Source organism: Paenibacillus sp. AGC31 (assembly GCF_057334655.1).
Genome location: NZ_JBHFJH010000010.1, coordinates 126,544 through 184,214, shown reverse-complemented (window position 1 = coordinate 184,214; position 57,671 = coordinate 126,544). Strand labels below are relative to the sequence as shown.

The following is a 57,671-nucleotide window of genomic DNA, read 5'->3' as shown; positions in this document are numbered from 1 at the left end:
GCCTGCTACTTTTGCAAAAATAATGTACCGTTCGTTTATCTTTGCTCTGCAAGCCTTCATTAATAAAAAAACGGTTAGCCTTGTGCTGCGTTGGCACCTGCCACAATTTCCGTAATCTCCTGCGTAATCGCCGCTTGACGGGCACGGTTGTATGTCAATGACAAGTCGTTAATGAGTTTGGATGCATTTTTGGTTGCATTACCCATTGCTGTCATTTTCGCGCCGAGCTCACTTGCCTTACCGTTCAGAAGTGCACCATAGATCAGCGTTTCCGCGTAACGCGGAAGCAGAACCTCCAGTACAGCTTCAGCAGACGGCTCGTATTCGTAGCTTGCCGTTGGTCCTTCCGCAGCAGTTACCTCAGGTGTTTCCATCGGAAGAAGTTTCTCTACCGTAGGAATCTGGGTCAACGCATTCACAAAGCGGTTATAACAAATGTACAATTCATCAAATTCAGCCAGTTCAAACCCATGAACAGCTTCGTGTGCGATGGATTTGATGTCTGCAAATGAAGGCGAATCCGACAGATCCGTTGTTGTGGATGCCATTGCCATTTCACGTCGTCTGAAGTAATCGCGTCCTTTACGTCCAATGACGAACAATTCGTAGTCATCCTGAGAGTTGTGGCGCTCTTTGAGCGTCTGATTAACCTGACGCAAAACGTTCGCATTGTATCCACCTGCAAGACCACGGTCCGATGTAATGATCAGGTAAGCTGTCTTTTTGACCGGACGGCTCTCCAGCATCGGGTGCTGTATACCTTGCGTGCTTGATGCAATACTAGCTACAACTTCTTTCAGCTTCTCCGAATAAGGACGGGCTGCTTCCGCTTTTTCCTGCGCTTTACGCAGTTTTGCAGCAGCTACCATCTCCATTGCTTTGGTGATCTGCTTGGTGCTTTGTACGCTTTTAATTTGCCGCTTAATTTCGCGCATGCCTTTTGCCATGATTTCACCACCTCAAAACTTTGACAGGGTCAAAGTTACTTCGTAAGCATCACCACTAGTTTTGACAAAGTCAAAACTACATCGTAAGCATCATCTTTTTTGACAGAGTCAAAGTATTACATGCAGACATGCGGAATCGGTTAGACAACTCCGCACCTGCAATCATTTATTTAGACAGAGACAGCAAAGCTCTTTCTGAACTTCTCAATTGCACCTTTCAGTGCATTTTCGTTGTCTGCAGTCAATTCTTTAGTATCACGGATGGATGCAAGAATCTCCGGATGGCTACTCTCCATGAACGCGAGGAACTCACGCTCGAAACGAGTAACATCACCTGTTGGAATCTCATCCAGGAATCCTTTAACCGCAGTGTACAAGCTGACAACCTGTTGTTCTACAGGCAGAGGCTGGTTAACACCTTGCTTCAGGATTTCCATCATACGCGCACCACGATTCAGGCGGGCCTGAGTCGCTTTATCCAGATCGGAACCGAACTGGGAGAACGCTTGAAGCTCACGATATTGAGCGAGGTCGAGACGCAAGGAACCTGCAACCTTTTTCATCGCTTTAATCTGAGCAGAACCACCGACACGGGATACGGAAATACCTACGTTGATCGCCGGGCGTTGTCCAGCATTGAACAAGTCAGCTTCCAGGAAGATTTGTCCGTCCGTGATGGAGATTACGTTTGTTGGGATGTATGCAGATACGTCGGAAGCTTGTGTTTCAATAAACGGCAGTGCGGTTAAAGAACCACCACCAAGTTCATCATTCAGCTTCGCAGCACGCTCCAGCAAACGGGAGTGCAGGTAGAAGACGTCACCCGGATAAGCCTCACGGCCCGGTGGACGACGAAGCAACAAGGAAAGCTCACGATATGCAGAGGCTTGTTTGGTCAAGTCATCATAGATAACCAGAACGTGCTCGCCTTTGTACATGAAGTACTCACCCATCGAACAACCGGAATACGGTGCGATGTACAAGAGTGGTGATGGATCGGAAGCTGCTGCAGTTACAACGATTGTGTACTCCATTGCGCCTTTACGACGAAGAGTTTCCACAACTTGAGCAACTGTAGACTGTTTCTGACCAATAGCCACATAGATACACTTCATGCCGCTACCTTTTTGGTTCAGGATAGCATCAATCGCGATGGATGTTTTACCTGTTTGACGGTCACCGATGATCAACTCACGTTGTCCGCGACCGATTGGAACCATTGCATCAATGGCTTTGATCCCTGTTTGCATCGGCTCATGAACCGATTTACGATCCATTACGCCTGGTGCTTTACCTTCAACCGGACGGAATTCCGTTGTAGCGATTGGCCCTTTGCCATCTACAGGAATACCGAGCGGGTTCACAACGCGTCCAATCAATGCTTCGCCTACAGGCACTTGCATGATTTGACCAGTACGTTTCACTTGGTCACCTTCACGAATATCGTAGTAAGGTCCCAGGATAACGACACCAACATTGCTTTCTTCGACGTTCATGGCGAGTCCCATAACACCGCTTGGGAATTCAACCAACTCGTTGGACATGACGTTCTCAAGTCCGTAAACACGAGCGATACCATCACCAACCTCGATTACCGTTCCGACTTCGACTACATCGATATCGGTCTTGTATTGTTCGATTTGGCTCTTAATTAATGTACTGATTTCTTCTGGTTTGATACTCAAGTGTCCTCACCCCAATCTACTGTACTCGTCTGTTAAAAGACTGCTCAAGACGTTCGAGCTTGCCAGCCAAGCTGCCGTCATAGATCGTATCGCCAATGGCGACTTTCAATCCGCCCAGCAGAGTCGGATCAACAATGTTCTCGATACGAATCTTTTTATTCACACGGCCACCGAATTCACGGGCTACCGCTTCTTTTTCTTCATCATTCAACGCATAAGTCGAGTAGACACGTGCATCAGCAATGCCCAGCGACTCACCTTGGATCTTCCGATAATCATTCAGCAAGTCTCCCAGCAATTCAACGCGCCCGCGCTCAATCAACAACAAGACTGTACGAAGGACTGAATCGGATACCTTGCCATCAAGACTTGAGTGAATTACGTTCTGCTTGGCTTCATCAGAAATGTTAGGGGATACGATAAATTTCTCGATATCTGCATCTCCGGTCAATGCACTGACTACTGCAACCAGTTCCTGTTCAACCTCAAGCACCTGCTGTTGCTGAAGAGCAACTTCGAACAATGCTTTCGCATAACGCTTGGCAACTATCGTATCGCGGCTCATTGTCGGCCTCCTACCTCATTGAGGTATTGGTTCACAAGCTCTTCTTGTGCAGGACCGTTCTCAACTTCTTTTTTGATCAACTTGGATGCAATCTGAACGGAAGCTGTACCCAGTTCGCTGCGAAGTGCTGCGACTGCTTTGTTCTTCTCGCTCTCGATTTCGCGTACTGCATCGTCTTTCAGACGATTAGCTTCAGCTTTTGCATCAGCCAAAATCGATTCAGCTTGTTTACCACCTGTTTGTTTGGACTGTTCAATGATGTCGTAAGCATCTTGACGTGCTTGCTCAAGAGCTTGTTTTTGTTCCTCCACATAGGCAATGGCCTGTTCCCGAGTCTGTGCAGCCTCATTCATCTGCGTCATCACGAGTTCACGACGTTTTTCCATAATGGAGAACAAAGGCCCGAAGGCATAACGGCTAAGCAGCCAATATAAAATTGCAAATGCAACAATCGCAAGAAGCGTATTTTCCCATATGAAACTCAATCTGTTCACTCCTTCCTGGAGGTATCCTTGAAACGTCATCCGTTAGAACGGACATTACCTAAAAAGAAGGCGCGGATGGCTATGGCCTTCCCCGCCAAACCTTTAAAATTTAATTAAGCCATACCGTAGAACATGAACGCGAGTACCACACCGATGATCGGCAATACCTCGATCAAACCTACACCGATAAACATTGTTGTTTGAAGAGTGGATTTTGCTTCCGGTTGACGGGCAATACCTTCCACCGTTTTGCTGATTACCATACCGTTACCAATACCTGCGCCAAACGCGCCCAGTCCTGCAACAATTGCTGCTGCGATTAATGCCATTGCTCCCATTTGTATATCCTCCTTAAAATGATAAATCGAATTTTTTATTGTTCAGCCTGGTGAAGAAATCTTCGTAGGGCTTGAAACTTAATGCTCGTCGTGCGTCTCGATGCTCTGTGAAATGTACACCATCATCAAGATAACAAACACAAATGCCTGGATCGCGCCGATAAAGATACTGAAGCCTTGCCACACCATTAGTAGCGGAATCGCTGCAATAGCACCAAACACTTTAAATGTGGTCAGTTTCAGGATCGTTGCGATCAGTACCTCACCCGCGAAGATATTCGCGAATAGACGCATACCGTGTGTCAACAGCTTGGATGCCGTCTCAATCAAGTTGATTGGCAAGAACAAGGCGAATGGCTTCAGGTAATGCTGGAGATATCCTTTTGTGTTGCGGAACAATCCCAGTCCATGAGATACAAGGAACGCTACGAGAGCAAGTCCCATCGTTACAGACAAGTCGGCTGTTGGTGATTTCCACCAAGCCAGTTCAACGTGTGGGTGTGCTTCAGGGTCCTTGGCATGCGCTTTTTCAAACGCCTCCACCGCTGTAACAATCGGCTTACCGAATACCTGTGCCTGATTAACATCTGTTACCTCAGATACAGCCACGAGCGGAAGGCCGAGCATGTTCCCTACAAAAATGAACATAATCATGGAAAGAGCGAGAGAGATAAAATGTTTACCTTTCTTCATATCCATTGTGCTGGAAATCAGATTGCGGACGAATTCTACTGCCCACTCCATAAAATTTTGCAGCTTGCCGGGATTTTCAACGGATAATCTCCGTGTTGCCAGTACAGCAAAAATAAAAACAATTGCACCTGTAACTACCAGCATCAACAGAACCGATAGATCGAGTCGAAATCCGCCAAGCATAATAATTGGAGCTTCATGCATATTTTTCTCACCCCTTTCTCGACTTGAAAGCTGCAGCCCTTAACATCATTCTGCTCTGCGGGAATGGACAATCCCTATAATCAGTAAGGAAAATTGTGCAATGACGAGACCGCCTGCAACCGCATATGTATTGAAGTACTGCGGAAAGCGCATCGATATGAATATACCGAGCACAGCGAGTGCCGCTCTTGTCAAAAATCCCAGGTTCACACGCTTCAAGTTACCTTCTGCCGCATCATCAGACATTTTCCTTACTTTGTAGCCCAAGTAAAATGCATTGATCCAGCTAATTCCTGTACCCAGGGCCAGTCCCAAAGCAATTGTCTCCACACGTGGCATAAAGGCCGCTGCGAGAAAACAAATCATAAGAAAGTACATGATGAAAACAGTCATCGATCTGCGGTATCTGGTTAGTTCACTCATCACTTTCCCCCATGAATTTTTTCGCGATAAAGTAGATGCTTACACCGCCTGCCGCAAGAAAAAAGAGAACGCTTACGGCGATCCATATTCCGTTACCTCCAATGGTCTTGTCCAACCAGGAGCCAGCGTAATATCCGGCAACAGCGAGAATGGCAACCTCGATCCCAAAAGCTGTCACGAGTCCCATCGCTTTCCATACATTATCGTCATGGTTACGGGATGAATTTGGTTTGTTCGAATCGGCCATTTTCCACGCCACCCTTGCAATCCCAGTTAATTTTACTGAATGATGAGAGCCTTTGTCAATTGAATGATTTTAGCGTTTTAAAGGGGAAAACGACGGGAATACAGACCCTCAAAGCCCATAAACCCGCGTAAACCGTACAGTTTAACTGTATGCTTGCCCTTTATAAATCCGTCAGAAAAAATGTATTATTTTTTGAATTTTCTGTGAAATGATTCCGGACGCTCACTATTTACACCAAAATGGTGCAAAATCGCATTGACAATTCTTTCCGAAGCATGTCCATCACCGTATGGATTGGCAGCCTGACTCATGCTTGCATACAGGGTTTTGTCTGTAAGCAGAGCTTTGGTCCGTTCATATACACGTTCCTCTTCGGTACCTACCAATTCCAGCGTTCCGGCTTCAATACCTTCCGGGCGTTCTGTTGTATCGCGCAATACCAGCACAGGCACACCAAACGAAGGGGCTTCTTCCTGCAAACCGCCTGAATCGGTCAAAATCAAGTGAGTATGCGGGTAAAAGTTATGCAAATCCACCACGTCTAGTGGATCAATTAATTGAATACGGGGATGATTCCCCAAAATCGCGTGAGCCGGCTCCTTCACAGCAGGACTTGGATGCACCGGGTACACGATGGCAATATCTTCGAATTCGTCGGCAATCCGTTTGACGGCCTGGAAAATGTTGCGGTGAGGCTCGCCCTGAGATTCACGGCGATGAGCTGTCATCAGCACAAGGCGTTTGCCTTGGGCCCAATCAAGTACCGGGTGTGTGTAGTCCTCCCGTACTGTATATTGAAACACATCTGTTACCGTGTTGCCTGTGACGTACGTACTAGACTCCGATTTATTTTCTTTGGCAAGATTGGAAGAAGACCAATCTGTAGGCGCAAAGTGTAGATCAGCCAGTACTCCTGTCAGCTGACGGTTCATCTCTTCCGGATATGGAGACAGCTTGTTCCACGTCCGCAGCCCAGCTTCCACATGCCCTACCTGAATCTGTTGCAAGAATGCTGCGTAGCTCGCTACAAAGGTAGTTAATGTATCCCCGTGAACCAGTACAATATCCGGCTTAGCTTCGGCTAACACCGGCTCCAGACCGCCAAGCACACGAATTGTGATTTCATTCAATGTCTGACGGTCCTTCATCACATCCAGATCATAATCGGGATGAATGTCGAAAACTTCAAGTACCTGATCCAACATCTGGCGATGCTGCGCAGTTACGCAAACAATAGATTCAATAGACTCAGGGTGTTTCTGCAATTCCAAAATAAGCGGAGCCATCTTGATGGCTTCCGGACGCACCCCGAAGATCGTCATGACTTTAATTTTGTTGGACATTCGAGCAAAGCCCCTTTTCTATAAGTTCATGTTCAAAAAGTCCGGTTTTCAGTACCAAGAATATGGAATGAAGGTAGAAATGGAGTAGCGGAGCGTAGGGAAAACTACGTGAGCAACGGACATTTCGGCTGAATTTCATATTCGATGCCGATGATGCCCTTGGGCATCCTTCGTAATCAAAATTGGACTTTTTGAACAACCTCTTACAAAGCATGCGATATGCTTATTTAGTGCCGTAAAGACGGTCTCCTGCATCTCCAAGTCCTGGAACGATATAACCATGATCATCCAGACGGTCATCCAATGCTGCTACATAGATGTCCACATCGGGATGTGCATCCTGCACAGCTTTTACGCCTTCCGGTGCTGCAACCAGGTTCATCATTTTGATTTGGGTACAGCCACGTTTTTTGAGCACGTCAATAGCTGCAATTGCCGAACCACCCGTTGCCAGCATCGGATCAATCACAATCAATTGACGCTCTGTTACGTCTGTAGGCAGTTTGGTGTAGTATTCTACCGGTTGCAGTGTTTCCGGGTCACGGAACAGACCAACATGTCCAACTTTTGCCGCTGGCAACAATTTCACAACGCCATCCAGCATTCCGAGTCCTGCACGCAGAATCGGCACCAGTCCGAGCATACGTCCAGAGATAACTTTACCTTGTGTTGCAGCTACAGGTGTCTGTACATCAATCGTTTCCAGTTCAACATCTCTTGTAATCTCATAAGCCATCAACGTTGCTACTTCATCCACCAATTCACGAAAATCTTTCGTATTCGTACGCATGTCGCGTATAAACGTCAGTTTGTGTTGAATCAAAGGGTGATCACATATTACTAATTTTCCCATCTAATTTGTCCCTCCGGTAAGTTCTTCATGTTCAGCATTTCCAAATATACCTAGCCACCATTCATGGGCTCGATAAATCCTGTATATTATATCATCACCAACAACGAATTACACCATCAAAGGACACCCAATCATTACAGATTACCGAATCCTATAAAAAACAGGACCGGAAAATGATCCATCCGGTCCTGTTTTGCTCATGCTGTTATGTCATTGAGTGGGAAAAAATATGAATACAAGTGATGCTCCGCAAACAGATTGCACCTACGATCGCTGTTATCCCCTGATTTTTTTGATTCTCCTATATAAGGAGAAAATCATGGGATAAAGGCGAGCGCTTCGCTTCTCCGATTGCATTCTGCCAGCTTCGTCTTTTGTATTCCAATTTATAAAAACTCAAAAGAAAGCAGCATGAGCAAAGTTTTTTAGTATTTAAGATCTGTATAGAGCGGGAATTGGTCTGTCAGTGCAGTCACTTCTGCACGGGCTTCATCCAGCTTCGCTGTATCTTTTGGATTTTTCAGCGTTTTGGCAATGATCTTACCGATCGCTACCATTGCTTCTTCGTTCATGCCACGGGAAGTTGCAGCAGGTGTACCAATTCGAATACCACTCGTTACGAACGGGCTAGTAGGGTCGAATGGAATGGCATTTTTGTTCACGGTAATACCGATGGAATCAAGCACATGCTCAGCTTCCTTACCTGTGATGTTCACACTGCGTGTGTCGATCAGCATCAAGTGGTTATCTGTACCACCGGATACGATGTTCAATCCTTCAGCGATCAGTGTTTCAGCCAGAACCTGTGCGTTTTTCACAACATTCTGTGCATATGTTTTGAACGAAGGTTGCAAAGCTTCTCCGAATGCTACCGCTTTGGAAGCGATCACGTGCATCAAAGGTCCTCCTTGGGAACCAGGGAATACGGCTTTATCAATCGCTGCTGCCCACGCTTTGCGGCACAGAATCATACCACCACGAGGTCCACGCAGCGTTTTGTGTGTTGTTGTTGTTACGAAATGCGCATGTGGAACCGGGTTTGGATGTAAACCCGCAGCAACCAGTCCTGCGATGTGAGCCATGTCCACCATGAACAAAGCGCCTACATCATTGGCGATGGAAGCCAGCTTTTCAAAATCAATGGTACGTGGATATGCACTTGCGCCTGCAACGATCAGACGAGGGCGGTGTTTGAAAGCCGCTTTGCGTACTTCATCATAATCAATCAGGAATGTATCTTCCTGTACGCCGTATGCCACAAAGTTGTACAGCAAACCGGATGCGTTAACCGGGCTACCGTGTGTGAGGTGTCCACCATGGGCAAGGTTCATACCAAGTACAGTATCACCAGGTTTCAACGCTGCAAGATAAACTGCCATGTTCGCTTGTGCACCGGAGTGAGGTTGAACATTCACGTGTTCTGCTCCGAACAATTCTTTTGCACGATCACGCGCGATGTCTTCAACGATGTCCACATGCTCACAACCGCCATAGTAACGTTTGCCTGGATATCCTTCAGCATACTTGTTGGTCAGAACAGATCCCATTGCTTCGATTACTGCTTCACTTACGATGTTCTCGGATGCAATAAGTTCGATGTTGTTCTGTTGACGTTTCAGTTCAAGATTCATCGCTTCCAGTACTGCCGGGTCATTCTTGCGCAATTGTTCCATGATTAAATTCCTCCCAAGTATAGTGAAGTAGGTTGAATATGTTAGTCACATAATGTCGAATCTGGTTGTTCTTCCATACGATACACCGCGCGTTCGCCGCCAATCAACTTCGGACGAGTCAACGCTGTGGTTACACGTGCATCTCCAACATAACGGAGCGCTGTACGAAAAGGTACGGCTACATGCCGGAGATGCATTCCAATCATTGTCTCCCCAATGTCCAGTCCCGCATGGGCCTGCACATGTTCAGCCAGGCATGGATCGGTCAGCGAACGATATGCTGCGGATGCCATGGAACCTCCGGCCTTGGGCACGGGTACTGCACCAACCTCGGTCAATCCAAGACGAGTAAGCACAGAACGTTCCATTACCAACGCACGGTTCAGATGCTCACAACATTGGAATACCGTGTCAAAACCGAATTCCTCCTGCACCTCGCGTATACCCGCAAGAAGCTGCTGTGCCACTTCAATGGCACCACTCGTACCAATCCGAGCGCCTGCGACTTCACTTGTGCTTGTACCGATCACAACGATCTGTCCAGGCCCAAGCTGTCCGGCAAGCGCAAGTTCATGCAGAATAGACGCGGTCTGTTCCTGCAATCCGGGTTGTTCCGAATCTAACTCTATAGTCATCCTATCATCGCCTCCCGATAAAATCATGCCCGCTATCTCTTAGCTGTCCTTCGTATTCTTGCACGGCATCTCAGGTACTATTATAGCGAATAATCAGATGAAAGACGAAAAAAAGAGCAGTCTGCGGGTAACGCAGAATTGCTCTTTTGCCCAGGCGACCGGCCGTTTGTTCCGGTGCTCCATCGTGGTTATGCCCACTTCGTCGCCAGTTACACCGGATCCCTGTTTTCCCCTTCATCATAAAACAACCCGCGTCTAAAATCAACGGTTAATTTACATCACGTGTCCTATTTCTATAACCTGCCTCGCAGGATCAAAATTATCCCAGCTTATCCAAAAGCCGGTCCAATGCCGTCCGAATCTCAGCTGCAGCTATATTGTAATCATCACGACTTCCTCCAAACGGATCGGAGATGTCGAAACTTGGAATTCGTTGTCTAATCTCAATGGCTCGCTCACGCTCCGATGCCAGGATCTCTTGGCCAAGGGCACGTTTCATCTCAAGCGTTGCAAACAGGCTGTCCAACTCCTGAACATCACTTAATACCTGTTCATCATCCTCCACATATTCTTTCAATGTATAGGTTTTGTGGACTGAATCGGGAAAAACCTGCATGACATGTTGCTTATGACTCCGTGTTAATGTAAGAACCAGATCGGCCCAACCTACTAGGTTAGAGCTAAGCTGTGTGGAATGAGGTGGACCTTCAACGTTATGATCTCTCAAAACTGCTTCAGCATGTCGGGAGATCGGCATACCCGACGTTGCTGCCACACCTGCGGAGCGAACCTCTACCTGAATGCCACGCTCCGATGCCAATTTTCGCAAAAGCCCCTCTGCCATGGGGCTGCGGCACGTATTTCCTGTACACACGAATAAAATATGTTTCATTGTGTTAGCCTCCCCATTTTACATATGATGCGAATGATATGATATCTCAAGTTTTATTCTAAAATATAAACAAAAGTCCAAACGCAAGCAAGATTGCGCCACCAATAGCTTCGCCGTAATCCCCGAGATTCTGACTCACCCGACGGCCTAATAACAGCCCCATAACCGACATCACCCCGCCACAAACGCCGAAAGCAAGTACGGTCAAGATCAGATCACTGCTAAACATCCCTAAGGATACGCCAACGGAGAATGAATCCACACTTACGCTGAGGGAGAACAAAACAACGCCGAGCAGGGAACGGTGGTCCACCAGCTTTGTATCGCCTTCACGGAATGCATTCAGAATCATATGAGCACCCAGCAAAACAAGCAATCCACCTGCCGCATACGTCGTAATGTCACCGAGCAGGGAACTGACGTATTTGCCCATATACATGCCGATGAGCGGCATGATGATATGAAACAGCGCCGTTACAATACTGATTCGCAATACATCCCGCAGCCGAATGCCCTTCATGCCAATTCCGATTCCGAGTGAGAACGCATCGAGGCCAAGCGCAACAGCCATGATCAAAATGGTTACCAACTGCCCCACATGGGCAGACACATCCCACATCCCCATACCCCCAAGTCACGTAAAGGTTCTTGTACACGATATGCGGACAAGGACCTAAACATGACCGATGAAAGGCAAACGGCGACGGTTCTCTGGTCAGATGCTGGCTTTATAGAATCTTGATTTTGTTTTGGAAAAAGGGTGATTACTCTCCTGACTGTATGATCAGGAGAGCTTAAGAGGGTTGCTGGTTGCCAACTTGTATGAGTTGGTTCCCTGCAGCCTTGAGCAGCCGATTCATGACGGCTGCTCCCAGCCCTTCGCGTGAGCAGGCTTCAGCCACAATATATGTGGCGCCTTGCTCATCGCAGCTGCGCAGCGCGGCGTATAGCCGGCGCGCTGCTTCTTCCAGCTCGCTGGCGTCTCCCAGCGAGAACACGGCATCGGCGCGGTACTGCTCCGCGTGCTCGGCGAACGCCAGCACCGCGGTGCGCTCTCCGCGCTGCGCCGCCTCTGCGAGGGCGGCGCTGATCCAGGCCGCCACCGCTGCGGGCGGCCCCTCTACCACGCACAGCGCCCCTGTGGGTGCGTAGTGCGTGTACTTCATGCCCGGCGAGCGCGGCGCCGGGCTGCCCACGCCATCGGCCCCCTCCGCGAGTAGCGCAGGGTCCGTGGCAACACGGGCGGCAACGGCGGACAGTTGTTCCGCCGTAATGCCGCCAGGGCGCAGGATGGTGACGGTACCGTCGTCACCGACCTGCACAACCGTGGACTCGACGCCCACCCCGGTGGGGCCGCCGTCCACAATGCCGCCGATGCGGCCATCCAGATCCTCGCGTACATGAGACGCGAGTGTCGGGCTTGGCCGCCCGGAGCGGTTGGCGCTTGGCGCAGCCACAGGACATGCCGCCGCCGCGATTAACTGCAAGGCCACCGGATGGTCCGGCATGCGCACGGCCACCGTGTCCAGACCGGCGGTGACACGCGGTGACACCGCCCCCGGCCTAACCGGCAGCACCAGCGTCAGTGGTCCCGGCCAGAAGGCCGCCATCAGCGCTTCCGCCGTTTCGTTCACTTCCGTGACCAGCGTATCCAACTGGTCGCGGTGCGCGATATGCACAATCAGTGGATTGTCGGAAGGTCGGCCTTTGGCGACAAATACAGCCTCCACGGCTGCTGTGCTACGCGCATCAGCACCCAGGCCATAGACCGTCTCGGTCGGAAAGGCCACCGTCTGACCTTGACGAATGCAGGCTGCGGCAGCCTGCAAGTCGGCGAGCGCCTGTTGATCGGTGCTCCCCTTTTTCACATCCAACATTTCAATATTACCCATTCCTTGATCATTTTCAGCGCTCACCAAGATGCGTACATCCCACATCTCGGTAACCAGTTCTCCCGGAGCTTTCGTATCACGGTCTTCTCTACCATCCCTCATCTCAGAGGTGTGTTGCACTGGTTCGTTTTCTCTGCTCATATATCATCATTCCTAAACTTCAAGTAGGTTAGTTCATATCCATATTCAATATAAGTAATTATAACATACCTCTCCCGCCTCGGATGCCCTTCACACTTCACTCCACGCATGAGTCTCACTATAACTTCACCACTAATTCATATCAAAAGGGCAGCTCCATGAATCGAAGTCACCCTTACTAATATTATAAATACGTTGTTATGCGAATAATCCAGTTACCCAACTCCACAGTTTCACAGCCATATCCCACAGAAAGAATCTTGCCTCCGGTGTATCTCCCTGCACTGACGCTTCAGCATCTCCTGGTTCAGCCGCTGCGGCCGATACCGTTGAAGGTTTCGCCAGTGCATCCCCGGTCCCTGCATCAATGAAGCACAGCGGCGGGAACAACACACACCACCAGTTCTGCCCCTTACCTTCGCCCAGCGTGATCCGAACAGCTTCATAATCTCCCGCAGGGTAGACAGTGCCACCATATAGTTTGGTTGGAAACGGAACAGAACCCAATTCCACCTGATACTCATAATTCAAACCGCGACTGGCCAACTCTTCTCCTACTCTATTCTCAATCTCGGACAAATGCACACGAATAACCTTGCGCGCTTCATCCAGACTTTGCGGATTCTCCAGTTCGGCTACCCACTCGCCCATCTGAGCAACGACAGCATCCCGAATCTCGCGTTTCACCAATTGATCTCCCGGTGCATCCGAGTTTGCTAGAATACGCAAGCGAATCGATTGTTCTGGAATTGCTGTGGCCGCCACAGCTGCATCCGTTTTCTGACCTTCCCACATCATGATAATCATCATAAGACATACAATAATAAGTCCAATTTGCTTTACAATTCTTCTGCTCATTCCGTTCTCCCCCTCGGCTCTCTGATCACGCTACCTGCAACTCTCTCATGTCTATCAGTATGCCCGGTAGAGACGGAAGTAAACCTAGCATTTGCAATAAATCTACTAGAAATTGTTCAAAAAGTCCGCTTTGATTACGAGGAATGCCCAGCTGCATCATCAACGTCGAATATCAAATTCAGCGGAAATAAGCGGGAGACTTACGAAGGTTGTTTCCCAAGGAACCATTTTGATGGCTCACGTAGTTATCCTACGCTCCACTACTCCATTTCTAGCTTCATCCCATCTTCTCGGTACTGAAAACCCAACTTTTTGAGCACGCACTACTAGAATCTGTGTTTAAAACCAGACAAGTTATACAATGACAAAATGTCAGCGTCCAAAAAGCCTTGAAGACTGTACTGGCTGACCCTAGGCGAATGACCAGTCGATGTTCTAAGGAACCGAGGACGTCTTATTTGGCCTTTAGGTCTTCTTTTGAAATTGTAAGGAACACGAGGAAAGTTATTTCCCAAAATCTTCTGACCCACACGCTACAAAAGGCTGTTTATGTTGATATAACGTGTCTCAGATTCATTAGCTTTCTCCAGGCACTTCAAAACCCTGAATAAGACGTGTGTGGTTCTTTAGCTCATAACTCTTAACTCTTAACTTCTAACCCCCTAACAGCTGGCACTTGAATCGTCACATCATGCTCAACACACTATTCCCAACTCTTTCAGGTGCGCCTCAGCCTACAGTTGGCTTGAAAACACCTATGCATTGCTTCTCTCATCTCTCATTCACACTTTCTCACCCATCATGTTAAAAAGGTTGATCTGCACCTGGTTACAGGGCAAATCAACCTCTTTATTCCTACGAACGAACACGTTATACAACATCTCACCACTTTACTTTTCACTACACCGACTCAACAGTTACACAGCACTTTTCTCTTTCTTGAGCATATTCCATAAACGTTCCGACAACCGGGGTTGCTGCTCCCCCATCAGAAGTTCATCCTCCTCTTCTTGCCCGAACAACTTAATGCTCATGACTACACCGATACAAGCCATATTAATGAGCAGAGAGGTGCCACCGTAACTGACAAAAGGTAACGTAATACCTGTGAGTGGCATCAGTCCAAGAAACGCCCCCACGTTCTCAAACACCTGATACAACAACATTCCGATAATACCTACAATGATGACGGGTCCAGCGCGATCTCTGCATGCCAGAGCAATCAGAACCATACGTTGAATCAGAATAAAGTACAACAGAATCAGTACGGATGCACCAACAAAGCCAAACTCCTCTGCGATCACAACAAAAATGGAATCAGAATACGTATAGGGGACTCGTCCACTCTGAACGGATGTTCCTTGCAAGTAACCTTTGCCGATGATGCCGCCTGAACCAATGGCTAAACCTGCATTTTTCGTATGCCAAGAAGCTTTGGAGGTAGCCTTTTCCGGCACAAGCCAGGGGTCAATACGCTCTGCCCAATGCTCACGTTTTATCTTTTCAAGAAAAGTAAATACTTCATCATGGTAGAAGGTATAGGCTTTAACAAAACCAAAGAACGCCACCCCCACAATCGCCAGTGCAATCAATGCGTGCTTCAGCCTCATATTTCCGATCCAGAATACCGCAGCCAGAATCACCACGTACCCCAGCGCATTTCCCAGATCATTCTGAGCCATAACCAGGGCAAACGGAATAAACGCCCAGCAGCCAATCGGCACAATATCTCTCCAAAATTTCAGTGTGCCTCGTTGTCTCTTCACGATCAAATGGGCGAGGAACAAAATCAGAATCATCTTGAACAACTCTGCCGGTTGAAAAGAAAAGTTCTCGCCCAGCTTCAGCCAACCGTTGGCGTTATTGATCGAACTTCCCAGTACATTGGCCAGGATCAGCAATATAATTCCCAACCCATACAAATAAAACGCATATTTCACGTATAACTTGTAATTCACAAGCCCGATCACTAGCACCGCAATGAACCCGGCCACATAGAAATAAATCGTTTTGACATGATGATTCGCCAGTTTGGCATCTGTCTGCGTTCCGCTATAAATCGCAAATACACTAATAATCATGAGCAGCAGCATGACAAAAAGAATAACACCGTCCATCTTTTTCAGCATTCTCAACATGACTCCGTCCATCCCCCTGAAATCTAACATTCTATGATTCCCAATTAAACTCAATATTACCATTGTATATAATTGGATAATAAAATGGAAATCAGGGTCGTTTCAGGTTAAAAAAATGAACTATTCAATGGCCTGAATTACGCCGTAAAAACAATAAAAACCCTAAAACATCCATCCCAACTCGGGCTGATCTGTTCCAGGGTTCTATAGTTACATATAAGTTAAACTAAGCATTTATACACTGACACTACGATAACAGAATAACCTTCCATTCGCTGTTATCCCCAGATTTTTTCGCTTCCCTTTTTCCAAGGGAAAATCCGGTGATAAAGGTGAACGCTTTGCTTTTTCTGTCCTCTCCGTTATCGCGTAAAAGATTAGTTCAACTTATATATCTGAAGTGTTATTTTACGTTTTGATTCTAGAACGTTATTGCTCCTGCTGGGATGGCTTGCGTCTTAGCAATTTCATCACCAGATCTGTAATACTCGGTTGTTCCGCAGAGCCAAGAATATCCTCGTTCTCTTCCGTGTGGACCTTAATACTCATCACAAGACCCATGCTGATCATGTTGATCATAATGGAGGTACCACCCGAACTGATAAACGGCAGCGTAATCCCTGTCAACGGCATCAGACCAATGAATGGACCAATATTAACAAAGATCTGGTAGAGCAGCATCGCTATAATCCCAACAATGAGATAAGGTCCAGCGCGATCCTTACACTCCAGTGCAATCAGCACCAGCCTGTGAATAAGGATAAAGTACAGGAGAAGCAGTACCGAGGCACCGATGAAACCAAATTCTTCCCCAATCTGCACAAAGATGGAGTCAGCATACGCCAGCGGCACCCGATTCGACTGAATTGTTGTGCCTTCCATATAACCTTTGCCCGTAATCCCGCCAGAACCAATCGCAAGTTTTGCATTATACGTCTGCCAGAGTACATCTCTTGAGGTCAGTTCTGGTACAAGCCAGGGGTCAAAACGATCCGCCCAGTGCGAACGTCCAATGTCATTCAGGAATTTAACAATCTCATCATGATAATGAATATATGCCTGTGTACCGCCGATAAAGGTAGCCACAGCAATCATAAAACCAATGAGAGCATGCGTAAATTTAATGTTGCCAATCCATAATAGGCCCACAAGAATGACAACATAACTCAACGCATTTCCCAAGTCATTTTGAAGCAATACGAGTAGTAACGGCGGCAGAACACAGAGCGAAATCGGAATAACATCACGTCCAAAATAGAGCGGACGGTTCTTCTTTCGGGCCAAAAAGGCCGATAAAAACACAATCAGGCATAACTTGAACAACTCAGCCGGCTGCAAGCTGACCCCGAAGATGGACAGCCAGCCTTTTGCCCCGTAGTACTCTTTACCAAAGAACATTACGAAAATGAGCAGCAGCATACCCACGCCATAGATATATAAATAATTTTTGATTATGAATTTATAGTTGATCATCGACATCCCAAAAAAGACTACGAATCCCAAAATATAAAAGATCACTGCACTTTTCGGGAGTCCCTCCAGCTTCGGACGACCAAACGTTGTACTGTAAATCGACAAAATACTGATACCCATCAGAATAACGAGTATAAACACAATAGAATAGTCTATCTTTTTAAATTTGTGCAGCATGTAATTATGTTCCCCCAAGCATTCAGAAATCTTCGGTATATCTCATTGTAGAGGATTTCACGGCAAAAAGAAAACCCGCGGAACCTTACATTTTCGTCACCTGTTCCGAAGTACGAACACCCAGGACATGCCGCTCGATTCCGGCAAGGTCCGGTACAATGATTATTTCCGGCCAATGTCCCGCCGATTCAAGCAAAGCTGCGATGTCGCGAGCCTGCCCCTGGCCCAGCTCAAAACCAATGATCTGCGGCGGCGCAGGCAGCAGCGCCAACTGCTCCAGCATGACACGGTACGGTGCAAGCCCGTCCGGACCGCCGTCCAATGCCATGCGCGGCTCATGATCGCGCACCTCTTGCTGCAACCCGGCGATATCCGCCGCCGGGATGTATGGTGGGTTGGACACCAGGATGTCCACCCGAGCCCCAGCGAACGGGGCCAGCAGATCGCCTTCACGGAAGTCGATCTGTACGCCGTTCGCGGCCGCGTTCCGCGCGGCCACTTGCAGGGCAGCCGCCGAGAGATCTCCGGCGCCTACCTGCCAGCGCGGGCGTAGTGAAGCCATCGTCACCGCGATGGCGCCACTGCCCGTGCCGATATCGACGGCGAGCGGAGCGCCGTCGGGAAACACGCGGTCGGCTTCGCGCAGCACAGCCTCGACCAACAGCTCCGTCTCCGGCCGCGGAATCAGCACAGCCGGCGTGACCTCGAACGGCAGCCCATAGAATTCCTGGCTGCCGATAATGTATTGCGCCGGCTCACCCGCAGCCTTGCGCGTGACGGCGTCCTCCCAGCGGCTGCGATGCTCGCTGGGAAAAGGCTCCGGCTGCATCATGTAGTACGTGGCGCCATAGACGCCGAGTACATGTTCCAGCAGCAGCCTAGCATTGTTTTGCGGCTCGTACACGCCGCACTTCTCCAAAAAAGAGGAAGCCTCCACGAAGGCTTCCCGACAGCTCTGTTCCGGCGTCATGACAAACTGCGCGCGGGTCACAGATTATTCTCCTCGATCCATCATCTCAGTCTGCTGAGCAATCGTCAGTGCAGACAAGATATCTTCAATCTCCCCGTTCATGATCTGATCCAGCTTGTGCATCGTCAGACCGATACGGTGATCCGTCACACGGCTTTGCGGGAAGTTGTACGTACGAATCCGCTCACTGCGGTCGCCCGTTCCCACTTTGCTCTTCCGCTCAACAGAGATCTTCGCTTCCTCTTCCATACGTTTCATATCGAAGATACGCGTACGCAGAACCTGCAACGCTTTTTCCTTGTTGGAGTTCTGTGATTTTCCATCCTGACATGTCGCCACGATTCCCGTTGGAACGTGCGTTACCCGTACTGCGGATTTTGTGGTATTAACCGATTGTCCACCGGCACCACTGGAACAGAACGTATCTACACGGATGTCTTTATCATGAATTTCGATATCGAAATCTTCGGCTTCTGGCATAACCGCAACCGTTGAAGTTGACGTATGAATACGTCCGCCGGATTCGGTTGTTGGAATACGCTGTACACGGTGTGCGCCGCTTTCGTATTTCATTTTGCTGTAAGCGCCACGTCCGTTGATCAGGAAAACAACCTCTTTGAATCCACCGAGATCATTTGTGTTAACGTCCATCAGCTCTACACGCCAGCCTTGTGCATCTGCATAACGTGTGTACATCCGATACAGATCTGCTGCAAACAACGCTGCTTCATCTCCACCAGCTGCTCCGCGAATCTCAACAATAACGTTTTTGTCGTCATTCGGATCTTTTGGCAGCATGAGTACACGAATCAATTCGTCCAGTTCCTTCTGGCGAGTGCTTAGTTCGTCAATTTCCATTTTGACCATTTCACGCATCTCATCATCCAGTTTCTCACCCTGCATTTCCTTTGCAGCTTCGAGATCCTGACTTACCTGTTTGTATTCATTGTACGCTTCATAAGTCGGTTGCAGATCGGATTGTTCTTTGGAGTATTCCCGCAGCTTTTTGTTGTCACTTGCCACATCCGGGTCACACAAAAGCTCGCTCAACTTGTCATAACGGTCGGCTAACGCCTGTAATTTATCCAACATGTATAGTCACCTCACGCATTATTTTGTCCAAGCACATCACATTTTCAATAATTATTTCAATCCAACATTAATTACATCTATAATCTATATTCCACAACGCACAGGATTCTCAATGAATCCCCTGACCGCAGCATGTATTCACATTCATGTATGATCGACGTATAACATCGCTACAACGTCATCAAATCCTTTACTTTTAAAGTGAAATCAAGAAATCGTTTACCCTGTATGAAACTCGCTTCAGCTCATCTGTTACAGCGCGAATTTTAACGTGGTATACGACTCTTAATTATAGCATATTCTTATGGTTCTGAATAGTAACTGTTCCGACGTGGATGAACTAATTTTTGGTACTGCGAAATTCAATATGAAATTGTTGTTCGATGTTGTTCCGAATTGTAAAATAAACAAAAGCCACGATGCGCTAACATCGTGACTTCTCTAACAAAGGCCGGTGGGCGAACACGGGGAATTTCAATCAGACGAATGAAAAACCACCGGATTGCAAGGCGATCAACCTAATCCGAGGTTTTTTCTTGTTCCGCGCTACTTTCCACGCGCTGCATAAGGCTATTAACCCCACTGCAAAACTCTAAGTCAAAGACCCTGCGAACTTCACGAGAAGGAAGGTCGCAGGGTCATGTTATTGAATCTACATATAAATGAGTAACAACTTATACGTTGAAACGGAAGTGCATAACGTCGCCGTCATTTACAACGTACTCTTTACCTTCAAGACGAAGTTGTCCGCGCTCTTTGGCACCGTTCATGGAACCCGCTGCAACCAGATCGTCGTAGGAAACCACTTCTGCACGGATGAATCCGCGTTCGAAGTCGGTGTGAATGACACCCGCTGCGCCAGGCGCTTTGGTACCCTTACGGATTGTCCAAGCACGAACTTCCTGTACACCTGCTGTGAAGTATGTGTACAGACCGAGCAATTTGTAAGCCGCTTTGATCAACAGGTTCAGACCGGAATCCTCGATACCGAGTTCTTCCAGGAACATTTGTTTATCTTCGCCTTCCAGCTCAGAGATCTCTTCTTCAACCTTTGCACTGATTGGCACCACTTCTGCGTTCTCAGCAGCTGCGAATTCTCTTACTTTTTGCACGTAAGCATTGTTCGCCACGTCGCCGATTTCGTCCTCAGCTACATTGGCTGCGTACAGAACAGGCTTCAGGGTAAGCAAGTGCAGATCGCGTATGATCAGAAGCTCGTCATCCGTAAGTTCCATGCTGCGTGCCGGCTTATCATCGTACAGAACAGCCTTCACTCTCTCCAACACTTCTACTTCTTGAGAGGCAGTCTTGTTGCCGCCCTTCATGTTTTTCTTGGAGCGATCGATTTTCTTCTCAACACTCTCGATATCGGCCAGGATCAGCTCCAGATTGATCGTCTGGATGTCGCTCACCGGGTCAATTTTACCATCGACGTGTGTGATGTTCTCATCTACAAAGCAACGTACCACGTGTACAATTGCATCTACTTCACGAATGTGGGCAAGGAACTTGTTACCAAGACCTTCGCCTTTGCTCGCACCGCGAACAAGACCAGCGATATCTACAAACTCAAACGCCGTTGGTACTGTTTTCTTAGGTACAACGAGTTCTGTCAGTTTGTCCAAACGCTCATCTGGTACTTCAACGATCCCCACGTTAGGGTCAATCGTACAGAACGGATAGTTTGCCGATTCGGCACCTGCTTGTGTAATTGCGTTAAACAATGTAGATTTACCAACGTTAGGCAGACCTACGATTCCAGCTTTCAAAGCCATGTATATGACAACTCCTCATTGATTACTTCTTCGGTATGGATAATCCTATACATTATATATGACAAACCTCAAGGCATCAAGGAACTTCGCCAATTCGACCAGAGCACCATCCGCTTCCCGAAATCCCCGGTTACTGCATATAATTCGTTTTGCGCAGATCTTAAGTTTTGCCTAGATTATCCGCTATTAGGTATACCCTTTGATTTCCTTGTACATGGTTAGATCCGTTACCTCATATCCCATCTTGCGATACAGGCTGCTCGCCCGCACATTATGTCCAAACACATGCAAACCAATGCGATCCACGCCAAGACTCAAGGCCGTCTGTTCAAGCGCCTGCATCGTTTCTGTTCCGTATCCCTTACCACGGTGTGCTTCTTCAACCACAATATCCAACAAAAAGGCATCTTTTCCACGACGATTATCCGTGATATTAAACCAGATATACCCTACATTTCCGTCCACAGGATGTACCAGATTGTAGAGATACGCTCCCGGTGTGTTCAAGCCTTCTGGCAGATAACGTTCATAAGATTCCTCCGCCAGTTGCTGCGCCTCTTCCTCAGCCCAGGTGCCCGCTTCTACTTTTTCCTGTGCAAAATCCTTAATCGATCGAATCCGAAAACTCGCATAATCTTCCTGATTCATTGGAGAAAGTTCCATGTTGTTTCCCTCCTTATTTCGAGTGGTCTTAATTATGTATCATTTCTGTGCAGTCCTTTTTGCACTACTAGTATCTTATTGTATCCTGTTCTCTCGCTTAGCGCATGAAGTTATTCTGATGATACGGTTTTCAATTTTCATATTTATCCATTTTAATCAAAACTTTTGATCTCTTCTCATCGTTTATACCTCATAGGAAAGGAGTGGATCATATTGAACACACGTCCCCGATTCTCCAAAAAGAAAATGATTATCTTGTCTGTTATCGTACTCGTGATCGGCATCGTCGCTTTTAGAAGCTTTCTGAATGTAATCGATCCCTTTCGTCACTTAAGGATCACGATCCACAATCAGTCCGACTATGACATCACCAATATTCAGGCTAGCCTGGTCCAAGGCGACAACTCGTTAAACAACAATGAGAGTGGCTCCACCTACGTATTCGATAAGGATATTCCCAGTGGAGCAAACGTGAAATTCGCCCCGCAACTGAAACTTTCTGGGGAGGGCGCACTCTCCTTGGCGTTTACGGACAGCCGCGGAAAAACCTATAACAAAACGGTTTGCGGTTATACGGAATACTTATCCGGCAATTCGTACGTTACTGTAACCAATGAGAATGTCACCGTGAAAGAGGAATGTATGTAAAAGGGTATATCGGTCAATTATCAAAAAAAACATGTAATCTCCCTTTAGGAAGATTACATGTTAGGGTTCTATTTTATTTCAACATCGTTTACCACAGTTCTAGGTTAGTAAAAAAAAGAACTTTTACGGTTTTTTACTTCTTGCTATGCAATAGGTTATAGATTATCATTGCAGCCTCCTGTCGGGTTAGCTGCTTTTTAGGCATAAACTTCCGATCGGGATATCCTTTCATAACAGATTCTTGAGTTACAAGACTGATACTATTTCTAGCCCAATTGGAGATCATTTGGTTGTCATCGTAAAGTGTGAATGATGATAATACATAACCTTGTTTTTTCATTACGTTCTCAATCATACTTGATGCTTCTTCCCTTGTAACGTTCACATTCGGTCTAAGCGTACCATCATTGAATCCTTTAAGTATACCTTGTTGTAATGCAGGCGTTATCTCCGAATAGTACCAAGAGTTAGATTGAACATCGTTGAATTCATTAATATAAGGAACCACAGGATTATATCCAAGGGCTCGTTGTAAGAAGATTGCAAATTCGGCTCTCGTCACTTTTTGATGTCCACCAAAAGAACCATCGGAATAGCCTTTGACAATTCCTTTCTGTGCCAAGTAGACAATAGCCTCCTTCGCATAACTCTTTTCTATATCTCTAAAAGTAACACTTGCTGGATTTTTCACTTCTCCATTCGAACCCACAACTTGAGTATCAATTGTAATGCTATCGTTTTTCCCCGTAACCGCACTAGGGATAACGGTATTATTAACATTATGGTAAGGAGGAATAGGATAATTATATCCATATACCGTTGCACCACTTCCATCTGCAGGAGTTGTTACAGCAACCGTCTGCTTGCCAATGACCTCTTCTGATCCATCAGGTCTGACACGAACAGCGATGACATTATACTCATAATATTTATTTCGTTCGACGCCCACTTCACTAAACTGCAACTTACCGTTCACAGCAGTCACCATACCCTCATCACGTGTTTCTCCAGTGGCAGTATTCAAATACGTCTTACGGTAAACACCGTTTCCTAGAGGTTCGTACTTCGTTTGTGGATTACGTTCAACGTAATGAACTGCTCCTTCAATAGGTTGATATTCAAAGGCAATCGTTCCGTTGGAGGCATTCATTGGAGCCACATTCATCGGTTGAGGTATGCCCGCCGTCTGCACTTCGATTGTACTAGATTCAACCTTTCCGTATTTGTTACTCGCTACAACTCGATAGGTATATGTTCTTCCTGGCTGGAGCGTGTATGCTATCATCGTATTTGAATGACCTGACCATACTTTACTCACTTGATCCTGGTAGATCTCATACTGGGTTGCGCCTTCTACCAGATTCCATTGCAGGTCCACTCTATTATCGTATACTCGATTGACTCTGATGTTAATTTGGCCTTTCGGTGCCACGTCCTCAGTCACCTTAGGTATCTTCACACTTTTAACTGCAGGAGGACCTTCATTGTCTCCGTCCCGGCCAATCACTTTATAGATGTATGTGGTGTCAGGTGTAACATTCCCATCCTCGTATGAGGTTGACTTAGTGATCGCTAAAGGCTGATCATTACGAGTAATCACATACTCTACGGCATGGTCTGCCTTACTCCACGTAAGTCTAACTTTGGTGGAATCCAGTGCTTCAGCTCGGAAATCTGGTGGATATGGAATATGAGGTACATTTCCGATGGTGTATTTCGTTTCCTCACTGTAAATTTCGCCTTTGCGAGCTACTAAGGTATACGTAGTGACAGCATTAAAATTCACACCTTCGTCTATATATTCTACAAGCGGACCCTCATAAAGGATTATGGAACCACGCTTGAGTATATATTGTTCAGCACCTTCCACAGCGTACCACTTCAACTGAATACCATTGTTACCGCCAGGACCCGAGTAGTAATATCTAGGTTTGTCAAGTTTTGTGATCACCGGCTCCCCGTCAGCTAGGGTCGGAATAACGTAAGGATCTTCATTGGTTCCCTGTCCTTTAAATTCACCATTATACTTTAAGAAAGCTTTGTATTTGAAATTTTGTAACGCGCTACCTGCTGGAACAAAGTTTATATGATTATTTGGGAATGCATCAGATCCAGTGGCTATCTCCGTAAAAACAGGCCCCTTATTACCATATTTTTTATTTTCATATGTATTAGGATTAGCCAGAGCCAAGCTGGATATCATCTGATTCGGACGTTTAGGATCATACAAAACAGTCCCTGTATATTTCTCTAGATCCTCCTTGGTAACGATCCCTACAGGAGTTGAATAACCATTAACGTACTCCCCATTATCAAACGCATTGACTCTCCACCATAACGTCTGAAAAGGAGACTGCTTGTCTTCTTTAATTTTATTTAGTTCATAGCCCACACTATCTGTGAACTTGGAGTACTCGTTTACTCTCCATTCAGCGCTGTCATCTTGTGTATCGATATATTTTGAAACTGTATTTTGAGAGATTAAGGTTTGATTATCCACCAGGTACCACTTGCCGTATTTCTTAAGATCAACCACTGCGCCGAATCCTGCCTTGGAATCTCCTAAAGTATAAGCATCCTGTGCAGGAGGCGTGATTATAAATTCTAATGAACGTTGAGTGGAGTCTGTAGGATTCGTCCAAGCTAACCTGATCACATTTTTCTCGCCTGGTTTCAGATCATTAATGAAAGCACTCGAACTGGACTGGCTCTTCAGCTCAGTATTCTTCACATCATTGACGTACACATCTGCCTGTACAATGGAATCTAGCTTGTAGAACAGACTAATCGCATTGCCATTCACAAGCCCCCAGTTTACATAAGTGAAGCCACCATCAATTTGATCTAATCTCCCTGCAAGCTTTCCAGTAAAATCAATTCTACCCACATCATCATATATTGGTGCAGGCTCCTTCAATCTAACAAAGAGTATTTCTGGTTCTCCGTAGTTCGTTCCGTCATAGCCAAAAACCATAATTCTGTATGTTATTTCAGGTGATACCCTCGTTATTGTGTATGTTGTTTGATTATTGACCTGTGCGGTATCACGATTGACATTAACAACATATTCGGTTGCACCAGGAATTTCATCCCAAGATACCTTTATGGAGTTATCCATTGTGGTTACCGTTACGTTAGGTTTCGGCAAATATGATGTAGTAATAGTGTCACTTATTGTTTCCATTGATGTAAACGTACTAGTGGTGTTGGAATTATACGAGTCTATAAAGTTATCATTCGACTTGGAAGACTCCGTAGTTATTTTATCTGTACGAGGCTCATAATTCGCATGAGCTACTTCTGTCCCTCCTCCTGAAATCAGTATACTAACCAACAATAAATTAATAACTAGCATGAAAATTAATAAGTTCTTGAACTTCATGTATGTATCACCTCTTAGAAATTGTGTTTAATGCCTCATATTTCATATGTATGATCTTAAAAAACCTGCATTATTACTTTGGATATCTAAAACTTAAATATATACTTAAAATTTCAATGTTTTAACCTTTAGTTGTGAATCAATCCATCCTTCCCTTAATTATAAGTGAGTCTTTGTACCTATAAAATCATTAAAAAACATTCCTTAAGACTCATCAATCATAATGTGTAATGTATTAACAAACAATAATAAATTTTACTTTGAATTAAATCTTCATCTTGTTATACATTACAAAAAAGCATGCCGTTGATTATCGACATGCTAAAAGTAATACACCAATAGTAATCAATTGACTTGTCGCAGTCCAAAGTTAAAGTGCCAAGTTCGATCCATGAACCGTTCCACGTTTCCCTCACATTCTAACGAACCCGAGAGACACTATTCAGCATTTTTCCTGCGTTTTTAAATATTAACGAACTATAGACTCGTTATTTACTCTTTCTTTGGCGTCATCCGCTGCAAATCGCAGTTTTCTATCCCATTAGCTTGTGTGAGATTCGTTAGATTCCCAACTAACGCCTATATTGCCAAATAAGGTGTTGCAGGTTCGTTAGCGGAAGTTGCTCCATCGGGCCCAGCGCATACTCTCACAAGTCAAAACTGTTCAGCAAGACGTCATCTCTGGTTTTATCTACCGCCGTTCCACCAGACATGTTGTCTGCTTCAAATCCTCAATCTGACCTGCACCAATGCCAAACATGACAGTACGAAGTTCAAACTCAACCTGTTCCAAACGCTCATCCAGCGCATCATCCGATGCGACTGCAGATTCGAGAAGAGATCGGCCAAAACCAGCCAGATCTGCACCGAGCGCGAGGGCTTTGGCCGCATCCACGCCTGTGTACAGTCCACCGCTGCCAATCAGGGCACCAGTAGGGTTCAGCGCTCGCACTTCCTGAATACACTCTGCTGTGGGAATGCCCCAGTCAGCAAAAGCTTCAGCAGCTGCCCGGCGTACCGGGTTATTGTTGCGGTATTTCTCCACCTGTACCCAGCTTGTACCACCTGCCCCGGCCACATCGATAAACGCGACACCCGCTTCATATAAGCGTTGAGCCGTCACACCATCGATGCCAAAACCTACTTCTTTTACGCCAATAGGCACGTCTAGCTCACGACACAAATTCTCAATTCGCTGAAATAATCCGCTAAAGTTGGTGTTACCTTCCGGCTGAAAAACTTCCTGCAACGTGTTCAAGTGAAGCACGAGCATGTCCGCTCCCGCAATATCTACGGCACGCTGAAAATCAGCTGTGGTGAAGCCATAGTTCAGCTGCACCGCGCCCAGGTTGGCAATGACCGGGATGTCCGGTGCCCAGCGCCGCACATCGAAGGTACTTGCCAGTTCCGGCTGTTCCACGGCAGCCCGGATCGAACCTACGCCGAGCGCCCAACCTCTGGCGTTTGCTACTCGAGCGAGGCGCTCATTGATGGCGCCCGTTGTTTTGCTTCCACCCGTCATTGAACTGATGAGCAAGGGTGTACGTACTTTTTTGCCAATAAACGAAGTTTCCAGATGCACCTCTTCAAAATCCAGTTCCGGCAGTGGGTGATGGCGAAACGCATACCGCTCCATACCGCTGGTTACCCCTTCTCCTGCCACATTCTCCTCAAGACAGAGGCGCACGTGCTCTAGCTTCCGTTCTCCCGTAGCCACTTCGGGAAGCAGCCGTTCGCCGGCTCGCTCTTGTTCATTCATGATGAGACCTCCTATGTGAGAATCGTGCGGATCGACAGGATAACCTGCCTGTTCCTAGCTTCTATGTATATAAGTCTTTTGTAAAAAAGACAAAACATTTATTAAATAAGCATTACAGCTCAACTCTATCCAGTATAACGTTCCAATCCACCTATTGAAAGGATGCCCCGACACCAAATGTCTCACTTAAATCTCGGAGCACCACTATTTTATGCCTACTCAAAAGCACGGATCTTCCATCCCATCTCCAAAACGGGGTAGCACGGAAGATGGCGATGCACACGCAAATGGATCAACAGAACACATTTCACTCCATCATCCTGCACAACAAACTTATCTCAAAATCTCCGATGCCAACTGCTCACCAACAAGCTGCCCGGACAACGTCACAATCGGTGTGCCGCCGCCTGGATGTGTTGTTCCGCCGACGTACCAGAGTCCTTGTACATCTTTGCTTCGGTTGCCTGGTCGCATAAAGGTCTGCTTCACCGAGTTGGACGAGATGCCGTAGATCGACCCTTGATGCGCCAAGGTATCCCGTTCGATATCTCGCGGCGTGTACCGGATCAGCACATCGGATTGGTTCAGTCCTATAATTCCCCGCGCCGCCAATTGTTCCAGTACAAACGCTCCATAACGTTCCGTCTGCTGCTCCCAATTCCATGAATCCGACAAGTAGGGGGCATTGACCAGAATGAATAGGTTACTGGCTCCCGCTGGGGCCATACCTGCTTCCGAATAACCGGAATAACAGATGTAGATCGTGGGATCGGCGGGCATTTTACGTTCACGGAAAATATGGTTAAACTCCGGTTCATACCGTTCCGGGAAGAAAACCGTATGATGCAACAGTGCATCATATTGTCTTCGCACACCCGCAAGCGTCACAAATCCCGAAATGGAGGGCTCATATTTCCGTATGCGCGCATCGCTCATCTCTTTCCGATGTTCCGGTGCGAGCAGCAAGCGATTCACGCTAAGCACATCTCCATTGGCAACCACCTGATCCGATTCCAGGAAGCCTTGATCCGTATCCACGCCTGCCACTTTGCCATTCCGAACAACAATCTGCCGGACCTCTGTGCCGGTAATGATCTGTACACCTTTTTCCTGTGCCAGACGAGTCATTCCTTCGATCAGTTGATAGGTTCCTCCTTTGACTCCGTAGATGCCGACTTCTGCTTCCACATGACCCATCATGGCAAAGATCGAAGGCGACTGATACGGCGATGATCCCACATAGGTCGCGTACCGTCCGAACATAGCCAGCGTATGCGGATGCTGAAAATACGAGCGCAACAGCTTATCCAGCTTCACCGTTGGCCGCACGCGGAGCAGGCTGCGCAGCATCTGAAGATTGTATTTGTCAGAAGGAGACAACAACAACTTACCCAGAAAATGACGATTGGCTTCCGCATACAGTGCAGCAGACTCATCCATAAATGCATCATAACGAGCTGCATCTTCCGGACTGTACGCCGCGATCTGCTCCTTCATCCACCCGCGATTACCTGACAAATCCACCACTGTTCCATCTGCGAATACATTACGCGTGCGTGGTTCTAACTCATATAACTGTACGTAATCTTCCATCGTTACTCCCGCATGATCGAAGACTGAACGAAAAGTGGATGGCATCGTGATCGTGCTCGGTCCCCGGTCAAAATGATACCCGTCCCGCTCAATCTGCTGCAGCTTGCCACCTACGTGTTGCTGCCGTTCCAGAATGGTCACCTGCACACCTTGTGAAGCCAGTCGTATCGCACACGACAGACCTCCGAATCCTGCACCGATTATAATGACGTTACCTCTCAACTGTACCGCCTACCTTTCCATACATACCCCTTGCCGGAGCGGCCTGTCTGCCAGGAAGCAAGTCCGATGGCAATGACACAGGCCATGCTGACCGGTTGCAGAAGGGCAAGCCACCAGGGCTGTCCGCCAGCATGATCCGCTACTCTTTTCACAGCCATACCTAATAATGTTCCTATCAATCCATACAGAACGGACACCGAACTACCCGTCATGAGTCCAATAATCAAGCCCAGCGGAGGCACAATATACATCAGCGTATACATCAACATCGTGCCAAGCAGCAGCACGTCTTTGCGTCCCATGCCTTCGTACATGTTTTTCTTATACCCGTTCCATACTTCTGCACCGTTCTGATACATGCGGGTATTTGTTACGTCATGCACGTCTGTCAGCATCACCGGATGACCTGCACGCTTAACCGCTTTGGCGAGACTCATGTCATCCACCAGATGTGCCTGAATGGCAGCATGACCACCGGATGCTTCGTAACTGGAGCGATGAATCAGCAAAAAAGCCCCCGTAGCGGCCACAAACATCGGACTGGATGATCTGCGTATCATGAAAATGGGCAGATGACTAATGATGGTGAAGACCATCATGGGCACAACAAGCTTTTCCATCCACGTCTTCGTTACCTGATAAGGAAAACCGGTTACCAGCCCCCCGCTCTGTTCACAACCTGCTGCAAGCGTCTGCCGAATCGCACTTGGCTCCAGACGCACATCCGCATCCACGAACATATACCATTCTCCCTTGGCCTCCTGAACCAGCCTGTGACACGCATGAGATTTCCCCATCCAGCCTTCGGGAAGATCGACGCCATGCAGCAGACGCACACGTGCATCGCGATCCGCAATCGCTTGTACCATGGCCGCTGTCTCATCTTCAGAGCGATCATCCAGCACCAATACTTCCATCCGGAATCCCGATGTCTCGCTCGCGAGTACACTTTCCAGACATCCTTCGATATGTAGTCTTTCATTTCTGGCCGGAATCAGTACCGAGACCAGCAGGTCTGGTGGTTTTATCTTGTCTGCCCGGAATGACCGTACTTTGGGCAGACAGGAGACATTCCATAGAGCGAACAGCAACTGTATACCCAATATGCTTGTAAGCACAGTCCAGAAGATCTCAGATGCATTCATGCTAACGGTTCACCCGCTTTCGTGCCGCATCGTATTTTTCACTTGTCGAACGTACATGACGAATCAACGGAAGCGCATCTGGCAAACTTCCCTGCCCCACCCGTATAAGCTCTGATCTGTGATCGTCTAACTGCTGTTGCAGCACATCGCCGAGTCTGGCGGCAATCTCTTCACTCTTCCACGCCTTCCAGTCTTCCATCACAGCCGGGCCCGCATGCATCGATATTTCCGGTAGATCATGCTGGACCATCCCATGGCACAAGGTTACCGGTACGGCGATGGCATTCGGGGAGCGACGAAGCAACAATCCAATGCCTGGACGGAACTGAATCGGTCTGGCCTCCTGATGCAGAATTTCTCCTTGTGGAAAAACCCAGACTCTTTTGCCCAAATCCAGCAGTTCACTGGTGTACTGTAGAGAGGTCCGAATACCGGACGCACTCTCCTTATTGATCGAATACGCACCCAATTTACGGAAAAAAGCATATTGCTGAAGCTGTTGCTCCTCCATCATCACATAATGATCTCCTCGTGATGTCTGCCTGGCCGCATGATAGAGCAGCAGACCATCCCACCAGGAGCTGTGGTTCATAAAATAGATCACCGGACGAGTTGGATCAATCGGGGAGTTGTCCCTGATATCCACCTGCGGGTCCAGTGACCCTGTAAGCGTGAAGGAGCGGAAGCGCCGACGCAGCAGATAATAATGATTGTATAAGGCAAAAATACGATTAAACGGTTTTGATTTTACGGCGCGAATCATAGAGCCAGCTCCCTTCGGCAAGAAGCATCCCAGCAATGGCGATGATAAAGCTACCCGTAATCCCTTCCTTTAGAGCAAGCAGGCCGAACAAAAGAATAAACAGCTGATACAACCATTTTGCACGCAGCAATGAGCTACGGTCACCAGGCATGGCTGGAAGGAAGAGGGACAGGAATGCACCCATGATAAACCAGCTTATGTAATTGGTCCACGGAACACCGTAGAATCCACCTGGAGCCTGCCATTCCCAGAATCCTCTCGCATGCGCAACAGGGTCGAGTACCAGATCAAGAACAATCGCCCAGAACCCGGTCTTCACTGCTCGAAGCAATTTTCCAGTCCAGGTTGAGCCGCCGCCACTTAACAGCGCCGAGTTACCAACCACTGCGATCCAGGCAAAACCCAGTGTAACTGGCACACTGAATAGATGAATCCCGAAGAAGTCTGAGTAAGCATACTCACCAAACGGCCAATGGGTATGCACGCCTACCCACTCTACGCCCATACCTCCAAGCCAGATGATTACAGAGGATATCCAGAGTCCGGGTTTCAGCCAGATGACTGACTGGTCGGACAGACCTGTCCGATTACGCCCTTGATAGATCAGATCCAGCACATACAATGCGTAGAAGATTAGAAATAAACCATTCGAAAAGGACAATACGTCAGGCACACCGATCGTTAGCATCAAGGTAGCTCCAATGACATACCACGCCCAGTAAAGCCACTGGATCATCAGGATACCGCCGTTCGGGAGGCTTGATAGGCCAGCATCGGGTAACGTTTCACAATCGCACCCAGCATCTCCAGTTTCAATTCATCGCTAACATATGCCCGCTTGGTGTATACGTCATAGTCGTTGCGTTCAACCGCGTGTAGAATGGTGGAGTAAAAGGCTGCTGCCAGCTCAATGGAAAACGCACTTTCCGTTGGGTACGTATCCAGACGATCCATGCCAATACGGAACCAGTTCAATGCTGCAGCTTTTAACTCATGAACAATGGCAATAAAGCGTTCGTCCACGACTCCGTCTTCAAAGTCCTGCTCCGTGTAACCATGCTTCTCCATGATCTCCAGCGGAACATACCGGCGCACTCTGGCCCGATCTTCACCAACATCCCGGATAATATTAACGATCTGCATCCCTTTACCCAAAGCAATCCCGTTCATGGCTACTTCTGCACCGTTATCATCCCGCAATACAGGCAACAACATCTCACCTACAGTTCCGGCCACCAGATAACAATAATGCTCCAGTTCCTGCATCGTTGCATAATGCGTTACTTTAAGATCTGTGAGTTGCCCTTCCATCTGACGGAAGAATGGCCCCTTATCCAGATGAGGAAAACTGCTGAACAACCATCTCAGTGCTGGCCAGATAAAGTGACCTTCCGCATCGTCTAGCCGATTAAACAAGTCATGGATCTCGTGTATCGTATAGGGCGAATGTTCCGGCTCGTCTACACTGTCATCAATCATGCGGCAGAAGGCATAAATGACATATACCGCTTCCCGACGTGGACTTGGCAGCCCTCTAAAGGCGTGATAAAAAGAGGAAGAACCCTTTTGCATCAACTCTTCACACCTGCTCAAAATCGCTTCATTCATGTTCCCATCTCCTTCATGAGTTGATTGACGGCCATACGTGCACTTTGCATTACAATTGGCACTCCGCCTCCTGGATGTACAGATGCTCCTGCTGCATATAATCCCTTTATATTAGGGAATGGTTTGGGTTGCGGCCGGTATACACCGGACTGAAACAATACAGGTGCTATACCAAAGCTTCCGCCCCCATAGAGCCCGTCTCGCTCTGCGTCAGCGGGTGTACGTACCTTTTTCCACTTGATCGCTGCACGAAGTCCCGGGAATCCACGTTGCTCCGCTTCTTCCAGTACACGTTCTGCCAATGCTTCGCTCTCTTGATCCCAGTCGACACCTTCGGCATCAGGCACCGGAATGAGGAAATATAATACACTCTGTCCTGGAGGTGCTGCAGTTTCATCCAATGCGACCGGATTAAATACGTAGAATGAGGACTTGGCCGGAATGCGTCGCTGATTGAAAACTTCCTGTAGACTGCCTTCAAGACTCGGTGGCAGGAAGAACTGGTGTGTTGTTGCATCTTCCCAGGTTTTGTCCACGCCCACATAGAGCAATACACATCCAGAAGAGGGACGATATGGTTTTCTTTTCCGTGCTACCTCTGGTGAATGTCCAAGCAAACCTGATAGATGGGGGAAATCACCATTGTAGATAACTGCATCCACATGTTCTGCGCCTGCTGCCGTTTCTATACCTTTACACACACCATTTTCAATCGTGAGTCCGGTCACTTCGGAATTCAGCACAACACGTCCACCACGTGATATCAGTTCCTGTTCCAGCATGGCTGGCAATGCCGCATATCCACCTTTAACCATCCAGATGCCGTATTCATGCTCTGCGTAAGGCAAAAGGGAGTAGATACCTGGCGTCCCAAACGGTGATCCACCGATGTATAGACTTTGCAGAGAGTAGGCGTCAAGCAATTCCTCATGGTGAAAATAATCGCCTACCGCTTTCCGAACACTTTTGTGTGCACGCAGTCTGCCCATGAGGGACATGAGCGAAGGGGTGAAGAAATCCCTTTTGCGCGGAAAAGCCCTTTCCAGAAACGCTGCCCGGCCTGCCGGAAACAACGTGTCCATATCTTTCATAAATCGTGTGAATCCTCGGCTCTCTCCTGGGAACAAACGTTCAATCTCCGCCGTCTGCTCTTCTCGTGAGGTCATCTTGGTCATGACACGACCACTGTGGTAATACACTCTGTATAACGGATCACAGCGAAGCAACTCAATCTTCGAACGATCTACGCCTGCTTCCTCCAGTATGCCAAGTAACATCTCCGGCAGAAGTACGATCGTTGGCCCCTGATCGATCCGGTATTCCCCTTCCTGCTCATATCCAATGCGCCCGCCAACGCGAGAACCCCGTTCATAGACGGTGACATCCCAGCCCTGACGGTTCAATAACAGCGCAGAAGTAAGTCCACCAATCCCTGCCCCTACAATAGTGGCCCGCTTCATGAATGCCCTCCGACTTCTGCCGTCTTCACGTACGAGGATGGCTTGGAACTTGTGCGTGCGTCCTCTTCCTGAATCAGTCTGACACTGATCCGTGCCGATTCGAAGATCGTGGGCAACCCGCTGCCCGGATGTGTTCCGCCGCCTACCAGCCATACACTTTTCAACTCTTCAAACTGGTTATGGGGACGCAGGTACATCATCTGACCCAAATTATGTGCCATATTAAATGTTGCTCCGCGATACACATCCAGTTCAGTCTCCCAATCAAGTGGAGTGAACAGCATACATTCTTCAATACGGCTGCGTATGTCGGCCAGCTCAGGAATACCTTCCATGCGTTTCATCATGGCCTCCTGCACATTCTCCCGTTCTGCTTCCCAATCAATGTCTGCGGTAAGGTTAGGCGTAGGCATAAGAACATATAAAGCAGATTTCCCTTCCGGTGCCAGCGTCGAATCAAGTCTGGAAGGGTTATGAATATATAGAGATGGATCGGCTGATAACATTTTGTGCTTGGTAATCTCATCAACGTTCAACCGGTAGTCCTCTGGAAAATAGATCGAGTGATGCGGAAGGGCCACATCACCATCCACGCCCAGATACAGCATTGCTGTAGAGCAGGAATACTTTTTGCGTTTCATTTTCTCCGGGGTATATTTCTTAAGCACGCCCGGTTCGAACAGATGATTCACCGCATGTGCGAAGTCGGCGTTCACCACCACATGGTCCGCTTCGATGCGTTCACCGTTCTCAAGCAACACACCTTTTGCACGACCATTGCGAACGATGACCTGTTTCACCGGGGTGGAAGTATGTATTCGTCCTCCGTATTCTTCCACGACATCAGCCATGGCTTGGAAGATCCGATTCACGCCGCCAATGGGGTGGAACAATCCGTAGTGATGCTCAATAAACGATAGTATGGTAAAGGTACCCGGACAATCCCAGGCAGACATGCCGAGATATTTGGATTGGAATGTAAATGCCCAGCGCAGACGCTCGTCTGTAAAATAGCGGGACAAGATTCCATAGACTGTATTGTGGACATCAAGCTTGGGTAGAGCTGTTACCGCATCCTTGCGCAAGTAGTCAGTCAGCTTGCCAAAAGGACGACGGAGCAAAGGCATGACTTTGCCAAACTTCACTTCTTCTTCTTGCATGAACCGAAGGTAATTGTCTTCATTGCCAGGAAACAATTCCTTAATCTGTGCAGCTGTATCTTCCCGATTACGAGAAGGCGTGAACACCTTATCACCAAAGTTCAGTGCGTACAGTGGGGTTAACTCTTTCATATGCACATAATCAGATAACTTACGTCCCACCACGTCAAACATCTCTTCAATCAGCTGAGGCATCATCAAAAATGTTGCACCCCGGTCGAATCGATATTCACCCAGTTCCAATCTGGCAGAACGCCCCCCGATGACTGGCTGTTTCTCATACACATCTACCTCGTACCCCTGACCGGACAATAACATCGCTGCTGCAAGTCCACCCGGACCTGCGCCAATGACAGCTGCACGTTTGCGTTGTTGATTCGGTATCATGCCACTCACCTTTCTATGTAGGGAATTCCTATAGTTCTCTAGCCCCTAACCTATTATTAAACCACCCAAGAACACTTTAAGCGGTAACTAGCAAAAACATTATACAAATATAATACAAATATTATACGACCTTGTAAACCAAAAAATGACCCGTTGGTCAAAATACTCTACTAATCCATATATAAACACAAAAAACACCCTTTGATCACTTTCGTCAAAGGATGTCCTTTATACATTAACCTATTCATTGAATGATACGATATGTTTAGTTATGTGCCTGTCCAAACCTCGCACCAGTTGGTCGATCTGCGAGATACTCACGTTCTATCCATGACTGCCAATCCGCTGAATCCTCTGGCATAATCCATTGCGGGTAACGAGCATGTTCTGCACGCTCATAGCCCTTTCCACCAAGTACGAAGCGAATATGTGGAAACTCGTTTTTAATCCGTTCTATAAGTTGATCACACCGTTCAAGAAGCCCTGGACTTGTGATCGAAAGGCAGACCAACTTGATCTTCTGCTCCCGGATAATCGGAAAGATACCTTCTTCTGGCGTGTTCGCACCAAGATACAGTACTTCCGCCCCATTTTTACGCATAAAGAGAGAGAACAGCAGCAATCCGACCTGATGATGCTCCCCTTCCGGACACAACGCCAGAACTTTGGGCAGATGCGGATAGATCGGGAACAGATGGAAAAACTGATAAAACCGCTGTGAAATCAGCTGTGTCATGAAGTGTTCCTGAGCCACCGAAGCCCTGCCTTTCTCCCATGCATCACCAACCCGAACCAGAATGGGCACCAACACATGATAGAACATCGAGTCATACCCATACATGGTGAAACCAAAATCAATCAAACCATTGGCACGTTCACCCTGAAAGTTGTAGAGCGAGTCATAGATCTGATCTGCCATGCGTGCGTAGGCTTCTTCCATCGTAGGCACCGGAGCCATGATCGGCATGGGCACAGCCTCGGGCGGATTTAATTTGTTTACTTTCAACATCCGTACCGCTTCCGAAATATTGGTCTGATGCAGCTCAACCTGCTCTTTCAACCAGCGCAGATCCGCAACATTCTCTTCGGTATACATTCGATACCCCGATTCCGTCCGCTCAGGGGTGACCGCACTATACCGATTCTCCCAAGCCCGGAGCGTCACCGTCGGGATACCGAGCATGGCAGCGACTTGTTTGATGGAATACACCTTATTACCCACTTTCTTTCCTAAATGTCCAGATTTCAAAGGTTATATCATTGGTTCCCCGTCCTTGTCAGGCATATGAAAACCCTAACATTCTACAAAAATAATACACTCATTATACACAACGCTCAGACACCTGTCGATTACATCCTGCCAATTTTGCCATATGCATTTTACCGCTACATCAGTTATTCTACCGGGTTGTCCTGCGTCAACGTTATCATCCGTGTGGTAATAGAAGTCAGCAAGTACAGAAGGGGGAGTCCACCGTTGGTCTCATTACGCCGCCATACATCAGACCGCAAGTCTTCACGCGGCAAATTTCCATACATACGAACAGGACTCGTCCTATTGGTCCTATGGCTCATCGCCGTCATGCTCTATCAGACCTACAAACCATTACCACCAGGGATTTCCTACGAAAGTCCGGAGTATCGTGTGGATCAAGTCGAGTTCCTGCATGACCTCACCTACCCTTCATCTGACGGACAGATGCAGCACGAACAACAGATTTTCCAGCGCATGATGCAAATTGTGGAGGAAGCAGAGCAGTTTGTCCTGGTGGATATGTTCCTGTTCAATAATTATCAGCACAAGGGACAGAACTTTCCTCCCGTGAGTACTGAATTCACCGAAGCGCTGGTTGCAAAAAAAAATCAACATCCTGATATGGACATCTGGTTCATTACAGATGAAGTAAATACCAACTATAACTCAGCACCCAATCCGTTGCTGGAACAAATGAAACAAGCAGGCATTCATGTGGTCATCACGGATGTGGACCCTTTGCGTGATTCAACTCCGGTATACTCTGCGGTCTGGCGTACCTTCTTCCAATGGTTCGGCCAATCCGGAGATGGCTGGATCAAAAACCTGATGGCCACGGATGGCCCGGATGTAACGGTCCGTTCCTATCTCAAGCTGCTCAATGTGAAAGCAAATCATCGCAAAGTTGTTGTTAGTGAGAAGACGGCGATTGTTTCTTCTGGCAATATTCATGATGCGAGTGCCTACCACTCGAACATTGCATTTGAAGTAACAGGTCCAATCATTGGCGATATTCTTCAGTCAGAACAAGCTGTTCTCGACTTCTCAGGCGGAGGCCAGGTTCCTGCCTACACAGCTCCTTCCCCGGATTCGAATACGGGAGATTTACGAATTCGCTATTTAACTGAAGGCAAAGTGAATGACGCTGCACTCCATGAGATCAATCAGGCTGGCAAAGGTGACACCTTATGGATGGGCATGTTCTATGTGGCCTCTCCGAAAGTATTGGAAGCCCTGCTGGAAGCCGCAAAACGAGGAACCGAGATCCGGCTTGTACTTGATCCAAATGAAAATGCCTTTGGTCAGGAGAAGATCGGCATTCCGAACCGTCCTGTCGCTGCTGAATTGCACGATAAATCCGACGGTAAAATTCAGATCCGCTGGTATAACACCACCAAGGAGCAATACCACACCAAGATGATCTATCTTGCCAAAGCGACCGGTGATCATATTGTCCTCGGGGGTTCAACCAACTTCACACCTCGAAACCTGAATGACTACAATCTGGAGAATGATCTATGGGTTGCTGCTCCTCCAGACAATAAGTTCACGCTTGATATCGCGAATTATTTCGAGCGTATTTGGAATAATAATGATGCCGAATTCACGTTAGACCTGGATGAGTTCCAGGAGAAGACTACGTTTTTGAAAGGTATCCTATATAAGCTGCAACTGATTCTGGGTTTTACAACCTTCTGATCAAAAACCACATTCATAACTGTTATGTCCGTCTGTACTCTACTGTGCAGGCGGATATTTTCATCTTGACAGGGAATGTGAAGTGTGAAAATATAATTACCTAACGACCGTTAGGAAGGTGATTGAATGACTGCACAATCCATTCGGGATGCAGCCCTGTTCCATTTTGCCAGAGATGGCTATGAGGGAGCTTCTCTGAGAGCTATTGCTGATGAAGTCGGGATTAAAAAACCGTCCATATATGCACATTTTAGCTGCAAGGATGACTTGTTTTTACACACCCTGGCCTTTGCCTTTCACGAGGTAAAACGGCACACACTGGAATATTTCCGCGATCATGCGGATCTACCATTGGAGCAGAGGCTGAAAGGCTTGCTGGTCTGGTTCGAACAAGAATACAATGCCCATGCTTCGGCTCGATTGATGCTGCGTAATTGTTTTTACCCACCCCTTTCTCTATATGGCGAAGTGATGGATCAGGTGTATCCGTTTATCGATGGTATGGAACGCGCACTGACTCGTCTGCTGCAACGGGCAATGCGTAATGAAGATATTCCAGCCATTCCAGCAGAACAAGCCGCTATTGCATTTATGACGTTCCTCGACGGGATTACCGTGGAGATTATCTATGGAAGTTCCCGTCGCTACAAGAGACGGCTGGAAGCATCCTGGCCTGTCTTCTGGCATGGCATTCATCATTTGAACGAAGAGGCACAAAGTGTTGTGCCGGAAGGAGATTCAACATCATGAACCGCAATTGGTTATATGTATTTATCGGTGGAATTATTGAGATTGTCTGGGTGAGCGGGCTGAAACATGCCTCGAATGCCTGGGAGTGGTCTTTGACGGGGATTGCCATCGTGATCAGCTTTGGACTGATCATTGCCGCTTCCAAAAGGCTACCTGTGGGTACGGTGTATGCCGTCTTTACGGGAATTGGTACGGCGGGTACCGTCCTCACGGAAATGGTACTGTTCGGTGAGCCGTTCCGCTTGGCCAAAGTATTGCTCATCGGGCTGCTGCTCTGCGGCGTAATCGGGCTGAAACTGGTTACGGATCAGCAAGAAGCCAAAGGAGGTGCAGTATAATGGCTTGGATGGCAATTGTAGGTGCAGGGATATGTGAAATTTTCGGCGTAATCGGTATTAATGGTGCTTCCACCAAGAAAGGATGGCCTTATATCGTACTTATGCTGGTGTCGTTTGTGTTCAGCTTCTCGTTGTTGTCCTACGCCATGACGTCCATTCCCATGGGCACAGCGTATGCCGTGTGGACGGGGATCGGGACGGTCGGCAGTACGTTAACAGGCATGTTCCTGTTTGGTGAACGGAAAGAAGCGAAGCGTATCCTGTTCATCGCGATGATTTTGGTGGCAGCCGTTGGTCTGAAACTGATCACATAACGGAACAACTGAATTACACTCTATAACTCCGGTGGTAGCATAAGCTTCCGAAGAAGCTTTCTTACAGAAAGCTTTAAGGCGAACACTTCGTTTCTTCAAGTTTGGTTCTGCCATCTCCGTTATCGTGTAACTCTTGGCTTCCATTATGATATCTATTACATTTTGTAATATAAAAAAGACGACTTCAATCAGGAAGTCGTCTTTTTTGGGGAATGATATAAATAGGGAACCTCTTTATACTTTGCTACGTAAGAAAGGATGTCGTAATTATTAGAAAGTTATTGGCACGCATGGGCTCTTATACAGGGTATACCCTTCTGATCGGCATGGCCATCTTCTATCTCATCGCTTTTGTCGCCATTATTATACTCGCCTTGTACGCCTTCACTGGAGGAAACTAACTAAAGCGTTCTTGATACCTTATCCATATCGTACATACAAGCTGCACCTTGTTACTTGCCGTCTCTCCTTCCCTTTGATCAGTCTCTTTTCTTCGCTCTAATTTTCCATTTTACTCCCATTTGAATTCCTTCAACCAGATCGTTTATACTTATTTTGACCTTAAAGTCAATTCAAGAACTCACAAGTTCCCTGATGAGGTGAATGCATCGTTAATGAACCCTATACATGAGATGAATGAGAAGAAAAAGCTCATCATTACTACAGCACTAAAGTTATTCTCATCCAAAGGCAGTGCTGCAACATCCATGCAAGAGATTGCAGAATTATGCGGGATGTCCAAAGGCAGCCTCTACATCATGTTCAAATCCAAAGAAGAATTAGAAGCCAGTACTCTGGAGTACTGCATGTACACACTCATGGACGAGATGACACAGATTGAGCATGAAACCAGCCTCACCTCGCGTGAACGTCTGCAAAAGCAGATTGAGACACTGCTCATCCATGTTGCCGAACTTAAGGAGTTTCTGCGAGTACAGATGCGCAGCATGATGATGGATGATGAACAGCAACGCAAGGAACAATGCCATCCGCTGCAAAGAGATCTGGAGGTCCGTACCTTACATTGGTTTAAGGATAAGCTGGAGGAGCAGTACGGGTCGGAGATTGAACCTTATACGATTGACCTTATTTTGCTAACACAGGGGCTGTTCCTCTCCTACGTCAAGATCTGGTTTACAGAGATGCCCTCCCTTACTGTTACCAAAATGGCAACAAATTTACTGCAAATGATGGACTATGCAGCGCACGGATTCCTTAAGCAGAGACCGTTGCCTTTGATTCCTTTGGAGGACTGGCCTGCCTGGATTACCGAACCTCATCCAGATTCCACGGTGATGCGGCATCCTATTCATATTATCAAGCAAATGCAGGATATCGCTGCTTCCGAATTGCCTGCTGGACAACCGAAGAATGATGTACTTGAAACCATTGCCATTCTCAGGCAGGAGATGATGGAATTCACGCCGCGGCGTGCCATTATTCTGGGTATGATGCACAATCTGGAGAACGTAACTGCCATTCAATCTTTGCACTCCGAGCTTCAGCATATTCTGGATGCCATGTATAGCCGGTTCATCCAAGCTGACTCGTCACACACATAAACAGGAGAAACAGAGAGGAGAAGAAACCATCGTATGAAAGGTATTATTAATTTTTCACTGAACAACAAGTTTGCGATTTGGATTCTGACGATTATCATCTCTTTCGCAGGTTTGTACAGCGGATTGACGATGAAACAAGAGACGATCCCGAACATCAACGTACCGTTTCTGAATGTCACTGCCATTGATCCGGGGGCTGCACCGGAGGGAATTGTTGAAGACGTCACGAAGCCACTGGAAGTAAAACTGCGCAATGTGGATGGCGTGAAGACAGTTACCTCCACTTCCATGGAGAATGCAGCATCGATCACACTCGAATTTGATTATGGTACAGATCTGACCAACGCGACGGCAACCGTTCGTGAGGCACTCAATGAAGTACAATTGCCTGACAGCGTGCAGAAGCCGACCATTTCCAAGTTCAGCATTAACTCTTTCCCGGTTGTATCTCTAAGCCTGTCCGACAAGGACGGTGGTGACCTCGAACAATTGACAAGACTGGTTGAATCAGATATTCAGCCTGCACTCGAAGATATTGACGGTGTAGCTCAGGTTCAGGTGTCCGGTCAATATGTGAAAGAAGTTCAACTGAAGTTTGATCAAGCCAAAATGGCCGAGCTGGGCCTAACTGAAGATACGGTAAACGGTATCGTTCAAGGTTCATCCATTCGTGTGCCACTGGGACTGTTCGAACTGGATAAATCCCAGAAGGCCGTTGTCGTAGATGGAAACATTATCGACATCGATGATCTGAAAAACCTTGCCATTCCAGTCGTACCCAGCGGTGCCGGAGCTTCCACAGGCAATGGTGCAAGCGCAGCCCCACAAGGCTCTGGAGCGCCAACTGGTGAAGCTGGTCAAGGTACAGCTCCTGGCTCTGCACAAGGAACAGACCAGGCTGCAGGGCAAGCTGCTGGCGGTAATGCCAGTGCAGGTAGTCCATCGGGCGCTGCCAACGCACCTGGCATTCCAACTGTAAAACTAAGTGAAATTGCCAAGATCGAAGTCATCGGTCAAGCGGAATCCATTTCCCGGACAGACGGCAAGGAATCGATCGGTATTTCCGTTGTAAAATCCAACGATGCCAACACGGTTGATGTCGTTAACGCAGTCAAAGACAAAGCGGAAGAATTGCAGACGCAGTTCAAAAATGCTGATTTGACTGTACTGCTTGACCAAGGTAAACCGATTCAGGACTCGGTGAACACGATGCTGGGCAAAGCCGTTTTTGGCGCCTTGTTTGCCATCCTAATCATCCTGCTGTTCCTGCGTAATATCCGTTCAACCATTATCTCCATTATCTCGATCCCGCTCTCCTTGCTTATGGCATTGACTGCGCTCAACATGATGGATATTACTTTGAACATGATGACGCTGGGTGCGATGACGGTTGCCATCGGACGGGTTGTCGATGACTCCATCGTTGTTATCGAGAACATCTACCGCAGATTAACACTCAAAGGTGAGAAACTGAAAGGCCGTGAACTGGTTCGCGAAGCAACTCGCGAGATGTTTGTTCCTATCCTTTCTTCCACAATCGTAACGATTGCGGTATTCTTGCCACTAGCGTTGGTAAGCGGTATGGTAGGCGAGCTGTTCCTGCCATTTGCACTGACCATGGTATTCGCCTTGCTGGCATCCCTGATCGTTGCCATTACCATTGTGCCGATGCTTGCGCACACCCTGTTCCGTGGAGGGTTGAAGAACAAGCAGAATCACGAAGAAAAACCAGGCAAGATGGCAGAAGGTTACAAACGCCTGCTGAACTGGACCCTTTCACACAAACTCATCACAGTCAGTATTGCAGTGATCTTGCTGGTCGGCAGTTTGTTCCTGTACCCGTTCATCGGTGCAAGCTTCTTGCCAGAACAACAGGATAAATACGTGACTATTACGTACAGCCCACAAACCGGAGCTTTGCGTGAAGATGTCGAAAAAGAAGCACTCGTTGCCGAGAAGTGGTTGCTGGAACAACCAGGTCTGGAGAAAATGCAATATTCCATCGGCGGCACGAACCCACTGAGCAGTATGGGGGGCGGTGGCGGAAACTCTGCACTCTTCTATATCGAATATAACGAAGATACAAAAGACTTTACCAAAGTGAAGGAACAGCTTGTAGAAGGTCTGAAGAAAGAAGTTACCGTAGGTACCTGGAATGAGCTCGACATGTCCGGCGGTCTGGGTGGTAGCGGCCTGAGCCTCTCCATCTATGGCGATAATGTAGAGCAACTTAAACCTGTATCGGATGAAATTCTGAAACTGGTTGAAGCGGATAAGGATAATTTTGAAAAAGCAGATACAACACTTGCTGACACCTACGGGCAATATACGCTCGTGGCTGATCAAGAGAAATTGAGTTCCCTGGGCCTGACTGCAGGCCAACTGGCGATGACGCTGAGCCCGGCACGGGAACGTCCTGTGCTTACGGAAGTTGATATTGATAACAAAACGTACAAAGTATATGTAGAAACAGACAACAAAACATTCAGCAGCATTAAAGAAATTGAGGATGAAACCGTCACTTCACCGCTTGGCATCGAAGTACCAATCAAAGATGTTGCCAAAGTAGAAGAAGGTACGTCCCCGAACTCCATCATGCAAATTGATGGTAAAGTTGTCGTACAAGTCACAGCCAACATCCTGGCTTCCGATGTACAGAAAGCTTCGAGCAACCTACAGGCTGAGATCGACAAGCTGGATCTGCCTGATGGCGTTGAAGTGAAGTTTGGCGGTACAACCGAACAGATTAATGATACCTTTACTCAACTGGGTCTCGCCATGCTGGCGGCCATCGCCATTGTATACTTCGTGCTCGTTGTTACATTCGGCGGCGGATTGGCACCATTTGCAATCCTGTTCTCCCTGCCATTTACGGTCATTGGTATTATGGTAGGTCTGTTCATCGCTGGCGGTACGCTTGACGTCTCGGCCATGATGGGTGGACTGATGCTCATCGGGATCGTGGTCACCAACGCCATCGTGTTGATCGACCGTGTTATTCACAAGGAAAAAGAGGGTATGTCTACCCGTGAAGCCTTGCTGGAAGCCGGTGCAACTCGTCTGCGTCCAATTCTGATGACCGCTCTCGCAACCATCGGTGCCCTGTTGCCACTGGTTACGGGTCTGGAAGAAAGTGCGGGTATCATCTCCAAAGGACTCGGAATTACCGTAATCGGCGGTCTGATCAGCTCCACGCTGCTCACACTGGTTATCGTACCGATTGTGTATGAGTTCCTGATGAAATTTAAAAAGAAAAGAATCGAAGATTAATTAGATAATACTATTATCCCCTCATGGCAGACAGTGAACTCAAACACTGGATACCGGAGGGGATTTTTGTTAGCTTAATCGATATAGTGAGGAAACGAAGAAGAGGCCGTTCGTCTGCGAGTGGAAGAAGGATAGGACTAAGAGCGAAAGCCAGATTATTAGAGGAAGCCATTATCGAAGTGGAACTGCTATGACAATGCTTGTATTGAGTCTTTCTTATCTCACTTAAAGACGGAATTTGTATTTGAAGAAACACAGGAACACTTCTTACCTTAAACCTATGACTTTTCATCAGATTACAGAGAGCGCTCAGCAACATCGCAGCCTGATTTTTGTGATTCTCGACGATATCATGTATGAAAAAACCAAGCCTTCGTTCGGGTGATCTGTATCCCTTTGCTACGGAAAGTTACAATCCGAAAGGAAGAGAAAAATTGCACTGGCTTGCGAGATGATGCAGGCCGCTCTTATGTCCATGTGCCAAGCCTACGTACTGATGGACTCATGGTATCCAACGTTTTCGGTGCTTCAAACCAATACCAAGCAAGGATTTCATGACATTAGTGGCTTGGAAACCAACCGCATTTCGTTTTTGGTAATCGCTCAAAAGTTTTGCTTCTTATATTTCGAAATCGGATAACAATCTAGTGACCATCGGCTCCGCCGCTTATCGGGTATATCGCTATGAAGGAAAGCACATTCTTTTGGACAACGCCGCAATGCTGTTGTGTTGGAAAGAGGGGGAAGGTTTTGAGCCCCAGGATATGAAGGCTTTTCTAAGCACAGATGTTTCACTGACACAGTATATGGATACTTGTAGGCTTTTTAGACTTCCAAATTATTAAAGTGATTATTTACAAGTACAGTTATTTACCTAAAATAAAATGACTCCAACATATAAGTCTGTTGGAGTCATTTTAAAAACTATGAGAGCCGAGATAATTTTTTCTGATAGCAAACAATTTCTCAGTTAAAATGAAAATTAGGTATCCTAATCCACTACCAAACATATTTAGAATTACATCGTCTATATCTGCAATACCCAGACAGGTTGCAAATTGAATTAATTCAATACTAACAATGATACCCAATGAAGTAAGCATTACTTTGGTGAAAGAATATCTTTTATATAGTAAAGGTAACAAAAATCCTAAAGGGATAAAGATCAATATGTTTCCAATAAAAAATTGAGTCACTACTCCTAAACTTGGATCACGTATGAAAGAATGTACTGAAGCAGATATTGATCGGAAGGGTTCGATCGAAATGTTCCATATTCCATAACGTTCTCGTTGTTGAAGCACTTCTTCAATTCTCTTTTCAACAACATGAAAATTACCAAAGAATTTCACTATAACAAAATTAACTAGTCCGAGTAGATAGATCACAAATGTAGTAACAATGATCTTTTTTATAATTATTATCACACTTTCTTTTTTTGAATAAATAAAATAAAACGAGAGTCAGATTTCTGACTCCCATTTTTTAAAATAGTTGGTTATTGTGCACTAGATATAGTGCCATTAAAAGCAAACTTCAATCCACTTCTAGGTACAGAAAATTCTACGTAATATTTATTACTAGAACTCAAACCTGAAAATGTGATAGAGCTTGTTGTATTAGGATTAATGTTACCGGATGCTACTGCCTGATTACTAGCATTATACACTGTAATTGTCACTCCGCTCAAGCTACCTGGAGTCTCTCCTACATTTTTCACATTCGTGACAGTAACTTTCATTTTTGAAGATCCTTTTATCCATTTATCAGTGTAAACTTGTGCACCAACCTCACTAACTTGGTAATTATAGCTACTTACTGACAAGTCATGAATTGACGCATTACTACCTGGCGCGTTAGCACCCATTGGAGTGATTACATTTATATTTGCAGGTGGTGCCGTTTGAAGATTATGTACACTCGTATCGGCAGATACCGCTCCTGCTGATAAAGATAACAAAAGAGCACCTGCAACTAAACTACTTACTAATTTTTTCATTTTATTTCCTCCTAATTACATTATATATACACAATATACCATTTAAAGATTTTTGTGTAAATATATACCTATATAGTATATACATATATAAACATTAAAACCAAAAAATAACTACCATCGTATTGCCAACAGTGTCTTTATTTACCGATGCTATCGGATTTGGTGAGATTATATTGTTTGTCCTATACATACGCAAAAAGATCCTACGATCTATCTGATCTTCATGTCCGAGTGAATCCATATTACGCACCTTCCTCCTGGAACAAACAGTTTAATGCCAACGCCGCTTAAAAACTTTTTTAATGTGGTGTCTTCTTGCTGAATAACGTTCCAGAATATGCATATGCGTCACATAGACTGACATAGAAATACTGCATTTTAATCAAAATCACAAAAAGCACAGTTCCATTTGTCATTTGAAACAAATGAACGTTAGATTTCAGCCCATCGGCTGTAAATAGACTTATAATATGGATTAATTATGCAAGTTGACGGATTCCAGACTCCAGATAGATCACATGTAATTGGGGAAGGACGGTGGTTGTGTGGGGGAGACAACGCTTCATATTCAAGTCAGAGACATGTTAAAACGTCCCGTATTCCGCAAGGCAGAAGTCTTGGCCAGTGAACGCGCACTGGAGCGATATGTTCGCTGGGTTCATATCATGGAAGTTCCCGAGGTCGGGGACTTGCTCAATGGCGGGGAACTGGTGCTGACGACAGGCATTGGCTGGCAGGAAGGTGAGCAGCATGGCCTGTCTTTTCTACGTCAGTTAATTGCACGTGGGGCTGCCGGACTCTGTATGGAACTGGGGGATCACACCAAGTCGCAGCTCGGTGCGATGAAAGAAATTGCAGTAGCAGCGGATTTTCCGTTGATCTGGTTCCACGAACAAGTCCGTTATATCGATATTACCCAAGATCTGCATTTCACCCTGATTCGCAGTCATCAGCGGATGATTGCCGAACTCGATAGTCTCACCACCTCGTTTAACCAACTTCTTCTGAATGGAGACGGGGTACAACCCCTGCTTCGATTAATGTCACGTACAACCGGATATGCCGTGGCGTTATATCCACTTGAAGGGGAAGCAAGTGCCGTTCCCTATTGCCCTCCAGAGCAGCTGGAGACTCGTCGGCAGGATTGGTTTTTGCAGCGGGAACATTTGGCGGGGGAGGATATTCCGAATTTAATGCAACTGTCAGGTAACACATTGGATGTGATCAACATGCCTGTTCAGGCGTTGGACTACACCTTTGCCGACCTTGTGCTGATGCACCAAAAACTGCCGGATCGCGATTCAAATATACCAATCAAACCCTCGGATGAATTCGTCATTCAGGCACTGGAACGTTGCGCGGCCGCGATTGCCCAGGACTGGATGCGAACCAAATACATGGAAGAGAAACGCCGCTACAAAGAAGATATGTGGGTCATTGATTGGCTTAACGGACACCACTCCACAAAGGAAATCCATGAATATGTATCCACCGTTAATCCCCTCCTCGCAACGAGTAAAGCTACCATAATCTTATTCGACAGTAACCCTGCATACACAGACAGCCTCAAACTTCAGAAATTATTAATCCAACGCAACATCGTTGCCCGTTCCGTGTTCGCTCGGGAGAACTTCACCCTCTACAGCACCGTTCTGAACCACCAGATCATTCTTATCATTCTCGACCCACTACCTGGATCTCAGCGTAAAAGCAGTCTCTGGCGCTGCATCGAACAGCTGCAGCAGCACGAACAGGAACAGACCCACTACCTCTTCTCAGGCCTGGCCGGTATCGGTCATAACTGCACAGACCTCTCCCGTCTCAAGGAGAGCCTGGAATCCGCGAAGGAGACACTGCGAATTCAGAAGGACATCGGTGTGATGCAGCAGCCCTTTTACAGTGACCTTCATTGTTATCGTATCATTGCCAGCATGAAGCAGAGCGGTAATCTGGATGATTTCATAGAAGAATATCTGGGGCCGCTCATTCGTTACGATGTAGAGAAAGGAGGTCAGCTGCTGCGGACCCTCAAGCAATATTTGGTCCTGTGCTGCTCCAAGCAAGAGACTGCCACCGCTCTATATATCGTTAGACAGACGCTGTATCACCGTTTGGACAAAATCGAAGCCCTTTTGGGAGAAGATTATATCCTCCCCGAGAAAAGGGTTGCCATCGAACTTGCCATCTACGCCTATGAGTACGTTCATGGGCCAATCGCATGAAGAACTCCACCATGGTCTAAGCTCCCCGCAGCTCCTGAAGCTGGCGAATCAGGATGTGACTGAACCACTTCCGTCCAGACGCCGTACCCACGTATTGCTCTTGTTTCTCTTCGGGAAGATCCGGGTGCCCCCATATGACGTGAGCACCCTCCAGATGTTCCCGTACCGCATAGATCCGATAACCCTGTGCAACCATTCGCTCTATGGCGATTCTCTCCGCCTCAAACACATCATGATCCGACATCAGCTTCTCCCTCCATTCACTGCCGTCACGGGCTGTTTCATCGGTATAGGTGCACCTGCATCATACTTGTTGCGCTTCACATATTGCCCCGCCCCTGCCAATCCGGCATACTGTCGATCTCGAATGACATACTCCCCGCGGCACAACACCGTCACCGGACACCCCTGTACCTGCATGCCTTCAAATGCACTGTAATCCACGTTCATATGATGCGTATCTGCCGAGATCACCCTGTTTACAGAGGGGTCAAAAATAACGATATCCGCATCTGTCCCGACAGCCAGAGTCCCTTTCTGCGGAAATAGTCCAAATAACTTGCTCGCTCTTGTCGAACATAGATCAACCCACTGATTCAGTGTGATCCTTCCTTTGACTACACCTTCGGAATACAGAATGCTGAGACGATCTTCGATGACAGGCCCCCCGTTCGGAATTTTACTGAAATCATCTTTGCCCAAGTCCTTCTGCCCTTTGAAATTAAACGAGCAATGATCAGAGCCAATCGTCTGCAACTGACCGCTTTTCAATGCATTCCACAGCACTTCCTGATGCGCTGCTTCCCGCAGCGGTGGTGACCAGACGTACTTTGCACCCTCAAAGTCCGGCTGATCCATGATCGATTGATCCAGTGTCAAATACTGAGGACAGGTCTCCCCCCAGATCCGGTAGCCCATTTCACGCATACGCGCAATTTGCTCCACTGCTTCCGCACAGGTCACGTGCACCACATACAGCTGTGAATCCGCAAGTGCAGCCAGACGCGCCGCACGCCCTGTTGCTTCTCCCTCCAGCATGGATGGACGAGTCAGCGCATGATGAATCGGCTCCGTGTGCCCTTCGGCGAGCGCCTGTCGAACCAGCAGGTCAATAACATCCCCATTCTCGGCATGAACCATGACGAGAGCGCCGTACTCTTTTGCCTTTTGCAACGTCTGGAAGAGAATCCCGTCATCCGCCTGAAACTGGTTTTTATACGCCATGAACACCTTGAAGGATGACACACCCTCTTCTTCAATGATCTGCGGCAGCTCTTCTAGCACCTGATCATTCATCTCGCCAATCATGAGATGGAAACCGTAGTCGATGGCAGCTTTACCCTCGGCTTTGGCATGCCACTCCTGGAGAGATTCGATTAATGGACGGCCTTTTTGTGTCAGACAAAAATCTATGATCGTTGTTGTACCGCCAAAAGCTGCTGCTGTCGTTCCCGTCGCAAAATCATCCGCCGTTACCGTTCCACCGAAGGGCATATCCAGATGCGTATGCGGGTCGATCCCGCCCGGAATGACGTAACAGCCCGCTGCATCTACAACCTCCATTCGTTCGTCTGGCACCAGTCCGATGCCAATCTGTGTGATTTTACCCTTTTCGATCAATATATCTGCTTCAAAGGTATCTGACGCCGTGACTAACACACCATTACGAATCAATTTGCGAGTACTCATGATATCGCCTCCTTGGTTGATTGATCTCTAACGGATTGCAGCATGGCAATCGCAGACTGACGTTCATTCCAGGTTACAGGTTCCTGCTCAGGTACAAGTTCAACCATCTCAATCGCCCCATCCACCGGGCAAACGATCGAACACAGATTACAGCCAACACAGTCCTCTTCCACCACTTCCAGATAGGAGCCGGACGGGTCAGTCAACATATCAATACACTGATGCGAGGTGTCCTCACAGGCAATATGGCATTTGTTGCAGTTGATGCAGACATCGCGGTTGATGCGGGCGACGACTTTGTAGTTCAGATCGAGATTGCCCCAATCGGAGTAACGCGGAACCGTCTGACCTACCAGTTCTGCTACACTGCTTAGACCCTTTTCATCCAGGTAATCATTCAGGCCATCAATCATCTCCTCCACAATGCGGAATCCATGATGCATCGCTGCGGTACATACTTGGACCCCTGTAGCGCCCATGAGCAAGAACTCTGCGGTGTCACGCCAGTCGGATATGCCGCCTATGCCCGAGATCGGTACACCTACCTCCGGATTACGCGCACACTCAGCAACCATGTTCAGTGCAATTGGCTTCACTGCTGGGCCACAGTATCCGCCATGCGCTCCTTTGCCACCCACATGCGGTACGGTATTCCACGAATCCAGATCCACACCTGCCAGGGAGTTAATGGTATTGATCAGGGAGATCGCATCTGCGCCACCGCGGACGGCTGCCCGGGCGGTCGCCGTAATATCCGTGATATTCGGCGTGAGCTTCACAATTACCGGTGTGGTCGCCACTTCCTTCACCCACATCGTCTGGAGTTCGACCAGGTCAGGTTGCTGACCAGAGGCGGCTCCCATACCACGTTCGGCCATGCCATGCGGGCAACCAAAGTTCAGCTCCAGACCGTCGACACCGACGGCTTCCACCTTTTTCACAATCTCATGCCACTTCTCCCGCGTAGGTTCCACCATCAGTGAAGCGACAACCGCACGGTCCGGGAAACGTTTCTTGGTATCGGCAATCTCCCGCAGATTCACTTCCAGCGGACGATCGGATATCAATTCAATATTATTAAACCCCGCTACACGCTGTCCGCCAAAGTGAACCGCCGCGAAACGCGAGGATGTATTGATAATTGGCTCACCCAGCGTCTTCCACACCGCACCACCCCAGCCCGCCTCGAACGCACGCTGGACCTGATATCCCGTATTGGTCGGTGGTGCAGAGGCCAGCCAGAATGGATTGGGTGATCGAATACCTGCCAGATTAATGGATAAGTCAGCCATAACGATCCCTCCTTGATGTTGTTTGAACTTACAGTCTGCCGCTTACGGCACGGAAGCTACTAAAACACGTGCAGTTTGTTATCGGTACATTGTATAGCGCCTGCTCATGCCGTCTCTTCCACCTGTCCAGGCAATGCCTTCATGACTGCGGCAGCAGCCAGCTTACCCTGCTGTGCAGCCGAGACAACCATCGCTTCACCCTGGCCCTGACCAAAAATGACATCTCCTGCCGCATAGATCTGAGGATGCGAGGTACGGTACGTATGCGGCTCGATCTCGACAACACCCCAGTGGTGACGAAGCCCAAACGCTTCAATTAATGGTAATAGACGATGCTGCCCAATCGCCCGGATGACCGTATCACATTCGATCATGAACTCCGATCCCTCCACAGGCACAGGCAATGCACGCCCACCCCCAGTTGGGGTAACCAGCTCCATTTTCACACATTCCACAGCTTGAACCCGACCGTTCTCGTCTCCAATAATACGCTGCGGCATCGTAAACCACCGGAACTCTACACCCTCCTGCTTGGCAAACGTATATTCAAACGCATACGCCGTCATCTGGCTTTCCCCGCGCCGATATAACATCTGCACCCGCTCCGCACCAAGACGTACCGAACAGGTTGCTGCATCTACCGCCGTATTGCCCGCGCCAATAACGGCGACCTTCAGACCATTCAGCGCGGGTGGAACACCCTGCTTGGTAGACTCCACCAGTTCAATCGCGTCATAGACACCTTCCAGTGTCTCCCCTTCAATGCCCAGCATGGGTACTGAACCCATGCCACAGGCCAGAATGACCGCTTCATGCTGCTCCAGCAACTGCGAAGCAGGGATATCCACACCAATGCGCACACCATAACGAATCTGCACACCAAGCGCCTCTACCTGCTCCACTTCCCAGAGCGCAACCGATTCGGGCAAACGGAAAGATACGATGCCGTACGTATTCAGCCCCCCACCTTTGGGTTTGGCTTCATAGATCGTCACCTCATATCCTGCGCGCCCCAGTTCACGTGCCGCTGACAGTCCTGCTGGCCCTGCTCCCACAACAGCGACGGTTCTCCCATTGGCAGGTGCTGCCTGGAATAACGGCTCATTCTTCGCACGCGCCCAGTCGGTGGCATATCGCTGCAAGTCACCAATCCGGATCGGCTTCGACGATTCGTTTAGCACACATGCGCCTTCACAAAGCTCTTCCGTGGGACATACACGTGCGCAACTGGCTCCAACCGGATTCGCATGCATGATGGTGCGGGCGGAACCTTTCAGGTGCCTTGTTGATATTTTGCTAATAAAAGAAGGGATATTAATGTCGGTTGGACAAGCCTTGATACAAGGGGCATCGTAACAGTACAGACAGCGGTTCGACTCCTCCATCGCTTCCTTGCCTGTCATGGCGGGTTTCATCTCGGCAAAACGACTCTCCCACCCATAATCGGATAACGTTGTTCCTGAGCTGTTCATCAATGTCATGCACCTCCTGGAGAATGATCTACGCTATCTAAAACAATCTTACGTGTATTACATGTGCCACCCCCGCTGACAGAATCACTTACCGATCACTCGTTGCTGCTTCCTACAGACTAACGAGATGTTCGTACGTTTCCGGCCTGCGATCCCGGTAGAATTGCCACACATTACGCACCTCACGAATCATCTCCGTATCCATCTCGCCAATGACGACCTCATCCTGATCCCGGCTACCGATCGCTACCATTCTGCCTCGCGGGTCCACCAAGTACGACTGTCCATAAAATTCGCCCATATTCCACGGCGCTTCCACGCCAACCCGGTTGATGGCCGCTACATAATAGCCGTTAGCTACCGCGTGAGCGGGCTGTTCCAGTTTCCACAGATATTCAGATGTACCCGCAACTGTTGCGGACGGATTGAACACAATCTCTGCCCCCGCCAGTCCAAGCAATCGTGCACCTTCCGGAAAATGACGATCATAACAGATGTACACGCCGACTCTGGCGTAGGCCGTATCAAAAACCGGAAACCCAAGGTTACCTGGTTTGAAATAATACTTTTCCCAGAAACCATTCGTGCCCTCACCTGCTTCCACATGCGGGATATGATGTTTGCGGTATTTGCCCAGATACGTACCATCCGCATCTATAACGGCTGCCGTATTGTAATACGAAGCAATGCCCTCCACCTCGTATACAGGTAAAATAATCACCACCGCAAGCTCCTTCGCCAGTTCCTGAAAACGTCTGGTCGTTGGTCCTTCCGGCACCGGTTCAGCGGATGCATACCATTTGGGATTCTGCTCTGTGCAAAAGTACGGTCCATAGAATACTTCCTGCAATCCGATGATCTTGGCCCCTCTTGCAGCCGCTTCACGGACCAGCGCAATGTGTTTCTGAACCGCAGCTTCTTTGTGCACCTCAACGGGAGCCGAACCTTCGATTTCATGAGAAGCCTGGATTAATCCGATGCTGATTTTGCCCATAACGTCACAACTCCTCCTCAGGTAAAATGATTGGTTGGTTCACTCCACTGCACATCCTCCGAATGGTGCGATACAACACTTCCGTGCCGAGTCCAATATCCTCCGGGGAGGAATATTCGCTGGGATGATGACTGATGCCGTCTTTGCTGCGGACAAAGATCATGCCATAATCACACACAAGCGAAAGGGCCAACGCATCATGGAACGGACCACTCATCAATTCTGGCAGAGTAACCCCGATCTCTTCCGCGGATGAACGAATCACCGACATGATTGGCTCTGCACAATACCGCGGCTCACTGTTCGTATCCTCTGTCAGCGAGTAAGTCAGACCATATCGGGAACTCACGTCATCCAAAATGTTCATCAATCGGGCTTCAAGCCGGTTCCTGCGCTCCATCTCCATATCTCGTAAGTCCACCGTGAAGCTAACTTCCTCCGGGATGATATTCCGTGAGTCTGGAAACACCCTCAGACTCCCCACCGTACCTACAGTTGGAGCTTCCGGGTCTTCTCTCACCATATCGTCAAACGCCGCAATGACTTTTGCGCTGCCTACCAAAGCATCTTGCCGCATCCCCATCGGAACAGAGCCAGCATGACCCGCCATGCCTTTCATCGTCACCGTAAGCCACAACGGGCCCGAGATGCCCGTCACCAGACCTACTGGTGCATTCAACGCTTCCAGCACCGGCCCCTGCTCAATGTGCAGCTCCAGATAACTGCCAATGGAACCTGGCGGATAGATCGCTTCTTCAAAATCCGAAGGAGAACAGCCGAAGGCTTCCAGCGCCTCCCGGCGAGTCACTCCGTTTTTATCCTGACGCTCCAGTTCGCCCTCTTCCAACTGACCGGTTATACCACGCGAGCCGAAAAGGCCTTTGTTAAAACGGGAACCCTCTTCATCGCAAAAGGCAATCACTTCAATCGGCATTAGGGGCTGAATGCCATTTTCGATCAGGCACTGCACGGCTTCGAGTGCGCCAAGCACACCAATCGCTCCATCATATCGACCGCCGTAGGGCTGAGAGTCGATGTGGGAACCAATCATGAGGATCGGCAGCGCCTGATCCTCACCTTCCAGACGACCAATCAGATTGCCAAACGGATCAAGTCGTGTCGTCAAACCGGCATTTTCCATCCAGAGACGAACCTGTATGATGCCGTCCATATCTTCCGGGGTCAGGGCAAGTCGGCAGACACCCGTCTCCGCGATTCGGCCAATCTGTGACAACTGCTCAATTCGCTCATTCAGCCGATGCTGATTAATGACTTTGCCTCTTGTGGTCTGCATCCTCCCTCGCCTCCTTGCGCATATTTATCGCGTAATGATATGAAAATCTCCATCTCGCTTGCTAAACCGTAAACGTCTGTCGCACATGTGTTTTATCCATCCACGCCAACTAACCTGCGTCCAGACTACGTAGCGCAACGAGTAAACTTCCAGCGATCAGATCCAACTCATCCTCGGTGGTGACAAAAGGTGGGGAGATCGTCAAAATGTTTGCAAACCCCGGCACGGTATCGCCGTTCTTGCCAATCAGGATGCCGTCCCTTTTACAACTGGCGAGTACCTTCATCACTTTGTCCGCCTCCGCAGGAGAACCGTCTGCTTCAATCAATTCAATGCCACAGGCGAATCCGAATGAACGGATATCCCCCACAACAGGCAGTTCGAGCAATGGCTCCAGCTTCTCACGAAGCAGATATCCCAGTTCTTCCGCCCGGCTGACCAGATTCTCTCGTTCCAGAATCTCCAGATTCGCCAGTGCCACCCGGCAGGACACGGGATTCCCGCCAAATGTATTCACATGGCGAAAATGGGCATCCGGGCCGGGTTCCCGGAACGTATCATACAGATCGGCTCGCACGGCCGTTGCTGATAGCGGCGAATAGGCACTGGTCATGCCTTTTGCCATCGTCACAATATCAGGCTGTACGCCATAGTTCTGATGACCAAATTTCTGCCCAGAGCGGCCAAAACCACAGATTACCTCATCTACAATGAGCAACACACCATAGCGCTGACAGATCTCTTGCACGGTACGCATATAATCCGGCGGGGGTACAATCATGCCGCCTCCTGTGATTACCGGCTCCATAATTACTGCGGCAACCGTCTCAGGACCTTCCCAACGAATCACCTCTTCATAGATAGTTGCACATTCGAGTCCGCACCCATCCTTGTTTCGTCCAAACGGACAGCGGTAACAATACGGTGGTGGAATATGAGAGAAACCTACGCCAAGCGGCTCGTATTTGATCTTGCGGGCAGCTTGCCCGGTGGCGCCCAGTGCGCCCATGGAGTTACCATGATAAGCACGGTGACGGGAAATGAATTTGTGACGAGTAGGCTCACCATTCTGATGGTGATACTGACGGGCTATTTTGAAAGCCACCTCATTCGCATCTGAACCTGAGTTGGAGAAGAATATTCGATACTCCCCCTCCAGCCATTCATTCAGCTTCTCCGCCAGCAAAATCGCCGGTTCGTGACTCTGCGTCATCGGTACATAAGCGAGTGCTT

Annotated in this window: 49 protein-coding genes and 1 riboswitch (1 of these 50 running past the window's edge); of the genes, 8 read left to right on the top strand and 41 right to left on the bottom strand. The window is 47.8% G+C overall.

Features of this window, described 5'->3' with window-relative positions:
- Window positions 1–74: 74 nt before the first annotated feature.
- The 22 genes from atpG to ACE04G_RS06710 all read right to left on the bottom strand — a co-directional run bounded on the left by atpG (window position 75) and on the right by ACE04G_RS06710 (window position 22,162).
- Complete coding sequence (gene atpG / locus ACE04G_RS06815) at window positions 75–947, bottom strand: ATP synthase F1 subunit gamma (RefSeq protein ID WP_076209796.1); 873 nt, start codon at window positions 945–947, stop codon at window positions 75–77.
- A 170-nt stretch (window positions 948–1,117) separates the two neighbouring features.
- The gene (gene atpA / locus ACE04G_RS06810; RefSeq protein WP_047840700.1) at window positions 1,118–2,632 is read right to left on the bottom strand and encodes a F0F1 ATP synthase subunit alpha; all 1,515 of its coding nucleotides are present in this window, start codon (window positions 2,630–2,632) and stop codon (window positions 1,118–1,120) included.
- Between the two features lie 16 nt (window positions 2,633–2,648).
- On the bottom strand, window positions 2,649–3,197 hold the full coding sequence (locus ACE04G_RS06805) for a F0F1 ATP synthase subunit delta (RefSeq protein WP_036612565.1): 549 nt from the start codon (window positions 3,195–3,197) through the stop codon (window positions 2,649–2,651).
- Window positions 3,194–3,682: a F0F1 ATP synthase subunit B gene (atpF, locus tag ACE04G_RS06800; RefSeq protein ID WP_036612568.1), complete on the bottom strand. Its 489-nt coding sequence runs from the start codon at window positions 3,680–3,682 to the stop codon at window positions 3,194–3,196. The genes ACE04G_RS06805 and atpF overlap by 4 nt, the downstream gene beginning before the upstream one ends.
- Before the next feature lie 113 nt (window positions 3,683–3,795).
- Window positions 3,796–4,020 (bottom strand): F0F1 ATP synthase subunit C, encoded by a 225-nt coding sequence (atpE, locus tag ACE04G_RS06795; protein ID WP_017691934.1) that lies wholly within the window; start codon window positions 4,018–4,020, stop codon window positions 3,796–3,798.
- A 78-nt stretch (window positions 4,021–4,098) separates the two neighbouring features.
- A complete protein-coding gene (atpB, locus tag ACE04G_RS06790; protein ID WP_221821822.1) occupies window positions 4,099–4,917 on the bottom strand; it encodes a F0F1 ATP synthase subunit A in 819 nt (272 codons plus the stop codon).
- A gap of 45 nt (window positions 4,918–4,962) precedes the next feature.
- A complete protein-coding gene (locus ACE04G_RS06785) occupies window positions 4,963–5,340 on the bottom strand; it encodes an ATP synthase subunit I (RefSeq protein ID WP_062836961.1) in 378 nt (125 codons plus the stop codon).
- The gene (locus ACE04G_RS06780; RefSeq protein WP_340018644.1) at window positions 5,333–5,587 is read right to left on the bottom strand and encodes an AtpZ/AtpI family protein; all 255 of its coding nucleotides are present in this window, start codon (window positions 5,585–5,587) and stop codon (window positions 5,333–5,335) included. The genes ACE04G_RS06785 and ACE04G_RS06780 overlap by 8 nt, the downstream gene beginning before the upstream one ends.
- A gap of 185 nt (window positions 5,588–5,772) precedes the next feature.
- Window positions 5,773–6,930, bottom strand: coding sequence for a non-hydrolyzing UDP-N-acetylglucosamine 2-epimerase (gene wecB, locus ACE04G_RS06775; protein ID WP_036667768.1), 1,158 nt, complete (start codon window positions 6,928–6,930; stop codon window positions 5,773–5,775).
- Between the two features lie 223 nt (window positions 6,931–7,153).
- A complete protein-coding gene (upp, locus tag ACE04G_RS06770; protein WP_017691929.1) occupies window positions 7,154–7,783 on the bottom strand; it encodes a uracil phosphoribosyltransferase in 630 nt (209 codons plus the stop codon).
- 425 nt (window positions 7,784–8,208) lie between these two features.
- Window positions 8,209–9,456: a serine hydroxymethyltransferase gene (locus ACE04G_RS06765; RefSeq protein ID WP_017691928.1), complete on the bottom strand. Its 1,248-nt coding sequence runs from the start codon at window positions 9,454–9,456 to the stop codon at window positions 8,209–8,211.
- A 41-nt stretch (window positions 9,457–9,497) separates the two neighbouring features.
- Window positions 9,498–10,091 carry a TIGR01440 family protein gene (locus ACE04G_RS06760; protein ID WP_449004022.1) on the bottom strand — a complete coding sequence of 198 codons (594 nt, stop codon included), beginning with the start codon at window positions 10,089–10,091 and terminating at the stop codon, window positions 9,498–9,500.
- A 141-nt stretch (window positions 10,092–10,232) separates the two neighbouring features.
- A riboswitch (ZMP/ZTP riboswitch) is annotated at window positions 10,233–10,314 on the bottom strand.
- Between the two features lie 96 nt (window positions 10,315–10,410).
- Window positions 10,411–10,983 carry a low molecular weight protein arginine phosphatase gene (locus ACE04G_RS06755; protein ID WP_036612575.1) on the bottom strand — a complete coding sequence of 191 codons (573 nt, stop codon included), beginning with the start codon at window positions 10,981–10,983 and terminating at the stop codon, window positions 10,411–10,413.
- Between the two features lie 58 nt (window positions 10,984–11,041).
- On the bottom strand, window positions 11,042–11,602 hold the full coding sequence (locus tag ACE04G_RS06750; protein ID WP_017691925.1) for a manganese efflux pump MntP: 561 nt from the start codon (window positions 11,600–11,602) through the stop codon (window positions 11,042–11,044).
- Window positions 11,603–11,777: 175 nt separating this feature from the next.
- Window positions 11,778–12,977, bottom strand: a complete 1,200-nt coding sequence (locus tag ACE04G_RS06745; RefSeq protein ID WP_449004091.1) for an L-threonylcarbamoyladenylate synthase — start codon at window positions 12,975–12,977, stop codon at window positions 11,778–11,780.
- A 237-nt stretch (window positions 12,978–13,214) separates the two neighbouring features.
- Window positions 13,215–13,874: a stage II sporulation protein R gene (spoIIR, locus tag ACE04G_RS06740; RefSeq protein ID WP_449004023.1), complete on the bottom strand. Its 660-nt coding sequence runs from the start codon at window positions 13,872–13,874 to the stop codon at window positions 13,215–13,217.
- A gap of 917 nt (window positions 13,875–14,791) precedes the next feature.
- The gene (locus tag ACE04G_RS06735; RefSeq protein WP_449004024.1) at window positions 14,792–16,012 is read right to left on the bottom strand and encodes an FtsW/RodA/SpoVE family cell cycle protein; all 1,221 of its coding nucleotides are present in this window, start codon (window positions 16,010–16,012) and stop codon (window positions 14,792–14,794) included.
- Window positions 16,013–16,441: 429 nt separating this feature from the next.
- Entirely contained in the window at window positions 16,442–17,662 is a 1,221-nt protein-coding gene (locus ACE04G_RS06730; RefSeq protein WP_237177398.1) for an FtsW/RodA/SpoVE family cell cycle protein, read from the bottom strand.
- Window positions 17,663–17,747: 85 nt separating this feature from the next.
- Window positions 17,748–18,632: a peptide chain release factor N(5)-glutamine methyltransferase gene (prmC, locus tag ACE04G_RS06725; RefSeq protein WP_449004092.1), complete on the bottom strand. Its 885-nt coding sequence runs from the start codon at window positions 18,630–18,632 to the stop codon at window positions 17,748–17,750.
- A gap of 24 nt (window positions 18,633–18,656) precedes the next feature.
- Window positions 18,657–19,724 carry a peptide chain release factor 1 gene (gene prfA / locus ACE04G_RS06720; protein WP_076209786.1) on the bottom strand — a complete coding sequence of 356 codons (1,068 nt, stop codon included), beginning with the start codon at window positions 19,722–19,724 and terminating at the stop codon, window positions 18,657–18,659.
- 674 nt (window positions 19,725–20,398) lie between these two features.
- Window positions 20,399–21,499, bottom strand: a complete 1,101-nt coding sequence (ychF, locus tag ACE04G_RS06715; protein ID WP_062836948.1) for a redox-regulated ATPase YchF — start codon at window positions 21,497–21,499, stop codon at window positions 20,399–20,401.
- Window positions 21,500–21,685: 186 nt separating this feature from the next.
- Complete coding sequence (locus ACE04G_RS06710) at window positions 21,686–22,162, bottom strand: GNAT family N-acetyltransferase (RefSeq protein ID WP_449004025.1); 477 nt, start codon at window positions 22,160–22,162, stop codon at window positions 21,686–21,688.
- Between the two features lie 213 nt (window positions 22,163–22,375).
- Here ACE04G_RS06710 and ACE04G_RS06705 point away from each other — a divergent pair, with 213 nt between their 5' ends.
- On the top strand, window positions 22,376–22,810 hold the full coding sequence (locus ACE04G_RS06705; RefSeq protein ID WP_449004026.1) for a hypothetical protein: 435 nt from the start codon (window positions 22,376–22,378) through the stop codon (window positions 22,808–22,810).
- A gap of 133 nt (window positions 22,811–22,943) precedes the next feature.
- Here the strand turns inward: ACE04G_RS06705 and ACE04G_RS06700 are convergent, their stop codons facing one another.
- The 10 genes from ACE04G_RS06700 to ACE04G_RS06655 form a co-directional block, all read right to left on the bottom strand.
- Window positions 22,944–26,192, bottom strand: a complete 3,249-nt coding sequence (locus tag ACE04G_RS06700) for an S-layer homology domain-containing protein (protein ID WP_449004027.1) — start codon at window positions 26,190–26,192, stop codon at window positions 22,944–22,946.
- Window positions 26,193–26,883: 691 nt separating this feature from the next.
- Window positions 26,884–27,951 carry a type 2 isopentenyl-diphosphate Delta-isomerase gene (fni, locus tag ACE04G_RS06695; protein WP_449004028.1) on the bottom strand — a complete coding sequence of 356 codons (1,068 nt, stop codon included), beginning with the start codon at window positions 27,949–27,951 and terminating at the stop codon, window positions 26,884–26,886.
- 333 nt (window positions 27,952–28,284) lie between these two features.
- Window positions 28,285–29,766 (bottom strand): phytoene desaturase family protein, encoded by a 1,482-nt coding sequence (locus tag ACE04G_RS06690; RefSeq protein ID WP_449004029.1) that lies wholly within the window; start codon window positions 29,764–29,766, stop codon window positions 28,285–28,287.
- A complete protein-coding gene (locus tag ACE04G_RS06685; RefSeq protein ID WP_449004030.1) occupies window positions 29,763–30,911 on the bottom strand; it encodes a glycosyltransferase family 2 protein in 1,149 nt (382 codons plus the stop codon). Before ACE04G_RS06685 ends, ACE04G_RS06690 begins: the two co-directional genes overlap by 4 nt.
- 1 nt (window position 30,912) lies before the next feature.
- Window positions 30,913–31,674, bottom strand: coding sequence for a lysophospholipid acyltransferase family protein (locus tag ACE04G_RS06680; protein ID WP_449004031.1), 762 nt, complete (start codon window positions 31,672–31,674; stop codon window positions 30,913–30,915).
- Entirely contained in the window at window positions 31,643–32,410 is a 768-nt protein-coding gene (locus ACE04G_RS06675) for a carotenoid biosynthesis protein (RefSeq protein ID WP_237177389.1), read from the bottom strand. The genes ACE04G_RS06680 and ACE04G_RS06675 overlap by 32 nt, the downstream gene beginning before the upstream one ends.
- The gene (locus ACE04G_RS06670; RefSeq protein ID WP_339179965.1) at window positions 32,410–33,282 is read right to left on the bottom strand and encodes a phytoene/squalene synthase family protein; all 873 of its coding nucleotides are present in this window, start codon (window positions 33,280–33,282) and stop codon (window positions 32,410–32,412) included. The genes ACE04G_RS06675 and ACE04G_RS06670 overlap by 1 nt, the downstream gene beginning before the upstream one ends.
- The gene (locus ACE04G_RS06665; protein ID WP_449004032.1) at window positions 33,279–34,742 is read right to left on the bottom strand and encodes a phytoene desaturase family protein; all 1,464 of its coding nucleotides are present in this window, start codon (window positions 34,740–34,742) and stop codon (window positions 33,279–33,281) included. Before ACE04G_RS06665 ends, ACE04G_RS06670 begins: the two co-directional genes overlap by 4 nt.
- Window positions 34,739–36,289: a phytoene desaturase family protein gene (locus ACE04G_RS06660; protein WP_449004033.1), complete on the bottom strand. Its 1,551-nt coding sequence runs from the start codon at window positions 36,287–36,289 to the stop codon at window positions 34,739–34,741. The genes ACE04G_RS06665 and ACE04G_RS06660 overlap by 4 nt, the downstream gene beginning before the upstream one ends.
- Before the next feature lie 265 nt (window positions 36,290–36,554).
- Window positions 36,555–37,499 carry a MerR family transcriptional regulator gene (locus ACE04G_RS06655; RefSeq protein ID WP_486094274.1) on the bottom strand — a complete coding sequence of 315 codons (945 nt, stop codon included), beginning with the start codon at window positions 37,497–37,499 and terminating at the stop codon, window positions 36,555–36,557.
- A gap of 267 nt (window positions 37,500–37,766) precedes the next feature.
- Between ACE04G_RS06655 and ACE04G_RS06650 the strand changes: the two genes are divergently transcribed.
- The 6 genes from ACE04G_RS06650 to ACE04G_RS06625 all read left to right on the top strand — a co-directional run bounded on the left by ACE04G_RS06650 (window position 37,767) and on the right by ACE04G_RS06625 (window position 45,476).
- Window positions 37,767–39,242: a phospholipase D family protein gene (locus ACE04G_RS06650; protein ID WP_486094272.1), complete on the top strand. Its 1,476-nt coding sequence runs from the start codon at window positions 37,767–37,769 to the stop codon at window positions 39,240–39,242.
- Between the two features lie 126 nt (window positions 39,243–39,368).
- Window positions 39,369–39,992 (top strand): TetR/AcrR family transcriptional regulator, encoded by a 624-nt coding sequence (locus ACE04G_RS06645; protein ID WP_449004036.1) that lies wholly within the window; start codon window positions 39,369–39,371, stop codon window positions 39,990–39,992.
- On the top strand, window positions 39,989–40,330 hold the full coding sequence (locus ACE04G_RS06640; RefSeq protein ID WP_221825442.1) for a DMT family transporter: 342 nt from the start codon (window positions 39,989–39,991) through the stop codon (window positions 40,328–40,330). The genes ACE04G_RS06645 and ACE04G_RS06640 overlap by 4 nt, the downstream gene beginning before the upstream one ends.
- A complete protein-coding gene (locus ACE04G_RS06635; RefSeq protein WP_017691901.1) occupies window positions 40,330–40,644 on the top strand; it encodes a DMT family transporter in 315 nt (104 codons plus the stop codon). Before ACE04G_RS06640 ends, ACE04G_RS06635 begins: the two co-directional genes overlap by 1 nt.
- A gap of 614 nt (window positions 40,645–41,258) precedes the next feature.
- Window positions 41,259–42,206, top strand: coding sequence for a TetR/AcrR family transcriptional regulator (locus tag ACE04G_RS06630; protein WP_211084010.1), 948 nt, complete (start codon window positions 41,259–41,261; stop codon window positions 42,204–42,206).
- A 33-nt stretch (window positions 42,207–42,239) separates the two neighbouring features.
- Window positions 42,240–45,476: an efflux RND transporter permease subunit gene (locus ACE04G_RS06625; RefSeq protein ID WP_449004038.1), complete on the top strand. Its 3,237-nt coding sequence runs from the start codon at window positions 42,240–42,242 to the stop codon at window positions 45,474–45,476.
- A 917-nt stretch (window positions 45,477–46,393) separates the two neighbouring features.
- Here the strand turns inward: ACE04G_RS06625 and ACE04G_RS06620 are convergent.
- Both ACE04G_RS06620 and ACE04G_RS06615 read right to left on the bottom strand, forming a co-directional pair.
- Window positions 46,394–46,864, bottom strand: a complete 471-nt coding sequence (locus ACE04G_RS06620) for a VanZ family protein (RefSeq protein WP_486094270.1) — start codon at window positions 46,862–46,864, stop codon at window positions 46,394–46,396.
- A 110-nt stretch (window positions 46,865–46,974) separates the two neighbouring features.
- Window positions 46,975–47,475 (bottom strand): hypothetical protein, encoded by a 501-nt coding sequence (locus ACE04G_RS06615; protein WP_215077409.1) that lies wholly within the window; start codon window positions 47,473–47,475, stop codon window positions 46,975–46,977.
- 545 nt (window positions 47,476–48,020) lie between these two features.
- Here ACE04G_RS06615 and ACE04G_RS06610 point away from each other — a divergent pair.
- Complete coding sequence (locus ACE04G_RS06610) at window positions 48,021–49,697, top strand: PucR family transcriptional regulator (protein ID WP_486094269.1); 1,677 nt, start codon at window positions 48,021–48,023, stop codon at window positions 49,695–49,697.
- Between the two features lie 16 nt (window positions 49,698–49,713).
- On the opposite strand, the gene ACE04G_RS06605 is transcribed toward ACE04G_RS06610, so the two are convergent.
- The 7 genes from ACE04G_RS06605 to ACE04G_RS06575 all read right to left on the bottom strand — a co-directional run.
- Entirely contained in the window at window positions 49,714–49,941 is a 228-nt protein-coding gene (locus ACE04G_RS06605) for a hypothetical protein (protein WP_449004040.1), read from the bottom strand.
- Entirely contained in the window at window positions 49,941–51,386 is a 1,446-nt protein-coding gene (gene hydA, locus ACE04G_RS06600; RefSeq protein WP_449004041.1) for a dihydropyrimidinase, read from the bottom strand. Before hydA ends, ACE04G_RS06605 begins: the two co-directional genes overlap by 1 nt.
- Window positions 51,383–52,678: an NAD-dependent dihydropyrimidine dehydrogenase subunit PreA gene (gene preA, locus ACE04G_RS06595; protein ID WP_449004042.1), complete on the bottom strand. Its 1,296-nt coding sequence runs from the start codon at window positions 52,676–52,678 to the stop codon at window positions 51,383–51,385. Before preA ends, hydA begins: the two co-directional genes overlap by 4 nt.
- 104 nt (window positions 52,679–52,782) lie before the next feature.
- Window positions 52,783–54,150 (bottom strand): NAD(P)-dependent oxidoreductase, encoded by a 1,368-nt coding sequence (locus ACE04G_RS06590; protein WP_449004093.1) that lies wholly within the window; start codon window positions 54,148–54,150, stop codon window positions 52,783–52,785.
- Between the two features lie 112 nt (window positions 54,151–54,262).
- Complete coding sequence (locus tag ACE04G_RS06585) at window positions 54,263–55,144, bottom strand: nitrilase-related carbon-nitrogen hydrolase (protein ID WP_405130929.1); 882 nt, start codon at window positions 55,142–55,144, stop codon at window positions 54,263–54,265.
- Window positions 55,145–55,148: 4 nt separating this feature from the next.
- Window positions 55,149–56,438: a M20 family metallo-hydrolase gene (locus ACE04G_RS06580; protein WP_449004043.1), complete on the bottom strand. Its 1,290-nt coding sequence runs from the start codon at window positions 56,436–56,438 to the stop codon at window positions 55,149–55,151.
- A 109-nt stretch (window positions 56,439–56,547) separates the two neighbouring features.
- A protein-coding gene (locus ACE04G_RS06575) for an aspartate aminotransferase family protein (protein ID WP_339305934.1) crosses the window boundary here: on the bottom strand, window positions 56,548–57,671 show its 3' portion. 250 nt of this gene lie beyond the right edge of the window; the window shows 1,124 of its 1,374 coding nt (coding positions 251–1,374); its start codon lies beyond the right edge, outside the window; its stop codon occupies window positions 56,548–56,550.

Coding starts and splice junctions, on each gene's coding strand:
- ACE04G_RS06630 (WP_211084010.1), top strand. CDS start 41,259: ATGAACCCTATACATGAGATGAATGAGAAGAAAAAGCTCATCATTACT.
- ACE04G_RS06680 (WP_449004031.1), bottom strand. CDS start 31,674: ATGATTCGCGCCGTAAAATCAAAACCGTTTAATCGTATTTTTGCCTTA.
- ACE04G_RS06805 (WP_036612565.1), bottom strand. CDS start 3,197: ATGAGCCGCGATACGATAGTTGCCAAGCGTTATGCGAAAGCATTGTTC.
- upp (WP_017691929.1), bottom strand. CDS start 7,783: ATGGGAAAATTAGTAATATGTGATCACCCTTTGATTCAACACAAACTG.
- ACE04G_RS06645 (WP_449004036.1), top strand. CDS start 39,369: ATGACTGCACAATCCATTCGGGATGCAGCCCTGTTCCATTTTGCCAGA.
- preA (WP_449004042.1), bottom strand. CDS start 52,678: ATGGCTGACTTATCCATTAATCTGGCAGGTATTCGATCACCCAATCCA.
- ACE04G_RS06665 (WP_449004032.1), bottom strand. CDS start 34,742: ATGAAGCGGGCCACTATTGTAGGGGCAGGGATTGGTGGACTTACTTCT.
- ACE04G_RS06625 (WP_449004038.1), top strand. CDS start 42,240: ATGAAAGGTATTATTAATTTTTCACTGAACAACAAGTTTGCGATTTGG.
- ACE04G_RS06590 (WP_449004093.1), bottom strand. CDS start 54,150: ATGAACAGCTCAGGAACAACGTTATCCGATTATGGGTGGGAGAGTCGT.
- ACE04G_RS06675 (WP_237177389.1), bottom strand. CDS start 32,410: ATGATCCAGTGGCTTTACTGGGCGTGGTATGTCATTGGAGCTACCTTG.
- ACE04G_RS06710 (WP_449004025.1), bottom strand. CDS start 22,162: ATGGAACTTTCTCCAATGAATCAGGAAGATTATGCGAGTTTTCGGATT.
- ychF (WP_062836948.1), bottom strand. CDS start 21,499: ATGGCTTTGAAAGCTGGAATCGTAGGTCTGCCTAACGTTGGTAAATCT.
- ACE04G_RS06730 (WP_237177398.1), bottom strand. CDS start 17,662: ATGCTGCACAAATTTAAAAAGATAGACTATTCTATTGTGTTTATACTC.
- ACE04G_RS06750 (WP_017691925.1), bottom strand. CDS start 11,602: ATGTGGGATGTGTCTGCCCATGTGGGGCAGTTGGTAACCATTTTGATC.
- ACE04G_RS06685 (WP_449004030.1), bottom strand. CDS start 30,911: ATGAATGCATCTGAGATCTTCTGGACTGTGCTTACAAGCATATTGGGT.
- ACE04G_RS06765 (WP_017691928.1), bottom strand. CDS start 9,456: ATGGAACAATTGCGCAAGAATGACCCGGCAGTACTGGAAGCGATGAAT.
- atpE (WP_017691934.1), bottom strand. CDS start 4,020: ATGGGAGCAATGGCATTAATCGCAGCAGCAATTGTTGCAGGACTGGGC.
- ACE04G_RS06670 (WP_339179965.1), bottom strand. CDS start 33,282: ATGAATGAAGCGATTTTGAGCAGGTGTGAAGAGTTGATGCAAAAGGGT.
- ACE04G_RS06580 (WP_449004043.1), bottom strand. CDS start 56,438: ATGCAGACCACAAGAGGCAAAGTCATTAATCAGCATCGGCTGAATGAG.
- ACE04G_RS06745 (WP_449004091.1), bottom strand. CDS start 12,977: ATGAGGGATGGTAGAGAAGACCGTGATACGAAAGCTCCGGGAGAACTG.
- hydA (WP_449004041.1), bottom strand. CDS start 51,386: ATGAGTACTCGCAAATTGATTCGTAATGGTGTGTTAGTCACGGCGTCA.
- ACE04G_RS06735 (WP_449004024.1), bottom strand. CDS start 16,012: ATGTTGAGAATGCTGAAAAAGATGGACGGTGTTATTCTTTTTGTCATG.
- fni (WP_449004028.1), bottom strand. CDS start 27,951: ATGAATGAACAAGAGCGAGCCGGCGAACGGCTGCTTCCCGAAGTGGCT.
- wecB (WP_036667768.1), bottom strand. CDS start 6,930: ATGTCCAACAAAATTAAAGTCATGACGATCTTCGGGGTGCGTCCGGAA.
- ACE04G_RS06635 (WP_017691901.1), top strand. CDS start 40,330: ATGGCTTGGATGGCAATTGTAGGTGCAGGGATATGTGAAATTTTCGGC.
- ACE04G_RS06605 (WP_449004040.1), bottom strand. CDS start 49,941: ATGTCGGATCATGATGTGTTTGAGGCGGAGAGAATCGCCATAGAGCGA.
- ACE04G_RS06585 (WP_405130929.1), bottom strand. CDS start 55,144: ATGGGCAAAATCAGCATCGGATTAATCCAGGCTTCTCATGAAATCGAA.
- prmC (WP_449004092.1), bottom strand. CDS start 18,632: ATGACGCCGGAACAGAGCTGTCGGGAAGCCTTCGTGGAGGCTTCCTCT.
- spoIIR (WP_449004023.1), bottom strand. CDS start 13,874: ATGAGCAGAAGAATTGTAAAGCAAATTGGACTTATTATTGTATGTCTT.
- ACE04G_RS06780 (WP_340018644.1), bottom strand. CDS start 5,587: ATGGCCGATTCGAACAAACCAAATTCATCCCGTAACCATGACGATAAT.
- ACE04G_RS06660 (WP_449004033.1), bottom strand. CDS start 36,289: ATGATACCGAATCAACAACGCAAACGTGCAGCTGTCATTGGCGCAGGT.
- atpG (WP_076209796.1), bottom strand. CDS start 947: ATGGCAAAAGGCATGCGCGAAATTAAGCGGCAAATTAAAAGCGTACAA.
- prfA (WP_076209786.1), bottom strand. CDS start 19,724: ATGTTGGATAAATTACAGGCGTTAGCCGACCGTTATGACAAGTTGAGC.
- ACE04G_RS06755 (WP_036612575.1), bottom strand. CDS start 10,983: ATGAAACATATTTTATTCGTGTGTACAGGAAATACGTGCCGCAGCCCC.
- ACE04G_RS06760 (WP_449004022.1), bottom strand. CDS start 10,091: ATGACTATAGAGTTAGATTCGGAACAACCCGGATTGCAGGAACAGACC.
- atpB (WP_221821822.1), bottom strand. CDS start 4,917: ATGCATGAAGCTCCAATTATTATGCTTGGCGGATTTCGACTCGATCTA.
- ACE04G_RS06615 (WP_215077409.1), bottom strand. CDS start 47,475: ATGAAAAAATTAGTAAGTAGTTTAGTTGCAGGTGCTCTTTTGTTATCT.
- ACE04G_RS06640 (WP_221825442.1), top strand. CDS start 39,989: ATGAACCGCAATTGGTTATATGTATTTATCGGTGGAATTATTGAGATT.
- ACE04G_RS06700 (WP_449004027.1), bottom strand. CDS start 26,192: ATGAAGTTCAAGAACTTATTAATTTTCATGCTAGTTATTAATTTATTG.
- ACE04G_RS06785 (WP_062836961.1), bottom strand. CDS start 5,340: ATGAGTGAACTAACCAGATACCGCAGATCGATGACTGTTTTCATCATG.